Source organism: Blautia sp. AF17-9LB (assembly GCF_003479185.1).
Lineage (GTDB): Bacteria > Bacillota > Clostridia > Lachnospirales > Lachnospiraceae > Fusicatenibacter > Fusicatenibacter saccharivorans.
Map to the genome: position 1 here is coordinate 115,344 of NZ_QUGU01000002.1, position 57,671 is coordinate 173,014.

Annotated in this window: 52 protein-coding genes and 1 riboswitch (1 of these 53 only partly in view); of the genes, 41 read left to right on the plus strand and 11 right to left on the minus strand. The window is 48.5% G+C overall.

What is annotated here, in order from left to right:
* Nucleotides 1-179 precede the first annotated feature (179 nt).
* Complete coding sequence (locus DWX00_RS02615; protein WP_118594620.1) at nt 180-1,052, minus strand: hypothetical protein; 873 nt, start codon at nt 1,050-1,052, stop codon at nt 180-182.
* Nucleotides 1,053-1,291: 239 nt separating this feature from the next.
* Between DWX00_RS02615 and DWX00_RS02620 the strand changes: the two genes are divergently transcribed.
* From DWX00_RS02620 to sigE, 21 genes are all read left to right on the plus strand, one after another.
* The gene (locus DWX00_RS02620) at nt 1,292-1,606 is read left to right on the plus strand and encodes a hypothetical protein (RefSeq protein WP_118594621.1); all 315 of its coding nucleotides are present in this window, start codon (nt 1,292-1,294) and stop codon (nt 1,604-1,606) included.
* Nucleotides 1,603-2,667: a cell division protein FtsK gene (locus tag DWX00_RS02625; protein WP_118594622.1), complete on the plus strand. Its 1,065-nt coding sequence runs from the start codon at nt 1,603-1,605 to the stop codon at nt 2,665-2,667. The genes DWX00_RS02620 and DWX00_RS02625 overlap by 4 nt, the downstream gene beginning before the upstream one ends.
* 1 nt (nt 2,668) lies before the next feature.
* Nucleotides 2,669-3,250, plus strand: a complete 582-nt coding sequence (locus DWX00_RS02630) for a hypothetical protein (protein WP_118594623.1) — start codon at nt 2,669-2,671, stop codon at nt 3,248-3,250.
* A 130-nt stretch (nt 3,251-3,380) separates the two neighbouring features.
* Nucleotides 3,381-3,986 (plus strand): replication protein, encoded by a 606-nt coding sequence (locus tag DWX00_RS02635; protein ID WP_118594624.1) that lies wholly within the window; start codon nt 3,381-3,383, stop codon nt 3,984-3,986.
* Nucleotides 3,976-4,209, plus strand: a complete 234-nt coding sequence (locus tag DWX00_RS02640) for an excisionase (protein WP_243036622.1) — start codon at nt 3,976-3,978, stop codon at nt 4,207-4,209. The genes DWX00_RS02635 and DWX00_RS02640 overlap by 11 nt, the downstream gene beginning before the upstream one ends.
* A 93-nt stretch (nt 4,210-4,302) precedes the next feature.
* The gene (locus tag DWX00_RS02645) at nt 4,303-5,433 is read left to right on the plus strand and encodes a tyrosine-type recombinase/integrase (protein ID WP_118594626.1); all 1,131 of its coding nucleotides are present in this window, start codon (nt 4,303-4,305) and stop codon (nt 5,431-5,433) included.
* A gap of 107 nt (nt 5,434-5,540) precedes the next feature.
* A complete protein-coding gene (gene ychF, locus DWX00_RS02650; protein ID WP_022461456.1) occupies nt 5,541-6,638 on the plus strand; it encodes a redox-regulated ATPase YchF in 1,098 nt (365 codons plus the stop codon).
* Between the two features lie 28 nt (nt 6,639-6,666).
* Complete coding sequence (gene lgt, locus DWX00_RS02655) at nt 6,667-7,542, plus strand: prolipoprotein diacylglyceryl transferase (RefSeq protein WP_022461071.1); 876 nt, start codon at nt 6,667-6,669, stop codon at nt 7,540-7,542.
* A gap of 323 nt (nt 7,543-7,865) precedes the next feature.
* Complete coding sequence (gene mraZ, locus DWX00_RS02660) at nt 7,866-8,297, plus strand: division/cell wall cluster transcriptional repressor MraZ (protein WP_022461070.1); 432 nt, start codon at nt 7,866-7,868, stop codon at nt 8,295-8,297.
* Nucleotides 8,298-8,326: 29 nt separating this feature from the next.
* Nucleotides 8,327-9,265: a 16S rRNA (cytosine(1402)-N(4))-methyltransferase RsmH gene (gene rsmH / locus DWX00_RS02665; protein WP_055265773.1), complete on the plus strand. Its 939-nt coding sequence runs from the start codon at nt 8,327-8,329 to the stop codon at nt 9,263-9,265.
* 29 nt (nt 9,266-9,294) lie between these two features.
* Nucleotides 9,295-9,804 carry a hypothetical protein gene (locus tag DWX00_RS02670; protein WP_022461068.1) on the plus strand — a complete coding sequence of 170 codons (510 nt, stop codon included), beginning with the start codon at nt 9,295-9,297 and terminating at the stop codon, nt 9,802-9,804.
* A gap of 74 nt (nt 9,805-9,878) precedes the next feature.
* A complete protein-coding gene (locus DWX00_RS02675) occupies nt 9,879-11,933 on the plus strand; it encodes a peptidoglycan D,D-transpeptidase FtsI family protein (protein ID WP_055226958.1) in 2,055 nt (684 codons plus the stop codon).
* An 82-nt stretch (nt 11,934-12,015) separates the two neighbouring features.
* On the plus strand, nt 12,016-13,740 hold the full coding sequence (locus DWX00_RS02680) for a peptidoglycan D,D-transpeptidase FtsI family protein (RefSeq protein ID WP_117760485.1): 1,725 nt from the start codon (nt 12,016-12,018) through the stop codon (nt 13,738-13,740).
* Between the two features lie 249 nt (nt 13,741-13,989).
* A complete protein-coding gene (gene mraY / locus DWX00_RS02685) occupies nt 13,990-14,946 on the plus strand; it encodes a phospho-N-acetylmuramoyl-pentapeptide-transferase (RefSeq protein ID WP_118594627.1) in 957 nt (318 codons plus the stop codon).
* A gap of 19 nt (nt 14,947-14,965) precedes the next feature.
* Nucleotides 14,966-16,333, plus strand: a complete 1,368-nt coding sequence (murD, locus tag DWX00_RS02690) for a UDP-N-acetylmuramoyl-L-alanine--D-glutamate ligase (RefSeq protein WP_117814329.1) — start codon at nt 14,966-14,968, stop codon at nt 16,331-16,333.
* Nucleotides 16,334-16,397: 64 nt separating this feature from the next.
* Nucleotides 16,398-17,480 (plus strand): FtsW/RodA/SpoVE family cell cycle protein, encoded by a 1,083-nt coding sequence (locus tag DWX00_RS02695; protein WP_117509641.1) that lies wholly within the window; start codon nt 16,398-16,400, stop codon nt 17,478-17,480.
* 84 nt (nt 17,481-17,564) lie between these two features.
* Complete coding sequence (gene murA / locus DWX00_RS02700; RefSeq protein ID WP_118594628.1) at nt 17,565-18,830, plus strand: UDP-N-acetylglucosamine 1-carboxyvinyltransferase; 1,266 nt, start codon at nt 17,565-17,567, stop codon at nt 18,828-18,830.
* The gene (locus DWX00_RS02705; RefSeq protein ID WP_117760483.1) at nt 18,827-19,774 is read left to right on the plus strand and encodes a cell division protein FtsQ/DivIB; all 948 of its coding nucleotides are present in this window, start codon (nt 18,827-18,829) and stop codon (nt 19,772-19,774) included. The genes murA and DWX00_RS02705 overlap by 4 nt, the downstream gene beginning before the upstream one ends.
* Before the next feature lie 185 nt (nt 19,775-19,959).
* Nucleotides 19,960-21,141: a cell division protein FtsZ gene (gene ftsZ / locus DWX00_RS02710; RefSeq protein WP_055219889.1), complete on the plus strand. Its 1,182-nt coding sequence runs from the start codon at nt 19,960-19,962 to the stop codon at nt 21,139-21,141.
* Nucleotides 21,142-21,330: 189 nt separating this feature from the next.
* Nucleotides 21,331-22,194, plus strand: coding sequence for a sigma-E processing peptidase SpoIIGA (locus DWX00_RS02715; RefSeq protein ID WP_158554986.1), 864 nt, complete (start codon nt 21,331-21,333; stop codon nt 22,192-22,194).
* A 3-nt stretch (nt 22,195-22,197) separates the two neighbouring features.
* Nucleotides 22,198-22,935, plus strand: a complete 738-nt coding sequence (gene sigE / locus DWX00_RS02720) for an RNA polymerase sporulation sigma factor SigE (protein WP_118594629.1) — start codon at nt 22,198-22,200, stop codon at nt 22,933-22,935.
* An 88-nt stretch (nt 22,936-23,023) separates the two neighbouring features.
* Here the strand turns inward: sigE and DWX00_RS02725 are convergent, their stop codons facing one another.
* Nucleotides 23,024-24,328: a glycoside hydrolase family 27 protein gene (locus tag DWX00_RS02725; protein ID WP_117509637.1), complete on the minus strand. Its 1,305-nt coding sequence runs from the start codon at nt 24,326-24,328 to the stop codon at nt 23,024-23,026.
* A gap of 111 nt (nt 24,329-24,439) precedes the next feature.
* Between DWX00_RS02725 and DWX00_RS02730 the strand changes: the two genes are divergently transcribed.
* The 3 genes from DWX00_RS02730 (at nt 24,440) to DWX00_RS02740 (ending at nt 29,710) form a co-directional block, all read left to right on the plus strand.
* A complete protein-coding gene (locus DWX00_RS02730) occupies nt 24,440-25,297 on the plus strand; it encodes an AraC family transcriptional regulator (protein ID WP_117509636.1) in 858 nt (285 codons plus the stop codon).
* 77 nt (nt 25,298-25,374) lie between these two features.
* Entirely contained in the window at nt 25,375-26,733 is a 1,359-nt protein-coding gene (locus DWX00_RS02735) for a sodium-dependent transporter (protein ID WP_055226948.1), read from the plus strand.
* 175 nt (nt 26,734-26,908) lie between these two features.
* On the plus strand, nt 26,909-29,710 hold the full coding sequence (locus DWX00_RS02740; RefSeq protein WP_118594630.1) for a glycoside hydrolase family 3 protein: 2,802 nt from the start codon (nt 26,909-26,911) through the stop codon (nt 29,708-29,710).
* A 110-nt stretch (nt 29,711-29,820) separates the two neighbouring features.
* Here the strand turns inward: DWX00_RS02740 and DWX00_RS02745 are convergent, their stop codons facing one another.
* Nucleotides 29,821-30,450: an HdeD family acid-resistance protein gene (locus tag DWX00_RS02745; RefSeq protein WP_022462612.1), complete on the minus strand. Its 630-nt coding sequence runs from the start codon at nt 30,448-30,450 to the stop codon at nt 29,821-29,823.
* Between the two features lie 140 nt (nt 30,451-30,590).
* Here DWX00_RS02745 and DWX00_RS02750 point away from each other — a divergent pair, with 140 nt between their 5' ends.
* Together DWX00_RS02750 and DWX00_RS02755 are read left to right on the plus strand one after the other, a co-directional pair.
* Nucleotides 30,591-31,337 (plus strand): RNA polymerase sigma factor region1.1 domain-containing protein, encoded by a 747-nt coding sequence (locus DWX00_RS02750; protein ID WP_147326102.1) that lies wholly within the window; start codon nt 30,591-30,593, stop codon nt 31,335-31,337.
* A gap of 69 nt (nt 31,338-31,406) precedes the next feature.
* Nucleotides 31,407-31,709, plus strand: coding sequence for a Dabb family protein (locus tag DWX00_RS02755; protein ID WP_022462610.1), 303 nt, complete (start codon nt 31,407-31,409; stop codon nt 31,707-31,709).
* Nucleotides 31,710-31,832: 123 nt separating this feature from the next.
* Here the strand turns inward: DWX00_RS02755 and DWX00_RS02760 are convergent, their stop codons facing one another.
* A complete protein-coding gene (locus DWX00_RS02760) occupies nt 31,833-33,473 on the minus strand; it encodes an InlB B-repeat-containing protein (RefSeq protein WP_118594631.1) in 1,641 nt (546 codons plus the stop codon).
* 241 nt (nt 33,474-33,714) lie between these two features.
* Between DWX00_RS02760 and DWX00_RS02765 the strand changes: the two genes are divergently transcribed.
* The 4 genes from DWX00_RS02765 (at nt 33,715) to glpK (ending at nt 40,671) form a co-directional block, all read left to right on the plus strand.
* Nucleotides 33,715-34,731, plus strand: a complete 1,017-nt coding sequence (locus DWX00_RS02765) for a LacI family DNA-binding transcriptional regulator (protein WP_118594632.1) — start codon at nt 33,715-33,717, stop codon at nt 34,729-34,731.
* A gap of 154 nt (nt 34,732-34,885) precedes the next feature.
* Entirely contained in the window at nt 34,886-36,556 is a 1,671-nt protein-coding gene (locus DWX00_RS02770) for a glycoside hydrolase family 13 protein (RefSeq protein WP_118594633.1), read from the plus strand.
* Between the two features lie 99 nt (nt 36,557-36,655).
* Nucleotides 36,656-39,043 (plus strand): glycoside hydrolase family 31 protein, encoded by a 2,388-nt coding sequence (locus DWX00_RS02775; RefSeq protein WP_118594634.1) that lies wholly within the window; start codon nt 36,656-36,658, stop codon nt 39,041-39,043.
* A 137-nt stretch (nt 39,044-39,180) separates the two neighbouring features.
* Nucleotides 39,181-40,671, plus strand: coding sequence for a glycerol kinase GlpK (glpK, locus tag DWX00_RS02780; RefSeq protein WP_055219824.1), 1,491 nt, complete (start codon nt 39,181-39,183; stop codon nt 40,669-40,671).
* An 86-nt stretch (nt 40,672-40,757) separates the two neighbouring features.
* Here glpK and thiC read toward each other — a convergent pair whose 3' ends face one another.
* From thiC to thiM, 4 genes are all read right to left on the minus strand, one after another.
* Nucleotides 40,758-42,065 (minus strand): phosphomethylpyrimidine synthase ThiC, encoded by a 1,308-nt coding sequence (thiC, locus tag DWX00_RS02785; protein WP_117760477.1) that lies wholly within the window; start codon nt 42,063-42,065, stop codon nt 40,758-40,760.
* A 25-nt stretch (nt 42,066-42,090) separates the two neighbouring features.
* Nucleotides 42,091-42,870 (minus strand): bifunctional hydroxymethylpyrimidine kinase/phosphomethylpyrimidine kinase, encoded by a 780-nt coding sequence (gene thiD, locus DWX00_RS02790; protein WP_117760596.1) that lies wholly within the window; start codon nt 42,868-42,870, stop codon nt 42,091-42,093.
* 115 nt (nt 42,871-42,985) lie between these two features.
* Entirely contained in the window at nt 42,986-43,630 is a 645-nt protein-coding gene (gene thiE / locus DWX00_RS02795) for a thiamine phosphate synthase (protein ID WP_055226936.1), read from the minus strand.
* Complete coding sequence (thiM, locus tag DWX00_RS02800) at nt 43,617-44,438, minus strand: hydroxyethylthiazole kinase (protein ID WP_117760476.1); 822 nt, start codon at nt 44,436-44,438, stop codon at nt 43,617-43,619. Before thiM ends, thiE begins: the two co-directional genes overlap by 14 nt.
* A 126-nt stretch (nt 44,439-44,564) precedes the next feature.
* A riboswitch (TPP riboswitch) is annotated at nt 44,565-44,676 on the minus strand.
* A gap of 156 nt (nt 44,677-44,832) precedes the next feature.
* Here thiM and DWX00_RS02805 point away from each other — a divergent pair.
* Nucleotides 44,833-45,006, plus strand: coding sequence for a response regulator (locus DWX00_RS02805; RefSeq protein ID WP_117760475.1), 174 nt, complete (start codon nt 44,833-44,835; stop codon nt 45,004-45,006).
* 61 nt (nt 45,007-45,067) lie between these two features.
* Here the strand turns inward: DWX00_RS02805 and DWX00_RS02810 are convergent, their stop codons facing one another.
* Both DWX00_RS02810 and DWX00_RS02815 read right to left on the minus strand, forming a co-directional pair.
* Nucleotides 45,068-46,045 (minus strand): Gfo/Idh/MocA family protein, encoded by a 978-nt coding sequence (locus DWX00_RS02810; RefSeq protein ID WP_055219831.1) that lies wholly within the window; start codon nt 46,043-46,045, stop codon nt 45,068-45,070.
* A 21-nt stretch (nt 46,046-46,066) separates the two neighbouring features.
* The gene (locus DWX00_RS02815) at nt 46,067-47,023 is read right to left on the minus strand and encodes a ketopantoate reductase family protein (protein WP_117760474.1); all 957 of its coding nucleotides are present in this window, start codon (nt 47,021-47,023) and stop codon (nt 46,067-46,069) included.
* Nucleotides 47,024-47,190: 167 nt separating this feature from the next.
* On the opposite strand from DWX00_RS02815, the gene DWX00_RS20290 reads away from it, so the two are divergent.
* The 3 genes from DWX00_RS20290 to proC all read left to right on the plus strand — a co-directional run bounded on the left by DWX00_RS20290 (nt 47,191) and on the right by proC (nt 49,450).
* Nucleotides 47,191-47,325 (plus strand): hypothetical protein, encoded by a 135-nt coding sequence (locus DWX00_RS20290; protein WP_264295184.1) that lies wholly within the window; start codon nt 47,191-47,193, stop codon nt 47,323-47,325.
* A gap of 108 nt (nt 47,326-47,433) precedes the next feature.
* A complete protein-coding gene (locus tag DWX00_RS02820) occupies nt 47,434-48,441 on the plus strand; it encodes an ABC transporter substrate-binding protein (protein WP_117760473.1) in 1,008 nt (335 codons plus the stop codon).
* Nucleotides 48,442-48,652: 211 nt separating this feature from the next.
* Entirely contained in the window at nt 48,653-49,450 is a 798-nt protein-coding gene (gene proC / locus DWX00_RS02825) for a pyrroline-5-carboxylate reductase (protein WP_117760472.1), read from the plus strand.
* Between the two features lie 180 nt (nt 49,451-49,630).
* Here the strand turns inward: proC and DWX00_RS02830 are convergent, their stop codons facing one another.
* Nucleotides 49,631-50,086 carry a CYTH domain-containing protein gene (locus DWX00_RS02830; RefSeq protein WP_022461346.1) on the minus strand — a complete coding sequence of 152 codons (456 nt, stop codon included), beginning with the start codon at nt 50,084-50,086 and terminating at the stop codon, nt 49,631-49,633.
* A gap of 236 nt (nt 50,087-50,322) precedes the next feature.
* Here DWX00_RS02830 and DWX00_RS02835 point away from each other — a divergent pair, with 236 nt between their 5' ends.
* From DWX00_RS02835 to DWX00_RS02865, 7 genes are all read left to right on the plus strand, one after another.
* Nucleotides 50,323-50,874 (plus strand): DJ-1 family glyoxalase III, encoded by a 552-nt coding sequence (locus DWX00_RS02835; RefSeq protein WP_117760595.1) that lies wholly within the window; start codon nt 50,323-50,325, stop codon nt 50,872-50,874.
* A 144-nt stretch (nt 50,875-51,018) separates the two neighbouring features.
* Nucleotides 51,019-52,305, plus strand: coding sequence for a trigger factor (tig, locus tag DWX00_RS02840; protein WP_022461348.1), 1,287 nt, complete (start codon nt 51,019-51,021; stop codon nt 52,303-52,305).
* Nucleotides 52,306-52,329: 24 nt separating this feature from the next.
* Nucleotides 52,330-52,911 (plus strand): ATP-dependent Clp endopeptidase proteolytic subunit ClpP, encoded by a 582-nt coding sequence (gene clpP / locus DWX00_RS02845; RefSeq protein WP_022461349.1) that lies wholly within the window; start codon nt 52,330-52,332, stop codon nt 52,909-52,911.
* 108 nt (nt 52,912-53,019) lie between these two features.
* Entirely contained in the window at nt 53,020-54,315 is a 1,296-nt protein-coding gene (clpX, locus tag DWX00_RS02850; protein WP_117509624.1) for an ATP-dependent Clp protease ATP-binding subunit ClpX, read from the plus strand.
* A 21-nt stretch (nt 54,316-54,336) separates the two neighbouring features.
* A complete protein-coding gene (gene lon / locus DWX00_RS02855; protein ID WP_055265745.1) occupies nt 54,337-56,664 on the plus strand; it encodes an endopeptidase La in 2,328 nt (775 codons plus the stop codon).
* A gap of 34 nt (nt 56,665-56,698) precedes the next feature.
* Nucleotides 56,699-57,304 carry a ribosome biogenesis GTP-binding protein YihA/YsxC gene (gene yihA / locus DWX00_RS02860; RefSeq protein ID WP_055226925.1) on the plus strand — a complete coding sequence of 202 codons (606 nt, stop codon included), beginning with the start codon at nt 56,699-56,701 and terminating at the stop codon, nt 57,302-57,304.
* A gap of 4 nt (nt 57,305-57,308) precedes the next feature.
* Nucleotides 57,309-57,671 carry the beginning of an energy-coupling factor transporter ATPase gene (locus DWX00_RS02865; RefSeq protein ID WP_118594702.1) on the plus strand. 483 nt of this gene lie beyond the right edge of the window, so 363 of the gene's 846 nt are visible here — the first part of the coding sequence; its start codon is at nt 57,309-57,311; its stop codon lies beyond the right edge, outside the window.

Consider the following 57,671-nt stretch of genomic DNA (forward strand, 5'->3'; position numbering starts at 1 on the left):
AACAAGGCGAAGCCGATACGCCGTAGGGCAGTCCTTGACGGAATGGATGTAGCCAAGAATATTATGATATTAAAGAGGACTTGAAAGGTAATACCTTACAAGTCCTCTTGTTTATTGAATGTATGTCGAAAAAGAGTCTCTTCTCGTGTTATTATGAGTTTTTTATTATGTTGATAGAGCTATTTTTCTTTCCATCCGATGGTTCTTATAGAATCTTTTTTATACCATTTCTCTGTATCGAGAAATTCAAAGCACTTTTTAATGTTAGCATAATTAGAGAGCTTTTTTAAATCGGCTGTTAATTCGAAAAACTGTTTTTCGAAGTCTTCTAATCTTTGAGGCATATAATGTTGGCTAAGATTATTTTTTATTCGGACATGTTTTCGTTGAATATCTTGTCGGATTCTCTTTACAGCATTATAACAATCATATTTTTCATAGCCTGGATATTCGCTAAAACGGTCACAATATTGTTTTTTTAAGTTAGTGGTTGCGAAATATTTTCCGCAGTGATCGCATGTTTTGAATTTATATTTGTTTAATGCGAGGAAATGCAATATAGAAAACAAAATATCGGAAGGACTATAGCATTGATAAAAATAGTCGTAATACAACGAGGACTTTTTCTGTAGCACTTCTTCGATGGGAAAAGAGTAATAGTGAATAGGTGGAAATGAATTCGATGAAGGATTAGTTACTTTAGCAATAGGAGTGAATTTAAAAGTAATATCAAAATAGGGACGTAGCATTTCGATGTGTTCAGGCTTTATTTCGGACTGTTCATAATTGCTTATATTCATTAAAAACTCAATTCCCTTTAATACAGCGTGATATTGTTCGCGCTGTTCGTTTCTGAAATTTAGAATGTTTTCCAACGAAACAATATCGGAAAAATCATAATTAAAAAAATTGAACTTACCATTATTAGCATAAATATCAGGTAAGATGTATAGTGGGTTGAAGGTCACCCATTTTTCTAAGCCAGTAATTTTAGCCTGAAAGTCTTCTGTGTCATTGATGTGATAAATTATTATTTGACATAATTCTTTCATGAAATAGACCTCTCTTTCTTGTTTGAAAATGTTTCGGTTTAAGTTTAATATAAACGAAACAAAAAGTCAAGGGTTTTGGAATATCAATAGAAAGTGTTTCGTTGAAAATATAAGAAAAAGAGACGCAATAGTGCATTAATAGATATGTAGATGCTTTAGAATAAAAGTATGAAATGCATTTCGAATTACCATCAAGGGTGGATGCGACCTAAGACGGCATCAGAAAGATAGGTGAAAACATGAATAGAAAAAATATTGAAAATTATTATGAAGAAAGAATAGCCGACAAATATTTATCTAAAGAAAAACAGATAATCAATGTGTCTTCGGAAATAGAGATACAATATAGATGGATTGATGGAAAGCGTACAGAAGAAATCGCAGGCTATAAACTATTTTTTGCTCAAGAAGGGGTAAATCCTTTTGCAGTAAAATTTGCAGAAAAACCAAAGCTTCCAAAATTTCTTTCAGAGGTTTTTTTAGAAAAGTTAGAGGCAATTGAGATTCGGTCTAAGGTATATTTTCGTGCAGAAAGTGTGGTGGAGAAAAGATGATAAGATCTGAGATTGAAAAATATTTACTCCAAGCACTTAATATGGCGTTACAGATCAATGGTGAAACATCCTATACCAACAGTTTTGGGGTGAAAGTTGTTAATGATGGATTCTTTTTTATCCCTCGCCTTCCGGCAAGCTATGTCATAGATGATGAGCTTTATCAAAAAATTTATTTGATATGTAATGCGGCATTATATCCGGAGTATTCGTTAGTAAAGCAAACCGGAATATATTTTGTTCCGCTAGATACAGATGATATTCACATAAAACGTGCGCTCTTTTTTCCGTGGAGTCAGGGGATCGCTAAAAGAATAATAATTCAAGATGTAGAAAAATTTGCATCTAAATTGGAAGCTGACAGAATACCAATAATGGACAATCTTGATATAAGTTATGAGAGGACAAATGGGATACTCATTGCAGGAACATCCGGTGGGGGTAAGAGCTATTTTCTTACCTATTTGCTAACAATGTTAAAACATATTTCAGATTTGCTAATAGTTGACCCCAAAATAGATATGCCGAGTAGATGGGGACGTGATAATGACATTGAGGTAATAGTCCCTAATGGAAGTCGAAGCAAAAGTGATTTTGTATCTGCTGTAAACAATGAGTTGGGTAAGTGCCTTGAGTTAATTTATAAAAGGCAACAAATTCTTTATAATAATAATAGTGCTACTATAAGACATTATACAATTGTTATTGACGAACTACTAGCACTTAGTGAAGGAGTGACGAAATCGATCAAAGAAGCCTTTTACAGTTTGCTTATACAGATTAGTCTTTTAGGCAGAAATACGAAAGTTCATCTAGTACTCTGTTCACAGAGGTTTGATGCTAATGCGATTCCAATTTCATGCCGTGAGCAAATGAATGTGCTAGTACAAGTTGGAAATATCAACAGCAAGACGATTCAGTTTCTGTTTCCTGATTTAGATCTGAAAGGGATAGTGATTCCTCAAGGAAAAGGAACTGGGCTAATTCAGGTGATTGATTCAGAACATCCGTTCCAGGTTGTTCCATTATTGACACCGACATATTATACGAAGGGAGAATAGGGTGAACGAGAGAAAATCATATTTTATACAAACTTTTCGAACTAATGAAGTAATGATATTTTGGCTATTATTGCTTATTTTAATTCGATTTCCACTTAAGTTTGTAGAAAAAAACTTTTTGAATGGAACAAATACTTCTTTGTTATGGTATTTAAAAATAATGAGTGAGATGTTTGAGCAGATGATTCAGGTAGTGGATTGTATGATGGCAATATCTTTAGTGATTGTATTGATATTAGTAATTCCTGAATTAATTGATAGAATAGTAAAAGACTCATTACTGAACTGGATATATTCAGTTTGGATGACTTACCGAATAAGAAAATTTCTTTTTAATGATGCTAACCGTGTAGAAAAAATCAATAGAAAGACGAGGATAATTAAAACGTCTATTATAGATGTGAGAAAGAGAAGGATTGTTTATCTTGTGAAATTACGGAATGATGTGCAATCTCGTAAAAAATTTGATGAGATGAAAGACATTCTACGTCAGGAAATAACAAATCAATTTCCAGATTATTCCTTTTCGAAATTTGAAAGATATAAGCAGTGGGAAAGTCTCGAAGGAACAAAGTTAAGGTGATTGGGCAGAGAGGCTTCTGCCTCGCCAAAGGCAGAGGAAAGAAGCTTCTCTGTTTAATCAATATAAGAGTCACAGGGGGATATACTACGACCCCCTGTGGAATAGTAATCTATAATCAGAGGAAAGTATAATGAAAAAAAAAGAGCAAAGAAGTAATAAGTGGGCATTCATTTTTTATGAAGAAAGTGCACCATCAAATTATCTGCAAGTGTTAGAAGAGTTGCATATTCCTTTTGTATTGAGTCCGTGGCATTGTATGGATGTAAATCGTGAAACTGGAGAAATCAAAAAATCTCACAAACATGGGGTTTTCTATTTTTCTTCATTAAAAAGCTATTCTCAAGTATCAAGCATAGTGAGTGATCGCCTTAATGCACCGAAGCATGTTGAGGTTGTTTTATCGCCAAAAGGGATGTTTGATTATTTTATACATGCAGAAAATCCAGAAAAAACACCGTATCAAATAGAAGATATAGAATGTGGATGTGGATTTGAACTTGAAAAGTTCTTAGTTGAAGTTAATTCTAGTGAATTTATAGAAAATATCATTGATGTCATAGAAATAAATGATTTTACAGAGTTTAAAGAGTTAGTTACATATGCAAGAAACAATGATTATATGTTACTGAAACTAATAGTTGATAAGACTTTTTTCTTTACTAAACTGTTGGATTCAAGACGTTATAGTTCAACAAAACTATTAAATAAAAAGGTGCAAGAAAAAAATGACATATAAAATAAAGGAGGCATTAGAAATGTGCAGGAAAACAGAAATACCTATATGGGAAAAAGCCAATCTTACTATTGTAGAAGCTGCGAAATATTCAAATATAGGACAAAATCGTATAGCAGAATTACTCAGGCAGCCTAGATGTCCATTTGTATTATATGTTGGTAAAAAGAAGTTGGTAAAACGGAGAGAATTTGAACGTTTCTTAGAAAATTGTGTTGAATTATGAAAAAATAGGTGATTTACATTGAATTTGAAGCTCCATTGTGGTAATCTATAAGTTGCTATATTGGAGCTTCTTTTGGTGAAAGGAGCTGGAATTATGGGAAAGGATTTAAGAGGAAAGGAGATTGGAGAGGGGATCTATCAGCAGACTAACGGTACATATTGTGCAAGATTTGTGGATAGATTCGGAAAAAGAAAATCAAAACGATCTAAGAAATTGCAGGAAGTGAGACAATGGCTTGCCGATGCAATTTATATTAATGAACATAGTGATATAGAACAGGCAACCAATATGATAGTAGATGCTTGGTTTGAATATTGGATTGATGTAAAAAGAAAAACGGTTCGTCCTAATACTGTTAGAAATTATACGGAACGTTACTATAAAAATATCCAGAAAGTAATCGGAAAAAAAATATTAACAGCGATAAAGCCGATTCATTGTCAAAAAATTTTTATGAATATGGCAGATGAAGGATATAGAACAACTACGATATATCAAACAAGAATTACTCTTTACAATATGCTTGAATTTGCAAAAGAAAATGAAGTGATTTTGAGCAATCCATGTAAAAAATCAGTTAAGAGTGATATGGGAAAACCGTCACAGAAGAAAAAAGCTCTTACGATTGAGGAACAAAAGAAATTCTTGAAGCAGGCAAAAGGACAGAGCTACGAAAATCAATACAAATTTATATTGCAAACTGGACTTCGTACAGGTGAGTTGGTTGGTCTGAAATGGGAAGATGTTGATTTTGAGAATAAAACAGTAAAAATTCAGAGGTCTATGGAATATCGTTATAGTGTTGGTGCATGGAGAACAGGGGAACCTAAGAGTAAATCTGGTTATCGGACAATTCCATTAACAGATGAAGCAATTCGGATATTGTTGGCACAGAAAGAAAAAAACAGTAAGATAAAATTTATATCAGAAGAATGGTCGGAATATATTTTTTTGTGTCGTAAAGGTGAACCGGTTAAAAATAGTACCTATGATACCGCACTATTCAAAATATGCGAGAAGGCAGGAATTAATAAGTTTTCTATGCATGTATTAAGACATACATTTGCTACTCGATGTATCGAGGGTGGTATGATGCCAAAGACTTTGCAGAAAATACTGGGACATTCCAATATTGGCATAACCATGAATTTATATGTTCATATTACAGATGAAGAAAAACAAAAAGAAATTAATATGGTTGCTTGTGCATTAAATGTTATATAAGAGTAAATATATTGTGATAACTGATGGCACTTGGTGTGGCATTCGATATAATAGAAAAAGCATAAGAAACTGTAAAATAAAGGATTTTTAAAGGAGAAAAAATTAAAATGAAATTAGGTATCGTGGGCCTTCCGAACGTCGGAAAAAGTACACTTTTCAATTCCCTGACCAAAGCAGGAGCAGAGAGCGCAAACTATCCGTTCTGTACCATTGACCCGAATGTCGGCATCGTGCCGGTTCCGGACAAGCGTCTGCAGCAGCTCGGAGATTTCTATCAGTCCAAGAAAGTAACACCGGCTGTCATCGAGTTCGTTGACATCGCAGGTCTTGTAAAAGGTGCATCCAAAGGAGAGGGACTTGGAAACCAGTTCCTTGCCAATATCCGTGAGGTAGATGCTATCGTTCACGTTGTCAGATGCTTTGAGGATCCAAACGTTATCCACGTAGACGGCAGCATTGATCCGCTCCGTGATATCGAGACCATCGACCTTGAGCTGATCTTCGCCGACCTTGAAGTACTCGAGCGCCGTATTTCCAAAACTGCAAAATCTGCAAGAATGGACAAAGAGGCGGCAAAAGAGCTCGAATTCCAGGAGCGTCTGAAAAAACTGCTGGAAGACGGAAAAGATGCCATCCTGATGGAGCTGCAGAACGAGGACGAGGAAAAATGGATCGCAGAGTACAACCTTCTGACCAGCAAACCGGTCATCTACGCAGCGAACGTAGCAGAGGATGATCTCGCAGACGACGGCGCAAACAACTCTTATGTACAGTCTGTCCGTGAGTATGCAAAAGAGCACAACAGCGAAGTGTTCGTCATCTGCGCCGAGATCGAGGCAGAAATTTCCGAACTCGAAGAGGATGAGAAAAAAATGTTCCTCGAGGATCTTGGTCTTACCGAGTCCGGCCTGGAAAAACTGATCGCAGCAAGCTACCGTCTGCTCGGCCTCATGAGCTTCCTTACAGCAGGAGAGGATGAGACCCGTGCATGGACCATCAAAGTCGGAACAAAAGCACCGCAGGCAGCCGGAAAAATCCACACCGATTTCGAGCGCGGATTCATCAAAGCCGAGGTTGTCAATTATCAGGATCTGCTCGACTGCGGTTCCTACGCAGGAGCAAGAGAGAAAGGCCTTGTGCGTATGGAAGGAAAAGATTACATTGTCCGCGACGGCGATGTCATCCTGTTCCGTTTCAACGTTTGATAAGTAATAATAAGAGAGAATATAAGTTATGGATATGGAAATTAATTTTCCCAATCTCGGGATCTATCTCGACCATGTGGGAAAAAACATCAGTATTTTCGGATTTTCCATCGCCTATTACGGCATCGTGATCGTAACCGGTATGATGATTGCGATCTGGATTGCCCAAAGAGAGGCAAAGCGGACGGGGCAGAACCCGGAGCAGTACCTCGATCTTGCGATGATCGGCATCGCAGCCGGTATTCTCGGGGCACGGATTTACTACGTTATATTTGCCTGGGACTATTATAAGGATGATCTTTTGAGTATTTTCAACATCCGCCAGGGCGGACTTGCCATCTACGGCGGCATCATCGGTGCCTGCATTGCGGTGGTGATTTACAGCAGAAAGAAGAAACAGAACTTCAGCCTTCTGATGGATACCGCGAGCATGAGCATCGTGTTCGGTCAGATTATGGGACGGTGGGGAAACTTCTTTAACCGTGAGGCATTCGGTGACTACACTAACAACCTGTTTGCGATGCAGCTTCCGGTTTCCGCGGTCCGTGCCAATGAAATCACACAGAAAATGTGGGATCATGTGGTGACGGTAAACGGCGTCGAGTATATTCAGGTGCATCCCACCTTTTTATATGAAAGTTTATGGAATGTGGGTGTCCTGCTTTTTCTTTTCTGGTTTCGGAAAAGAAAAAAATTTAACGGCGAAGTGTTCCTGATGTATCTGATAGGATATGGCCTTGGAAGAATCTGGATCGAGGGACTCCGCACCGACCAGCTTCTGCTTCCGGTGGTGGGACTTCCGGTTTCCCAGCTCCTTTCGGGGTGCCTTGTGGTGGGATGTACCATCCTGGTGGTATGGAAACGAAAAAAATTATCATCCGGTGGGGAGACAGCCCATTCTTAAGGATAAAACCAGTGAAAAAAACAGAATAAAAATACAGAAAAGGGGAAAACCGGCAAAAAAGGTTTTCTCTTTTTTGATACAAAATTGGTATAAAAAAGGCGGAAAATGCGCATAAAAATGTTGCATTTTGGGAAAAATCTTAAAAATGAAATAGAAAAAAGACCTTGCTATTTTCCCTGAGTTGATATAGAATAAAAATATAAGTGGTAGAAAGTGGTGAAAAGTGGTGCGTTGTGGAGCGGATGTGGCAGTCCGGCTGCGGCGCGATACATGAAGTGGTGCGTGGGGAGACCGCCATTTCAGGTGATAAGAGGGTTTTCATTATGTTCATGGGAGAGTACAGTCATACGATTGACGCGAAGGGAAGATTGATCATACCGTCCAAGTTCAGAGAACAGCTGGGAGAAGAGTTCGTACTGACGAAGGGATTGGACGGATGCCTTTCCATTTACCCAAACGACGAATGGGCTGCCTTTGAAGAGAAGCTGAGAGCCTTACCACTTACAAACAAAAACGCCAGAACTTTTTCCCGTTTCTTTGTAGCAGGTGCTACGTCATGTGAACTGGACAAGCAGGGGAGGATTCTCGTACCGGCAACGCTGCGGGAATTTGCTGGTCTGGAAAAAGATGTAGTCCTTACCGGAAATATCAACCGGATTGAAATCTGGAGCAAGGAAAAATGGAACGAAAACAGCAATTATGATGATATGGATGCCATCGCCGAATCAATGGAAGAGATGGGCATTGTGATCTGATCTGTTTCGTTGGGATACAGGAGATGACCATGGAATTTTCGCATACATCAGTATTACTGAAGGAAACCATTGAAAACCTTAAGATAAAACCGGACGGAATCTACGTGGACGGGACGTTGGGAGGCGCTGGACATTCCAGTCATATATGTGAGCGCTTATCTGCCACGGGGAGATTAATAGGCATAGATCAGGACGAAGCTGCGATAGCTGCTGCGGGTAAACGCCTGGAACCATTTCAGAACCAGGTCACGATTATCCGCAGCAATTATTGCGATATGGTTCCGCGTCTTGCCGAAATCGGAGTCACCGGGGTAGACGGAATCCTGCTGGATCTTGGAGTTTCATCCTATCAGTTGGATAATGCAGAGCGTGGATTCACATACCGTGAGGATGTTCCGCTGGATATGCGGATGGATCAGAGAAATGCTCTTTCCGCGTACGAAGTCGTGAACGATTACAGTGAAGAGAATCTTTCGCGTATTCTCCATGAATATGGAGAAGAGCGTTTTGCAAGAAAAATTGCACACAATATATGCGTAAGCCGGCAGCAGGCGCCGATTCGAACAACTGGGGAGTTAATCGAAATCATCAAGCGCTCGATTCCGGCAAAAATAAGGGCGACGGGCGGCCATCCGGCCAAGAGAACCTTTCAGGCAATCCGTATCGAAGTGAACCAGGAACTTACCGTTCTGTCGGAGTCACTGGACGGCATGATTGATCTCTTAAATGACGGTGGAAGACTTTGTGTCATCACCTTTCATTCTCTGGAAGACCGTATCGTAAAAAACATTTTCAGAAAAAACGAGCATCCATGTACGTGTCCGCCGGAATTTCCGGTCTGTGTATGCGGAAAGAAGTCCAAGGGAACCGTAGTAACTCGGAAACCGATCTTGCCGGGAGAAGAGGAAATGGAAACAAATCCCCGTTCCAAGAGCGCAAAACTGCGCGTCTTTGAACGAAAAGTGTGACGGCTCGGCACGAAGGAGACAGAGAAGTTATGGCCAGACGGGCAGATGGAAGGGTAAATTCGACAGATAGAACGAAACGTTATACGCCAGATACGTTTGAGGACGGAAGTGCGGTACGGCGTCTTGCAGCACAGCCGCAGGAAGCACCAAAAGAAGCACGGCCTCTGAAATCGGGTGTGAGCAGCCAGACAAGAAGAAACCGGGCACGGGCGACACAGATCAGCGCGGGCTACGCTGTTTTTCTTGCCATTGTCTGCACACTGTGTATCGCGGCGTGTGTTGCGTATGTCAAGTTGCAGACCGTGGTTACCACGCAGGCGGAAGACATTACCAGCAAAGAAAAAGAATTGAGCGATCTGAAGGCGGACAATGACGCCTATTACAATACAACGGTTGCCTCCGAAGATCTTGAGGCAGTCAAAGAAGCAGCACAGAACCGGCTCGGCATGAAATATGCAGATGAGTCCCAGGTAATTTATTTCGATGATTCAGAAAACAGCTATGTGAGACAGTATCAGGATGTTCCGGATGCGAAATAGGTGAAAACGTGAGTAAACAGAAAAAAAATAAAAAACGAAGCGGGGCATTCCGGAGACGGAAGACAAGTGGGCGTATGAGCAGAAAACTGGTAGCACTCTTTTTGGGAGTGATGCTGGTTTTTGTTGCTTTAGCGATTGACATTACGTATGTGAATGCCACAAAGGGAGAAAAATACGAAAGACAGGTTTTAAGCCAGACGCAGCAGTCCTACGACAGCAGGACAATTCCATTCCAGCGGGGAAGTATCACCGACCGGAACGGAACGATTCTGGCAACGAGTGAGAAGGTTTACAACGTTATTCTCGACTGTAAACTTGCCAATACGACGGTAAAAGATGAAGAAAAGAACGATACCCATCCGTACGTCGATCCGACCGTAGCAGCACTGGTTGAATACTTCGGACTCGACGAGACGGATATCCGGGATCGTCTGACCGGCGAAACGACAAAAGAAAGCCAGTACCAGGTTCTCGCCAGAGAGGTCTCGATGGACGCGAAAAAAGCGTTTGAGGCCTATGTGGACGAGTACGCGGACAAAAAGAACAAGGAGCTCGATGAGAACGAGCAGGCGGAAAAAGCATACCGTGCCAACATCCGCGGCGTCTGGTTCGAGGAATCCTACCACAGAACGTATCCGTTAAATTCACTTGCCTGCGATCTGATCGGCTTTACGTATTCAGGAGACACGGCAGACTGGGGAATCGAAGGGTATTATTCCAGTATCTTAAATGGCGTGAATGGCCGCCAGTTCGGCTATTACAACGAAGATGCGGATATGGAACAGACGATCATCGAGGCGCAGCCGGGCAAAAACGTGGTTACGACGATTGATGTAAATATTCAGAAGATCATCCGCACGGCGATCGAGAATTACAATGAGCGGATTCATGTCCAGAACGGCGCGGACGAATCGGACACTGAGACGAACCGTCAGACAAAAGCGGCAAAGAATATCGGCGTTGTCGTGATGGATCCGAACAATGGAGAGATTCTTGGTATGGATTCTTCCGACTGGTATGACCTGAACAATCCAAGAGATCTGACACCGTTCTATTCGCAGGAAGAAATTGATGCGATGAACGATAACGAGACAATGGAGGCTTTGAGTGCCATCTGGAAAAACTACTGTATTTCCGATGCATATGAGCCAGGTTCCACGGCAAAACCGATGAACGTGGCGGCGGCATATTCCCTCGATGTAATCGATGATGATACCCTGTTTGACTGTGAGGGGTTTGAGACGATTGCAGGGCAGATGATCCGCTGCGGAGCTTATCCGGGAACACATGGCGTACAGACACCGGCCGATGTACTGAAAAACTCCTGCAACGCTGGTATGATGCAGATCGGACAGAAGATGGGAGCAGCGGAATTTCTCCGCTATCAGGATATTTTCGGTTTCGGCAGTCTGACAGGAATTGACCTGCCGGGTGAGGCGTACGGCCTGGTTCACACGGAGGATACTATGGGACCGACCGAGCTTGCAACGAGTACATTCGGACAGGGCTATACCGTGACGATGGTACAGCAGGCAGCTGCGTTTTCCTCTCTGATCAACGGAGGCAATTATTACCAGCCGCATGTGATGAAGACGATCACGGACAGCACAGGAGCTGTTGTTGAGAGCAATGAGCCGAATCTGGTGCGTCAGACGGTTTCCGCGGAAATCAGCGATAAAATGAGAAGTTTCCTCCAGGGAGTCGTGACCGATGGAAGCGGCCAGAGTGCAAAGGTTGCCGGTTACACGATGGGAGGAAAAACAGGTACTGCACAGAAGTATCCGCGAGGCAATGGAAAATATCTCGTTTCCTTTATCGGATTTGCACCGGTAGAAAACCCGAAAGCTGTTGTTTACGCGATTGTGGACGAGCCGGATGTAGAAAATCAGGCGAACAGTGTGCTGGCACAGGAGATCGTAAAAGAGATCTACACAGAACTGCTGCCGTATTTGAACGTATTCCCGGATGATACGGACGGTGTGACGGGCGAAGGCTCCGAGACCGGAACGGATGATCCAAACGTAGCGGCACCGGTACAGGAAGACGATACGGAAAACAGTGCTGAAAACAGCAATATCGAGAACGGCGGTCTGACAAACGCCGAGCTGGATCTCATCAATGAAGAGTAAAAAAACATAAAAAACAAAAGACATAACCCCATAGCAGTTTCCATATAGTGTTATCATAATGGATTCGGCTATGGGGTATTCTATGCGTAAAAACAAAACGTATCACCGGAAAAAGACGGTTCTTCTGTGGGTACTCTGCATGGGAATGATGGTCGGACTTGCCGGGCGGCTGGTGTATCTGTGTGTGTTCCGGTCCGTCTATTATTCCGAGAAGGCGGATGATCTGCACGAGCGGGAGCGCGGGATCAAGGCGGCGCGCGGCCGGATTCTTGATGCAAACGGGGAAGTTCTCGCGGCAAACCGCACGGTCTGTACGATTTCCGTGATCCACAGCCAGATTGAGGAGCCGGAGGCGGTGATTGCGATGCTGGTAAAAGAGCTTGGAATTTCGGAGGAGACGGCGCGGAAACGCGTGGAGAAGCGGTCTTCAATCGAGCGTGTCAAGACGAATGTGGACAAGGAGACGGGTGATACCATCCGGTCGTACGGATACGCGGGGGTAAAAGTGGATGAGGATTTCAAGCGGTATTACCCCAAAGGGAAGCTGGCGTCGCGCGTTATCGGCTTCACCGGAGGCGATAATCAGGGCATCATCGGACTGGAGGTGGAATATGAGGAAATTTTAAAAGGAATCAACGGAAAAATCCTGACGACAACGGATGCGCGCGGGATTGAGCAGAACGGCATCGGGGAGAGCCGCCAGGAGCCGGTGGCGGGAAGGGACTTAAAGGTCAGCCTGGATGTCAATATCCAGGCGTACTGCCAGCAGGCAGCGGAAAAGGCGATGGCAGAAAAACAGGCGGACAGCGTCTCGATTCTTCTTATGAATCCGCAGAACGGAGAAATCTATGCCTGTGTCAATGTGCCGGAGTTCGACCTCAACGATCCGTTCACGCTGCAGCAGGATACAACGGGACTTTCGGAAAAAGAAATTCAGGATCTGCTGAACCAGATGTGGCGGAATGCCTGCATCAACGATACGTACGAGCCGGGATCTACCTTTAAGATCATCACGATGTCGGCGGGACTTTCGGAGGGCGTTGTGTCGCCGAACGATTCGTTTTTCTGTCCCGGCTACAAAATCGTGGAGGACCGCCGGATCCACTGCCACAAGCGGACGGGACACGGAGCCGAAAACTTCGTGCAGGGCGCGCAGAACTCGTGCAACCCGGTGTTCATTGAAGTGGGGCTGCGGCTCGGTGTGGAAAAGTTCTGTGATTACTTCCGGAATTTCGGTCTGATGGAAAAGACGGGGATCGATCTGCCGGGCGAGGCATCGACGATTATGCACAAGGAGGAAAACATCGGAGAGGTTGAGCTTGCGACGATGGCATTCGGCCAGTCCTTCCAGATCACGCCGATCCGCCTGGCGGCGACGGTCTCTGCGCTCGTCAACGGTGGAAAAATGGTGACGCCGCATGTCGCAACGGATGTGCTTGATGAAGAAGGAAATGTCGTAAAGCATCTGAAATTTCCGGAAAAAGAAGGGGTTCTTTCGGAAGAAACTTCCAGGACGGTGCGCGAAATTCTGGAAAGCGTCGTTTCAGAAGGGTCTGGAAAGAATGCGTACCTCGAGGGATATTCCATCGGCGGAAAGACGGCAACCTCGCAGACACTTCCGCGGAGCGCCAACCGCTATATTTCCTCATTCCTCGGCTTCACCCCGGCGGAGCATCCGACGGTGCTGGGGCTTTGCATTATCCGCAATCCGCAGGGCGTCTACTACGGCGGAACGATCTGCGCGCCGGTGATCCGCGATATCTTTTCCAATGTACTTCCGTATCTCGGTATTGGACACAATTCTTAGGAAACCTGAGAATTGTGTCCTTCGCAGCCCTCATTTAAAGTTTTGCTTCGCAAAAGGAGGGCTGCTCACACCTGAATCACTTTCTTACGCAGCGAAACAGCAAGTGTTTCACTGCTGAGCGAACCGTAACTTGGATTATAAAAGAAGGTTGCGAAACAGAACAAAAAGCTATATACTGAATAGGCTGGAGAAAATATTTTGACATGCCTGTTCCGTACACAATCCGTACAAAAAGGAAGAGGTGCGTCTATGAAAAGAGAAATGATCCTGCCGGTTCTTCTTTCCTTTGGCATCAGCCTGGCGCTGGGGCCGGTTCTGATCCCGTTTCTGCGAAAAGTCAAAGCGGGGCAGAAGGAGCGGGAAGAGGGTGTGCCGAGCCACCAGAAAAAAGCGGGAACCCCGACGATGGGCGGCGTGATGTTTCTGGCGGCGTTTACCGCAGTTTCCCTCCTTTTCCGGAAAGAGGGAGCGGAAGTGGTTCCGGTGCTGTTTCTGACGCTTGGTTTTGGCCTGATCGGCTTTCTCGATGACTATCTGAAAGTCGTGCTGCACCGCAGCGACGGGCTGTACCCGAAGCAGAAAATGGCACTGCAGGCAGTGATTACAGCAGTCTTTCTGTGGTATTTGGCGCGTTTTTCCGGAATTTCCCTTCGGATGCGCATTCCGTTCCTTCCAGGCAAAGAGCTGGACGCAGGGATTTTTACGATTCCGTTTCTCGCCTTTGTGATTCTTGGAACGGTCAACGGTGTCAACTTTACCGACGGCCTTGACGGGCTGGCGGCGAGTGTGACGATTTTAAATGCTGTTTTCTTTTCCGTGGCATCAATCGGCCTCGGAAACGGTGTTTCCCCGTCCCCGCTTGCGGTTATCGGGAGTCTGCTGGGGTTTCTGATATTCAATGTATTTCCTGCCCGCGTCTTTATGGGCGATACCGGAAGTCTGGCACTCGGCGGTTTCGTCTCGGGAATGGCGTGTTTCTTACGTCTCCCCTTATTTCTGCCGCTTGTGGGATTCATTTATATGATGGAGATTCTCTCTGTGATCCTGCAGGTGTCATTCTTCAAACTGACGAAGGGAAAACGGATCTTCAAGATGACGCCGATCCATCACCATTTCGAGCTGATGGGCTGGTCGGAGACACAGATTGTGACGGTGTTTGCTACAATCACAGCGATATTATGCCTGATCGCATTGATGGGGCTTTAAAATATGGAGGTAATCAAACATGATTTTCGCAGGAAAAAAAGTACTGGTTTTCGGAACCGGAAAGAGTGGAATTGCAGCGGAGGAGCTGCTGCACAAGAAAGGTGCTTCTGTCGTTCTTTACGATGGAAATGACAAACTCGAAAAAGAAGAAATCTTAAAAAAATTAGAGAGCCGTGACAGCGTGGAAGTTGTCTTAGGCGAGCTCCCGGAGGAGATGCTCGACAGCCTTGATCTTGTCGTTTTAAGCCCGGGCGTTCCGACGGATCTGCCGATTGTCCTTAAAATGAAAGAAAAAGAGATCCCGGTCATCGGTGAAGTGGAGCTGGCGTATCAGGTAAGCCGCGGAAAAGTGCTTGCGATTACCGGTACCAACGGAAAGACTACCACAACATCACTGCTCGGCGAGATCATGAAAGCATATCAGCCGGAAGTAAAAGTGGTCGGAAACATCGGAACCCCGTACACATCCGCAGCACTCGACACGACAGATGATACCGTAACGGTTGCCGAGATCAGCAGCTTCCAGCTGGAAACCATCAAAGAGTTCCATCCGGCGGCAAGTGCGATCACAAACATTACCGAGGATCATCTGAACCGCCATCACACGATGGAAGAGTATATCCGCGTGAAAGAGTGTATCACCGAAAATCAGACGATGGATGATCTCTGTGTGCTGAATTATGAGGACGAAATCCTGCGCCCGTTCGGCGAAAAACTGATGACAGAGAAGAAAGTACAGGTGATGTACTTCTCGAGTCTGCGTGCGTTAAAGGACGGCATCTATTATCAGGACGGCGAAATCCGCATTGCAAAGAACGGCGAGACGGAGCTTCTGACCAGAACCGACGACTTAAAACTGCTCGGCCTACATAATTTTGAAAACGTCATGGTTGCTTCTGCGATGGCACTTCATGCAGGCGTGCCGATGGAAACTGTCCGCAAAGTCATTCAGGAGTTTGCAGGGGTAGAGCACCGCATCGAGTATGTCTGCGAGAAGGACGGCGTGGCATATTACAACGATTCCAAGGGAACGAATCCGGATGCGGCCATCAAAGGCATCCAGGCGATGAACCGCCCGACTCTGCTGATCGGCGGCGGCTACGACAAGCAGTCCACCTACGAAGAGTGGATTCAGGCATTCGATGGAAAGGTACGCTTCCTGGTTTTGATCGGAGATACGAAAGAGAAGATCGCAAAAGCGGCAAGAAGCGTCGGATTCAACGACATTATCATGGCAGACAACTTAAAAGAAGCCGTACAGATCTGCCACGACAAGGCAAATGCAGGGGATGCGGTTCTTCTTTCCCCGGCCTGCGCAAGCTGGGATCAGTTTAAGAGCTACGAGCAGCGCGGTGAGCTGTTTAAGGAGTACGTAAGAGCACTGTAAAAACGTCATATCAGGAAACTATCCCGCATAAGCTGAAAAAGAGCGAACGGCGGGTGTGGCGCGGATGCGGAAGGAAAAAGAGAAAAAAATAGATGGGACGCTGCTGGTGACGGTATGGATTCTGCTTGGCCTTGGCCTTGTGATTCTGTACAGCGCCAGCGCGTATAACGGCCGGGTCAGATTCCATGACCCGGCTTATTATTTCAAGAAGCAGCTCTTTGCAAGTGCGCTCGGTGTGATCGGTATGTATGCGGTTGCAAAAATAGATTACCGGCGGCTGTTTGCACTGGCACCGTGGTTTTATGCGGCTTCCCTTGCGCTCTCGACGGCGGTGCTCTTTTTCGGAAGTGAGTACAACGGCTCGAAGCGGTGGTTAAAGCTTGGCCCCTTATCGTTCCAGCCCTCGGAATTTGCCAAGATGGCGGTGATTCTCTTCCTGCCCTGGGTGATGGAGCACACGAAAGGCCGGTCCGACAGTCTCTGGTTTATGACAAAGGCGGTGCTGTGCACCCTGCCGATTGCAGCGCTTGTCGGAAGCAATAACTTAAGTACGGCGATTATTTTGCTCGGAATCTGTGCGTTTCTGATCTTTATTTCACATCCGGGCTACCTGCCGTTTCTCGGAATCGGAGGCGCCGGCATCGGGTTTATTGCCGTTTTTCTGATGATGGAGAGCTACCGCCTCGAACGCCTTGCCATCTGGCGCAACCCGGAGGCGTACGAGAAGGGGTTCCAGACCATTCAGGGACTCTATGCGATCGGCAGCGGGAGAATCTTTGGCTGTGGGCTTGGAAAAGGCCTGCAGAAGCTTGGCTTTGTGCCGGAAGCGCAGAATGATATGATCTTTTCGATTATCTGTGAGGAGGGCGGACTGTTCGGCGCCTGCCTGGTGATCGCCGTGTTTGCGGTGCTGATCTGGCGCTTGATGGTCATTTCGATCCATGCGCGGGATCTTGGCGGAGCACTGATTGCGGGCGGAATTATGGGGCATATTGCGCTTCAGGTGATCCTGAACATCGCGGTTGTGACAAATACGATTCCGAATACCGGCATTACGCTGCCTTTTATCAGTTACGGCGGCACCTCCGTGCTGTTTCTGCTCGGCGAGATGGGGCTTGCCCTGTCGGTCTCGAGGGACACCGATTAAAAAGGCGGAAAAGCGCTGCAGAACGGGAACAAAACGGGAGTGTAATGCATACCGTAAAAAGAGAGGCCGGATGGGAGAGAACAGGTGGGAGTATATCAGATTCTCGGCGGAAGGCGGCTTTGCGGAACGGTAACAGTCCAGGGTTCCAAAAATGCCGTTCTTCCCATGATCGCGGCGGCGGTTCTGACAAAAGAGGAGGTCGTGCTGGAAGGCTGCCCGAAGATTTCCGATGTGGAGGATATGGCGGAGATTGTAAGAAGCCTTGGCGGAACAGTCTGGTGGGAGAGGAATGCGCTCCACATGAACTGTGAAAAGATCGAAAAAAGCCGTGTGGAGGGAGCGCTTTCGAAGAGACTGCGCGCCTCTCTTTTGTTTCTGGGAAGTCTTCTTGCAAGGACAGGGGAGGCATACTTTGCAGGGGCCGGCGGCTGCCGGATCGGAAAGCGGCCGACGGACCTGCATCAGAGGGCAATGGAGCTTCTGGGAGCCGAGGTCTTCGAGGAGGACGGCACCATTCGGGCAAAGGCAGATCATCCGAAAGGAGCCGTGCTCTGCTTTCCGAAAAAGAGTGTCGGGGCGACGGAAAATGCGGTTCTTTTTGCTGTCGGAGCGGAAGGTGCAACAAGGCTGGAGCACTGTGCGCGGGAGCCGGAAGTGGTTCATCTCTGCCGGTTTCTTAAGGCCATGGGAGCGGAGATTACCGGCGAGGGGACGGAGCAGATTACCGTTTACGGAAGGCAGGGAAAGAGACTGCTGTCCGGCTGCCGGTATCGTGTTCCGGGTGACCGGATCGCGGCAGGGACGTATCTTCTGATGGGCGCGGCGACGCGGGGGCACCTGACGCTTTCCGGCGCGCCGCTGGACGAAATGGGGGCGGTTCTGTCCCTCTATCAGAAAATAGGTGGACAATATACAAGGAAGAGTGGTACACTGGTAGCAGACAGCAAAAACGTGCAGCATGCTGTTCCGTACGTGGAGACAGAGGAATATCCCGGTTTTCCGACGGATCTGCAGTCGCTGTATCTGGCGGCAGCGATGACGCTGGAAGGAAAGAGCTGTATCTGTGAAAATGTATTTGAGGACCGCCTCCGGACGGCAGAGGAGCTGCAGAAAATGGGCGGTACGCTGCAGATCTGCGGAAAATGGCTGACGGCCGAAAAAAGCCGTCTGCACGGTGCAGAAGTTGTTTCCCAGGATCTTCGGGGCGGCGCGGCACTCGTATCGGCGGCGCTTGCCGCAGAAGGATTTTCCACAATCCGGCAGACAGAACTGATTGAGCGGGGGTATGAACGGTTTCCAGAAACGCTCCGGGAACTCGGAGCCAAGATTATCGTAGAAAAAGAAATATGAGACAGAAAAAAAACAGAAAAAAGAAGAAAAACAGAAAAATACGGATTCTGACCGGGGTGGTGCTTGGCGTCGGCCTTGCAGGTGCCTTGTTTTTTAATGTGTTCAAAATCCGCAATATCCAGGTGGCGGGGAACACCCGGTATACAAAAGATGAAATCAAAGAGATGGTCGCGGACGACAAGTGGATGAAAAACACGGTGCTTCTTACGACGTTTCATTCGAAGGTTGATATGAGCGATATTCCTTTTATGAACTCCGTGGAGTTTACGTTTGTAAGCTATGACACCATCTGCATCCAGGTAAATGAGAAAAAAGTGGTCGGTTATGTCGAGTACGAAGGCCAGAAGGTCTATTTTGACAAGAACGGCATCGTGCTGGAGTGCGTGGACGAGGAGCAGGAAACACCTGCGGAGGGTGAGCCTTCCGACGGAACCGCCTCCGATGGAACGAGTGCGGATGGATCCCTTACGAGTGAGTCGCTTGCATCCGAAAGCGTATCATCCGATGGCACAGCATCCGAAAGCAGTACGTCCGACGGTGCGCTCTCGGCGGATACGATTAAAAGTGCACGTGTGACAACGACAGACTTTCAGCCGACCCTTTCCGATGTTCCGCTTGTAACAGGACTTACGTTTGACTATGTGACCGTGAACAAGCAGCTCCCGGTTGAAAAACCGGCAGTTTTCCGCACCATGCTCGCACTTACGAGAATGACGGAGAAATACAATATCACGCCGGACAGTGTGGAATTTAATGAGAACAGCGAAATTATTCTGCATTACTATGATACCGTGCGGATTCTGCTTGGAACCGATACGGCGTTAGAAGAAAAGATGACGCGCGTAGCAGCAATCCTGCCGAGCCTTTCCGGTCTTTCCGGAGAACTCCATATGGAGGATTACAAGGACGGCGACAGCAGCTTTGTCTTCTCGAAAGATGTATAAGAGGAAAGGAAAGCCGTCAAAAAAACGCAATAATCCTGAATTTTTTATGAAATACGAAAAAAACAGTTGATTATTTTCCGAAGAAATTATATTATATCTTTATGTATGACCATCAGAATATCAGACTATTTTGAGATAGACAGCAGTTCATAATCAAAAGGAGGAAGTTGAAATTGTTAGAGATCATGACAAATGAGGCAGAATCATCTGCAAAGATTATCGTAATCGGTGTAGGTGGTGCAGGAAATAATGCTGTAAATAGAATGGTGGAGGAATCCATCGGCGGCGTTGAATTCGTTGGAATCAACACCGATAAACAGGCGCTGACCCTCTGTAAGGCACCTACCATTCTCCAGATCGGCGAGAAGCTGACCAAGGGACTGGGCGCAGGAGCAAAACCTGAGGTTGGAGAGAAAGCAGCCGAGGAGAGCATCGAAGAGCTCAAACAGATCATGGAAGGCGCTGATATGGTATTCGTCACCTGCGGTATGGGCGGCGGAACCGGAACAGGTGCAGCACCGGTTGTAGCAGGCGTTGCAAAAGAAATGGGCATTCTGACTGTCGGCGTTGTAACAAAACCGTTCAAATTCGAGGCAAGAACCCGTATGAGCAATGCGCTGATGGGAATCGAAAAACTCGAGGAAAACGTAGATACCCTGATCGTGATCCCGAACGACAAACTTCTTGAAATCGTAGACCGCCGGACAACCATGCCGGAGGCATTAAAGAAAGCAGACGAGGTTCTGCAGCAGGCCGTACAGGGCATCACAGACCTGATCAACCTGCCGGCACTCATCAACCTCGACTTCGCAGATGTTCAGACCGTTATGACCGACAAGGGTATCGCCCACATCGGTATCGGCGAGGCAAAGGGCGACGACAAAGCGCTCGAGGCTGTACAGCAGGCTGTTTCCAGTCCGCTGCTTGAGACCACCATCGAGGGTGCAAGCCACGTTATCATCAACATTTCCGGAGATATCTCCCTTATGGATGCAAATGATGCTGCAAGTTACGTACAGAATCTGGCTGGAGAGGATGCAAACATCATCTTCGGTGCTATGTATGATGATTCTGTTACCGATACAGCGAAGATCACCGTTATCGCAACAGGCCTCAACGATGCAACGGCGAAACAGGCAAGCGTATCCCGCAAAGAGCCGGCAGATGCAAGAAAGAGCGCATTTTCCAGCAGCAGCTTCTCTGCACAGGCAGCCGCTCCGGTACACACTGCTCCGAAAGCTTCCGCTCCGGTACAGCCGCAGCCACAGGTTCAGGTGCAGCCGCAGGTACAGGCTCAGCAGACCATGACAAGCAATGTTCCGAAAAAGGACATCCAGATCCCGGATTTCTTAAGAAACCGCAGATAAGCAAAGAATAATAAGCAAATAACGAATTTACCTCGACACGCCGCAGACCGAAAATGTTGCGGCGTGTCGAAGTTTGTTGATCAAAAAAGAAGGTCATTCTTCCGAAAACGACAAAAAATTCACCCCCTTCCGTCTATAATAGGGTCTGTTAGAAATTCAGACCATGCAAAAGGCGCAGGGGGTGTTTTTTTGCACTATGAGATCTTTCTGGATCTTCTCTTTGCAGAGAATCTTCTGCTGAATTATACTATTCTGCGCCTTTCCTCCTTTCTTCTGAAACGATCTGCCACGCGAAGAAGGAGTTTTGCGGCAGCCGCGCTCGGCGCCGGTTATGCGGTGCTGTATGCCGTGTTTGCACGGTATCTGCCGGGTGCGCTGCTCGCCCTGGTCGGAATCGGAATTACAACAGGGATGGTGAAATCTGGCTGCAGAATCACGACAGTACGGGATCTTGTGGTGGGAATGGCAGGCTATATACTGTCCGGTTTTCTGATCGGCAGTGCATACCGCCTGTTCCGGGAGCTGATGCCGGGAAGGGGAATTTTTCTTTTTCTTCTTTCCGGGAGTGCCGCATATGCGGGAACACTCCTCCTGCTGAAGATCCGAAAGGAGATGCTCCTGGAACACGCCAGGCAGGTTACGGTACAGCTTGTGCAGAATGGGAAATGGAAAAAAGTAAAAGGACTGTACGACACGGGCAATACTTTGCGGGATGCCACAACCAAAAAGCCGGTCTCGGTCGTACCGTACACTGTGATACTCGAATTGTTCCCGGACGAAATGCGGACAGGGATTGCGGCGCTTGCAAGGCACGAGACGGTGCCGGAGCCGGAACGGCTTCTTGCGCTGCAGCCCCGTTACATACCGTTTCGCGGACTGGAAGGCCGGGGCTTTCTGCCGGTGATCCGGATCTCGGAAATGATTCTTGTGACAGAACATACAGCCAGGCACATAAGCGGACCGCTGATTGCGCTTGGCGGAGAAAATAGTTCATCTCCCAGGGGCTATGAAATAATTTTGCATCCAGATCTCATGGAAGGACAGGAGGAATGAAGTATGCTGCAGGCTGCACTGCCAAACGGATTCCGGCTTCGTATGCTGCCGCGGTCCGTGCCGGCTGTATTTCGTCAGACAGGAGAAATTTTTTATGTCGGGGGCACAGATGTTCTCCCGGCGCCTTTGGAAGGACAGGAGGAGGCCGATGCGATTGCGGGGCTTTCCGATCCGGAAAACGAGACGGCAAGGAGCGAGCTGATCGAACACAACCTGCGTCTCGTCGTCTACATTGCACAGAAATTTGATAATACAGGAGTTGGTGTGGAGGATCTGATTTCGATTGGAACCATCGGCCTCATCAAGGCAATTAACACGTTCAATCCGGAAAAAAAGATCAAGCTTGCCACGTACGCGTCCCGGTGCATTGAGAACGAGATTCTGATGTATCTGCGGAGAAATAACAAGACACGGATGGAGGTCTCGATCGATGAGCCGCTCAATGTAGACTGGGATGGAAATGAGCTTCTTTTGTCGGATATCCTCGGAACGGAGGAGGATGTGATCTATCAGGGGCTCGAGCAGGAGGCGGAACACCGCGTGCTGGGAAGCGCAATCAGCAAGCTCTCTGAGCGGGAGCAGGTGATCGTGAAACTCCGGTTTGGCATCAATATGCCAGAGGGGCGGGAGAAAACGCAGAAAGAAGTCGCGGATCTTCTTGGAATTTCACAGTCGTATATTTCGCGGCTGGAAAAACGGATTATGAAACGGCTGCGGAAAGAGATTGCGCGGTATGAATAGAGCATAAAAATGCCCTGCCCGGAGGAAAAACCATTGTTTTGGTCCCGGGCAGGACATGATTTGCTGCTTGTCTTAAGAAATGATCGTTTTATCGTGTTTCAAAACGGCATACGCTGCAGGCGTGCGGAGCAAGAGAAGCAGAAAAACCGCCGTTTAAAGAAAGTGCTTTACCGCTCCAGAGTTCTTTCGCCGCAACAGACTCCAGTGGGCAGTCTGCATCGGCAAGTGTGGAAGAAACCGTCTGCGGTGCATCCGAAAGATTAAAAAGTGCAACGTAGGTTGTTCCGGTTGTGTCATCCTTTGCATACCACACAGCTTCATTGTCTGTACGCGTGATCTGATGCGGACGAACGGACGGAGGCAGCATCGCGAGAATATCCGTGTTCGTAAGAAGTGCCAGTGTATCGTCATCGAGAAGCGTCATTTCGGCACCGAGCATCAGTGGAGAGCCGAAGAGACACCAGAGTGTCATCATCGTTTTCTGCTCATCCGGGGTAAAATACGTATGATGTTCTGTAGCAAAACCTTTTCCGAGTTCGCCAAGCGGCAGCATATCACAGTCCGGATAACAGCCGGCAGAGACGTGGCTCTGCCAGAGCTCGCAATGCTGGAACATATCCTTTAACTGTGCCCAGTTGTCCCAGAAATCATCGGTGATGCGCCAGAGATTCGCGTGCTTTTCATAGAACCATGCTTTCTCTATGAGCGCAGGTCCCGGAGACAGAGAGAGGACGATCGGCCGTCCGCATTTTTGGATGGCATTCGAGAGCATCTCGATCTCATGCGCAGCTGCAAACGGATTTTTGTGCATGTTGGTATTACAGATATCATCGCATTTAATGTAATCAACACCCCAGGAAGCGTAGAGCTCCAGCAGGGAATCATAGTAAAGCTGTCCTTCCGGAAGATCGCGTACACCGTACATATCCGGATTCCAGCCGCAGATGACCGTAGGATCGACAACGTGTTCAGCACCAAGAGAACTGTTCTTGATCTTTCCGTGATGATGTGCAGCGATTCGCGGAATACCGCGCATGATGTGAATTCCGAATTTCAGCCCCAGACTGTGTACATAGTCGGCAAGTGGTTTAAAGCCGGAACCGTCTGCAGAAGATGGAAAACGTTCGGGATCCGGCAGCAGACGGGAGTATTCGTCCATTTCCAGTTCAGAGAATGGAATATACTGATACCGGTCGCGCATGGAACCGGCCTTTTTTGCATACCACTGGATATCCACTACAATATACTCCCAGCCATATGCTTTTAAGTGCTTTGCCATATAGTCGGCATTTGCCTTTACCGCAGCCTCGTCCACGGTTGTATCATAGTAATCGTAGCTGTTCCAGCCCATCGGTGGGGTTGGTGCACATGTATTTTTGTTTGTCAGATGCATAAGAAAAAACTCCTTTCTAAAGCAATGCTTGTTTTTTTCTGATAAGAAAAGTATAATAAAGGACATAGTGCAAAACAAGAAGACAAACCGGATAAAAGAGGTAATTTTTTGATGGAAGATCTGATCGGAGTATATGGAATCCTGGATCTGGATCACTGGCCGAACGCTCCGTTTTTGCTGCTGGACGGCGGGGTGGAAAAGAGATGGAAGGAACCGTATGCATTTCATAATACAGACCGCGGAACATATTCCGGATGGCTGATGCAGTATACGCTTTCGGGAACAGGATGGTTTGAAAAAAACGGAAAAACGTATGAAATGCGTCCCGGGAGAGGATTTTTGTGTCAGATTCCGGAGAATAGCAGATATTATCTGCATCCGGAATCCGAAGAACCATGGATTTTTCTGTATTTTCATTTTCGTGGAAGTGCAGTGTCCTATGCGGCAGAACGACTGTTTGAAAAAACAGGAGATGTTTTTTATGCGGATGCAGATAGCGAGCCAATTCGGACTGCACTGCAGATGCATCGAAAACTGAAAAACGGTTACCGGTCGGAACCGTATGAATGCGGTGTGTTTTTGTATCAGTTTTTTTGTTCTCTTCTGCGGGAGGTACAGCGTCCGGAGCGGAAGCAGACACATTTTTTTGTTCGGGAAGCGATACGGCAGATGGATACCGACTGCGCATCTGTGCAGGGGATTGAACAGCTGGCAGAACAGAGCCGGGTTTCCTTTGCCCATTTTACGAGATGCTTCCGGGAGGAAACAGGCGTTTCTCCCATGCAGTATCTTCAGGAAGCGAGAATTCGCAAAGCGATGACGCTGCTCTTGAATACCGGAAAGAGTGTGGAAGAGATTGCAGCAGAAACCGGATTTTCCAGTGGAAACTATTTTGGAAAAGTATTCCGTCACCATATGGGAATCTCGCCGTCGGCATACCGGAAAGAACGGCAGAACGGTGCTGTCTGAAGTCTTGGTTTTGTACGAAGATGTACTTGCGGAGAAATTCCGGGAGTATGGAAGAAAAAAGGGAGGAACAAAAAGAAATGGAACGAGAAACATTCCAATCGCGCCTTGGCTTTCTTCTGCTTTCGGCAGGATGTGCCATCGGCATCGGAAATGTATGGAAATTTCCGTATATGGTAGGAAACAACGGAGGCGGCATTTTCGTGCTGTTTTACCTGCTGTTCCTTGCCATCATGGGAGTTCCGATTCTGTCGATGGAGCTTGCCATCGGAAGAGGAAGCAAAAAGAGTACCGTGCGCGCGTATGGGGAACTGGAAAAGAAAGGGCAGAAGTGGCATATCCACGGATACGTTGCCCTCATCGGAAACTATCTGCTGATGATGTTCTACACCGTCGTTGCAGGCTGGATGCTGTACTATTTCTACAGCTTTTTAATCGGAAAATTCAGCGGCCTGACAGGCGACGCCGTAACCGGAAAATTCAACGAGATGCTTTCATCTCCGTCGATTCTTGTCATTACCATGCTGATTATTACAATTGCAGGCTTTCTGATCTGTTCGGTGGGTCTGCAGAACGGCGTGGAGCGTGTTACAAAGGTGATGATGATCGTGTTGATGGTCATCATGATTTTCCTTGCGGTTTACAGCTTTACGATGCCGGGTGCCAAAGAGGGACTGAAATTCTATCTGGTGCCGGATATGCAGCAGATCGAACAGGTGGGACTGTTCCACATTATCACAAACGCGATGAGCCAGGCATTTTTTACGCTGAGCCTTGGTATCGGCGCGATGCTGATTTTCGGCAGCTACTTAAACGGCGGAAAATCCCTGCTCGGCGAGGCAGTCAGCATTGCAGCGCTCGATACGTTTGTAGCGATTACCGCAGGCCTCATCATTTTCCCGGCGTGCTTCTCCTACAACGTACAGCCGGACAGCGGCCCGAAGCTGATCTTTATGACGCTGCCGCACATTTTCACCTCGATGAAGGGCGGACGGATTTTCGGAAGCTTCTTCTTCCTGTTCCTGTTCTTTGCGGCGCTGTCTACCATCATCGCTGTATTTGAGAATATCATGTGCTGTTTTTCTGAGATTTTCGGCGTTTCCAGAAAACAGTCAGCCATCATCAACTGCATTCTGGTGATCTTAGGATCCCTGCCGTGTGCACTCGGCTACAATGTGTGGTCCGGATTCCAGCCGCTCGGCGCAGGAAGCACCGTTCTTGATCTTGAGGACTTTATCGTCAGCAACCTTCTGCTGCCGGTCGGCTCTCTGATTTACCTTCTGTTCTGTACTTCAAAATGGGGCTGGGGCTTCAAAAACTACCAGGCAGAGGCAAATAAGGGCGGGGGCCTGAAAGTGCCGGACTGGGTACGGGTTTATCTTTCTTATATTCTGCCGTTGCTGCTTCTGGTATTAATTGTCCAGGGACTGATCGGATAAGACAGGAACAAAAAGGTCAATATCAGACGAAAAAAAGATAAGAAAAGAACTGGAAAAAAAGCCAGGAATACGAGATAATAAAAGACAAGAGACCAGAACAGGTGCCGGGACCCGGAAGTATCAGGTGTCCCGGCACTTGTCGGATCAGAAAGGATACAGGAGAAAGGGGAACAAAATGGGAAAATTTACACCACTGGATTTCAACAAATATGCAGCACTGGCCCGTCAGGCAGCGGCAGAAGGCTGTGTACTTCTGAAAAACGAAAATGAGGCACTCCCGCTTCGAAAAGGAGACAAAGTGGCTGTTTTCGGAAGAATTGCATTCCACTATTATAAGAGCGGACTTGGCTCCGGCGGTCTTGTCAATACGAAATACGTTGTCGGTATTCTGGATGCCTTAAAAGAAGAAAAAGACATTACACTCGACGAGAATCTTCTTGGAACATACGAAAAATGGATCGAGAAAAATCCGTACGACGAAGGACAGGGCTGGGGCAAGGTGCCGTGGTCCCAAAAAGAGATGGAGCTGACCGACGAGATCGTGGAGAGTGCAAAAGGCGCCGATGCAGCCATCGTTGTTGTAGGCCGTACCGCAGGTGAGGATCAGGACAACAAAAATGAGGCAGGCAGCTATCTCTTAACCGATACTGAAAAAGAGATGGTAGAAAAAGTCAGCAAAGCATTTGCAAGAACAATCGTTGTGCTGAACGTCGGAAACATTATCGACATGAAATGGGTGAAAGAGTGCAATCCGGCAGCTGTTCTCTATGTATGGCAGGGTGGTCAGGAAGGCGGAAACGGTGTTGCCGATGTACTGATGGGAAGAGTCAATCCGTGCGGTAAGCTGACCGACACGATTGCAGAGAATATCGAGGACTATCCGTCCCAAAGCTGCTTCGGCGATCTGACCCGCAATGAGTACAAAGAGGATATCTACGTCGGATACCGCTACTTTGAGACCTTTGCAAAAGAGAAAGTATTGTATCCGTTCGGTTTTGGTCTTTCCTATACGACATTTGCCGTGACCGCAGAGGCAGAAGAGAAAGATGTTGACAATGTAACCGTGACGGCAACCGTTGAAAATACCGGCAAAACGGATGGTAAAGAGGTTGTTCAGGTTTATGTAAAAGCTCCGCAGGGTGTTCTTGGAAAACCATCCCGCGCACTCGTCGGTTTTGCAAAGACCGGTGTTCTTGCACCAGGCGCAAAAGAGACGCTGACGATCGATGTGACCAAAGAGAGCTTTGCATCCTACGATGACAGCGGTGCAACCGGCCACAAATCCTGCTACGTACTCGAAGAGGGCAGTTATGAGTTCTACGTCGGAAGCGATGTCAGAAGCGCAGCCTTTGCCGGTGCATACGAGCAGCCGTTCAAAGTGGTTGAGATCCTGACCGAGGCTATGGCTCCGGTAGAAGCATTTGAGCGCATGAAAGCTGTTCCGGGCGAAGACGGAACGTTAAAACCGGGATATGAGGCAGCTCCTCTGCGCACCGTAGATCCGATCGAGCGCATGAAAGAAAACCGCATGGAGCCGATCACCTATACCGGTGACAAAGGCTACAAGCTCGGTGATGTCCTGGATAAGAAAGTAACGATGGAAGAGTTCGTGGCACAGCTTTCCGATGAAGATCTGATCTGCATCTTCCGCGGCGAGGGCATGTGCAGCCCGAAGGTTACTCCGGGAACCGCAGCAGCATTCGGCGGCCTGACACCGGAACTGCAGGAATTCGGTATTCCGGCAGCCTGCTGTACCGACGGCCCGTCCGGACTCCGCTTTGACTGCGGAACGAGAGCCTTCTCCATGCCGAACGGAACCCTGCTTGGCTGTACGTTTGACCTTCCGCTGGTAGAAGATCTGTACGAGATGACAGGACGCGAGATGAGACAGAACCGTGTCGATGCCTTGCTCGGACCTGGTATGAATATTCACAGAAACCCGCTGAACGGCCGTAACTTTGAGTATATCTCCGAGGATCCGTACCTGACCGGATGGATCAGTGCCGTACAGATTCTTGGTATGGAAAAATCCGATGTAACCGGAACCATCAAACATTTCTGTGCAAATAACCAGGAGTCCAACCGACATCATGTGGACGCCGTTGTTTCCGAGCGTGCCCTGCGTGAAATCTATCTGAAGGGATATGAAATCGCAGTCAAAGAAGGCGGCGCAAGATCCATCATGAGCACTTACGGACCGGTCAACGGCATCTGGACTGCAGGAAATTACGATCTTCTGACCACGATTCTGCGCGGCGAGTGGAACTACGACGGCTTCGTTATGACTGACTGGTGGGCAATGTCAAACCGTGAGGGATATGAAGCAACCAAAACAACCCATGCACCGATGGTATCTGCCGGAAACGATGTCTTCATGGTATGCACCGACTGCTCCGATATGGGACAGGACGATGTGAAAGAGGCACTGGAAAACGGCGAGATCACAAGAGGCGACCTGCAGAGAAATGCGATGAATGTCCTGCATTTCATCCTTGGAACTCCAAGCATCTTACGGTTCCTGGACCGCATCAGCGAGGAAGAGAAAGAAGCACAGGAGCAGATGGGCGACAACGATTTCGTTGCAGCAGATCTTGTAACATACGAGGCAGATCCGGCAACGGGAGATGTTGTGATTGACGCATCCGCATGGAACACGAAAAAAGGAAACAGTGAAGTATGCGGTGTTACGATTCTGGCTGACAAGATGGGAACGTACGATATCGAAATCGAGATGAAATCCGATCTGGAAGACCTCGCACAGCTGCCGGTAACCGTGTACATCGACAATATCGTAAAAACTATGATCAGCATCCGCGGAACAAAAGGTGAGTGGATCAAAGAGACGAGAGACCTTGGCTTCTTCTTCGGCCCGAACCACTACCTGAAGCTGTACTTCGGCGCAAATGGTCTGGAGCTTGGAAAGATCCGCCTGAAGTTAAGAGAAGGCATGGAAGTACTGAGCAAACACGAGGAATAAATAAAAAAAGAAATACAGAGAAAAACCGGAACCCGGGAGCCGCTGTTTGAAAGCGGTGCCGGGTTCCGGTTTTTCGTATGAAAGAAGATTTTTATGGAAGAAGCTGTTTTTTAGTGAAGCTCGTCCTCATCCACATCAATCACATTGTCATCGTGCAGGATTTTCTGCTGGTTGATCTCGGTCTGGATGACGTTTTTGATCCGGCGTTTTGCGCGGCCCATGTAGTAGGTGGTGACAAGATCGGAAATGCCGCTGTAGACAAGGCAGATACCGATGAAAATGTTTGTGGTTGCAACGGCATCAAACGGATTGGTACAGATGATGATGCCGAGAACGCTGGTTAAAAGAGCCAGCAGGAACTCAAGCCACCATTTTTCCAGCCCTGTTTTTTTGAGGTTGAACGCCTTCTGAATGCTGAGCAGTCCGTTTGCCAGAAGGATGATACCGATGACAACCGGGATGAATGCGATTACAAGGTCACTTTCAAAGATAACGAAGCAGCCGAACAGAATCAGTACCAGGGCAACGAACAGATCGTAGCGGAAGAAAAACGGCTCGCCGCGGCTTGCAATGTAGCGGATCAACGCAACAACGCCGCCAAACAGGAGCAGTGCTCCGGCGATATAACAGATCAGCAAACTCGTTTTTACGGGGTAGACGATCAGCACGATACCTAGTATAATAGAGACAGCGGCTGAAAGCAGGAAACTGTTTTTCACATCCTGAAAAAATTGTTTCATAAGGATTCTCCTTTCCACTTGAATGTGGTTTTTCGTTTGCTTTTATAGTAGCTTTTCAAAGCAGAAAAAGCAATGGACAAATTGAAAAAAATGTACGAAGAAATGGAATCGTGAAACGGAAGAAAGAGAGGGTAAAAAAGATGCAGGACGAACAGAAAAAGTTCCAGGAGAAGCTCTCCGAATTGCTGTCCTACGCCAGAGACCATGAAAATAAAGTAACGATGAAAGAAGTCAGAGACTTTTTTGAAGACTTTGCACTGGATGAGCAGAAAGTCACCTTTGTCTGCGAATATCTGACGATGGAGCAGGTCGATGTGGCAGATTATGAGCCGGGCGTCGTGCCGGAGGAGACCGAAAAAGAAAAGAAAAAACCGGAGTTTTCCGAGGAGGAGCTGCGTGCCTTACAGCAGTATCTTGACGAACTGCCGGAGACAGGAACACCGTCGGAGGAAGAAACGGCAGAGCTTTACCGGAAAGCGGCAGAGGGCGATTCCCTTGCAAAGAGCATGCTCGTGCAGCTCTGGCTTCCGAAAGTTATTGAGACCGCAAAAGAAATGCACACCCGCGATTTCTTCCTGATGGATCTGGTGCAGGAGGGAAATGTCGGACTTTTAGTAGCGCTGGAGTCCGTTGTAAAAGCTGAGACGGCGGAGCAGGCGATTGATGCGGCTGTGCGTGAGACGATCAGCGATTTCATGGAAGAACACAGAGTTCAGAAACATAAGGACAATACTGTAGTCAATAAAGTAAACCGCTTAAAAGACGCCATCGAGGAACTCTCCGACGGCGATGACATGGATTTCAGTGTGGCAGAGCTTTCCGCGTATCTTGACATGTCCGTGGAAGAGATTGAGGATATTCTGCGGATTGCAGGCGAAGAGCCGTAACAAAAGGCTGGTATTTGCACAGAAACTGTGTGAATTGGCAATAAAACAAAAGCAAAGGAGAAAAATACAATGGTACATCATATTGTTATGTGGAAATTCAAACCGGAAGTAGAGGATGCAAAGAAACCGGAGCTGAAAAAAGCGATGGCAGAGAACCTGAAAAGCCTGGTCGGCAAAGTGCCGGGATTGTTGACGGTTGACTTTGTAGAAGCACCGCTTGCATCTTCCACCCATGATATGGCACTTGTCACAACCCTGGAAAAAGCAGAGGATGTAGCTGTATATGCAAAACATCCAGAGCACGTAAAAGTAGCAGACACCTATGTACGTCCGTACACAACGGAGCGTGCGGCACTCGATTACGAAGAGTAAAAACAAGCACGGACTTTAGCTCGTTGCCCGTGTAAATAAAAAAGTATCCCGCTTCCCCAAAAGGAACGGGATACTTTTTTTGTGCCGAGAGGATCAATTCCTGATCTGGTGAATACGTTTCATTTAAGTGTTTTTCTGTTCTTCCTTCTGCAGTTCGTCAATTGTAAGCAGCAGCTCATCGATGGAAACCTCTTCGTCCTTCGGATCTTCCGTAAATTCTCTGACCAGTTCTTCGTACGTTCTTCTTCTGTGTTCCAGCGCTTTCCGCGACCGCTCCCGCCGGATGCGGCGGACATACCGCAGGCGGAGGACAAAGAGCAGAATCAGAACGAGAAGGACAAACGGCATCGCCAGAAAAACAGGATCTGCCTTCCGGATACGGGCAAAAAGGGATGCACCGGCCGAGGCAAGATGGCGGAACCAGGAAGCGGCATGCACAGTGCCTTTCCAGAACGCTGCGAAATGGGAAGCCACAGATGAGAAGGAAACCGTGGATGATGCCGGTGCTTTGGAAATGGCCGGTTCCGGTGTCTGGGTTATGGCCGGTGTTTCGGTCGGCGTCGCAGTGGCAGTCGGCGTCGGTGTCGCCGTCGGAACCGGTTCAAACGTTACGGCAAGGGTATGATCCTTCTGGATATCGGAAAATGTGTAGCTGTCCGGATATTCCGTCACCGGCAGATACAAGCCGTCCACCGAGAGCTTCGCGAGCCGGAAGCCTTCGTCTGCCGTGTAGGAAACGGTTTTTTCCTCTCCGCGGGAAACTTCCCCGCCCTCGGACACCGAGCCATGCTCCGCCGCGGAAGTGGAAACCGTGAACAGATACGGCACCCGGGTGCGGTAGAACTGCACGTACCGTCCACCATCTGCCTTTGTTACGTTTACAATCGCAATAAATTCCCCAGGATTTGTCTCGCAGAGGCCCTCTGGTTCATTGATGGTGATATCGTCGGAAAAGCCAAAATCAACCGTGTCGTCCGCAAGCAGTGTTTTCTGCGAGAGCGAGTATGTCTGGATAAAGTTTCCGATTCCGAGATGCATCGTCAGCGGAAAAAGAAAAAAGAGATCGCCGGAAACACAGAGATCCTGAAAGTTTTCCATGTAAAAATCGAAGGGATACGTGCCCCAGTCATCCACCACCTGAAGTGAGGCATCGAGGAGTTTAAAGCCGTAGCCGCCGTCCGCATCGGTCTGGATCAGATAGCCGCCGGTGGAGGGAAGATAATCAATACCGAGAATATTGTAGCTTGTCGAGAGCTGGATCCGCTCTTTCTGCTCGAGAGTATCCGGGTCGAGGCGGAAGATACATCCGTAATTGGAAGCATCCGGGCTGCTGTAGCCGCTCACGAGGATTTCATGTGTGACGGGATTGTATGCCATACCGTTTGCGTGAGCAAAGTCTGCGTCCCTTACCTGATGCGCGAGGGAATACTGCGTAACGGGATTTCCGTCTGCGTCTGTATCATTTTTATAGTAGGCAGAGACTACGTCCGGCTCTGTCGTCAGATCATTAAAATTTTCGATGCAGATGATATAATCTTCCGTCGCACAGACGGACTGCACCGCGCCGTTGCTGCCGAGAATCGGATATTCCCCGACCAGTTCCCAGGAGGCACCGGTAAACGGCGTACTGGAGGCAAAACCAGCCTGACAGAGTATGGGATGAGCGAGGAAGAGAAAAATACCCAGAAAAAGGGCAAGAAAAAAACGGCCGGATTTCTTGCCAGTGGGAGATTTTATCGAAAAATTTGTAAATGCAAGCCGCATATGATGTGTAGGTCCTTTCTTACAGAAAAAAGGTGAACTTTTTCTGTCATCCTATCTTACCACGGAACCGGCGGAAAGTAAATGAAGGAGGGATGGAGATTTTCTTACATATCGTTTAAGAAAATGTAATAATTTTGTAGTGTTTGCCGATGCAAAGTAGTTGTAAACATTTTGCCGTCTTGGTAAAATAAACATAACAGAATTCAGAAAATTGTGAAGAAAAAGGAAAGGCAGAGAACCGATGATTAGAATCAAAGATATAGCAGACCGCGCAGGGGTCAGCCCGACGACGGTTTCGAATGTAATACACGGAAAGACAGGGCGCGTCTCGAAGGCAACGGTCGAGAAAATCAACCGGATTTTAAAGGAGATGGAGTACGTGCCGAGTATCAGCGCGCGTATACTGGCGAACAACAGCTCCGGTCTCATTGGTGTGGCGCTTGGTTTCATGAAGAAAGGAAATGCTTCTTCCTTTGAGGATCCCTTTGTGTCGGCAATGCTTGGAAACCTGGAGTATCAGATCCGGGAACACGGCTACTATATGATGCTGGTTGCGCGCCATGAGAAGGACGATATTATGCAGCAGGCGCTCGGCTGGAATTTTGACGGCATGATTGCGATGGCCCTGAGTGAAAAGGAGATAGCAGAGCTTTCGGAACGTCTCGGGAAACCACTGGTAACCATTGATCAGTATCTCCCGCCGGAACTTGGCGTCCGCTCCATTACGATGGATGACCGCGGCGGTGCGTACCAGATGAGCCAGTACCTGATTGGAAAGGGGCATAAAAAATTTCTCTTTCTATCTGACTGCGATCTCGGTGTTGACCACTATCGGTGGCTCGGTGTGCGTCAGGCGATGGAGGAGGCGGGAATTGAGGACTTCGAGAGTCGCCATATTGTGATACCATGGGATCCGGAGCAGAGGGAGAAGGCATATGAGGAGATGCTTCCGCTCTTCAAAAAACAGACAGCGCTCTTTTTTTCATCGGATTACTATGCACTTGAAGCATCCAACTTTCTGCAGAACAGGGGAATAAAGGTTCCGGAGGAAATTTCAATTGCGGGCTTTGATGATGTTACCTATGCGACACTTGCGCGTCCGAAGCTGACTACCGTACATCAGATGGTGGATGGAAAAGCACGCCGTGCCGTAGAAGTCCTGATGCACCTGATCCAGGATGAGCCGGTACAAAAAGATATTCCGCCATTGCCGACAACACTGGTGGAACGGGAGTCGGTAAGAGATCTGACAAAGTAAATAGTTACCAAATTTGCAGAAAAACTCTTGTAAAAACTGCTGGTTTTGCGCAAAACTATTGAAAAATCACCGTGAGGTATGGTAAACTGTGTTTGCAAACGACAGAATCAAAGAACCAGACACGTTCTGGGGATGAAATAAAGGAGGTAAAAAAATGGACAAAAAATGGTGGAAAGAAGCCGTAGTGTATCAGATTTATCCGCGCAGCTTTATGGACAGCAACGGAGATGGTGTCGGCGATTTAAATGGTATCACATCCCGTCTGGATTATCTGAAGGATCTTGGCGTGGATGTTATCTGGCTGTCTCCGGTGTACCAGTCACCAAACGATGACAATGGATATGATATCAGCGATTACCAGGCAATCATGCAGGAATTCGGAACAATGGAGGATTTTGACCGCATGCTTTCGGAGATGCATAAAAGAGGCATCAAGCTGGTCATGGACCTTGTTGTCAATCATACCTCAGACGAACACAAATGGTTCGTGGAGAGCCGCAAATCGAAAGAAAACCCGTACCGCGACTATTACATCTGGCGTGATGCAAAAGAGGGAAAAGAGCCAAACAACTGGGGAAGCTGCTTCTCCGGCTCCGCATGGAAATACGATCCGCAGACCGAGATGTATTACCTGCATCTGTTTTCCACGAAGCAGCCTGACCTGAACTGGGAAAACCCGACCGTAAGAAAAGAAGTTTTCGATATGATGAACTGGTGGTGCGAGAAAGGCATCGACGGCTTCCGTATGGATGTCATCAGCATGATCTCCAAACCGGAAGGACTGCCGGATGGAAAGATTCCGGAAGGCGGACTCTACGGTGACTCCGGCTGCGTAAACGGACCGCATGTTCATGAGTATCTGCAGGAGATGAACAAGGAAGTCCTTTCCAAATATGATCTGATGACGGTCGGTGAGTGTGCCGGTGTCACGATCGAGGAGGCAGAAAAATATGCATCCGCAGACGGCAAAGAGCTCAGCATGGTATTCCAGTTCGAGCTGGTTGAGCTGGCAAGCGGAAAATACGGCAAATGGACGGACAAACGCGTACCGCTCAAAGATTTCAAACGCGTCATGACAGCATGGCAGACGGAGCTTGAGGGCAAGGCATGGAACAGCCTCTTCCTTGGAAACCACGACCAGCCGCGCTGCCTGTCCCGTTTCGGCGATGATTCACCGGAATACCGTGTGGTAAGCGCCAAAATGCTGGCTACCTGCCTTCATATGATGCAGGGTACCCCGTACGTATACCAGGGCGATGAGCTCGGCATGAAGAACGTTCCGTTCCACGATCTGTCCGAATTCCGCGATATTGAGAGCATCAACGCGTTTCACGAGCTGACCGGAGCCGGAAAAGTAGCGCCGGACGATATGATGCGCTACCTGAACCTGCGCGGAAGAGACAATGCAAGAACTCCGATGCAGTGGGATGATACCGCTTCGGCAGGATTTACCACAGGAACCCCGTGGATCAAAGTCGGACCGGATTACGAGACCGTCAATGCAAAAAATGAGATGGCGGATCCGGATTCTGTATACAATTATTACAAGAAACTGATTCATCTCCGGAAAGAGAAGGATATCATGGTTTACGGAACGTACGAGCTGCTCGATCCGGAGGACGAGGCACTGTATGTATATACCAGAACCTTAGGCGATCAGAAACTCCTCGTGATGTGCAATTTTACAAAAGAGGAGCAGGAGTACACGGTTCCAGAAACCTTTGCGGGAGCAGAGGTACTGATCAGCAACTATCCGCAGGACGGCGCGGCAGCAGGGACACGAAAACTGCGCGCGTATGAGGCGGTTGTTCTGCAAACAAAATAAAAAATGCAGAGGAATCTGTGACAGAACGAACTTTTGCCACAGATTCCTGTTCTCAAAATGTGGCAAAAACCGGTAAGATAAGAAAGGGGAAAACAAAACATGAAATCATATCTGAAAATGGAGACACATCCGCTTGCAGATCCGAAGAATGTAGTAAAGGGCGATAAATATCGTATCACGGTGCTGACGGAGCATCTTCTTCGGATGGAATACAGTGAGGACGGTGAATTTATCGATGCGGCATCCCAGACGGTTGTAAACCGTGATTTTCCAGCAGTGGAATTTTCCGTCAAAGACACAGGCGATGAGCTGGAGCTGCGTACAAAGTATCTGCAGCTGAATTACAACAAAAAGGCATTCTCTGCAAACGGACTTTCCTGCAAAACAACGGCAGTCGGCATCAGTTCTGTACCGGCATGGCATTACGGAGATCCGACACAGGATCTTGGAGGAACGGCCCGTACGCTTGATCAGGTCAACGGAGCATGCGAACTGGAACCTGGTATCATGTCCTGGTTTGGTTCCGCTGTTCTGGATGATTCGAAGTCGCTTCTGATGACAGAGGACGGTTGGGTGACCCCGAGAAAGAAAGGAGTGCAGGATCTGTACTTCTTCGGCTATGGCTGGAATTTCCGCCTGGCATTAAAGGATTTCTACCACCTTTGCGGCAAAACTCCGATGCTTCCGAGATTTGCACTTGGAAACTGGTGGAGCCGTTACTGGCGTTACAGTGAAGCATCTTATATGAAACTGATGGAAGACTTCGACAAAGAGAACGTTCCATTCTCGGTTGCTGTTATCGATATGGACTGGCACCGTGTAGACGATGTGGATCCAAAATACGGCAGCGGCTGGACCGGCTATAGCTGGAATAAAAAACTCTTCCCGGATCCGGAGCGTTTTCTTGGAAAACTCCATGCACGTGGCATGAAGACAACACTGAACGTCCATCCTGCAGACGGAATTCGTGCGTATGAGGACTGCTATCCGGAAGTAGCAGAAGCTATGGGAGTGGATGCAAAAAAAGAAGAGCCGGTCAATTTTGACATTGCGGATCCGAAATTTGTTGATGTATATTTCGACAAAGTCCATCATCCGATGGAAAAAGAGGGCGTCGATTTCTGGTGGATTGACTGGCAGCAGGGACAAAGTACCAAGATCGAGGGTCTTGATCCGCTGTGGATGCTGAATCACTATCATTTCCTTGATAGTGGAAGAGACGGAAAACGTCCGATGACCTTCTCCCGCTACGCAGGACCCGGCTCCCACCGCTATCCGGTCGGATTTTCCGGAGACACTCACATCACCTGGGAATCACTGGATTTCCAGCCATACTTTACTAGCACAGCCTCCAACATCGGCTATGGATGGTGGAGTCATGATATCGGCGGCCATATGCTTGGCTACCGTGACGATGAGCTTGAAGCAAGATGGTATCAGTACGGAGTATTTTCTCCGATCAATCGTCTGCACAGCTCTAACAGTGCCTTCAGTGGAAAAGAGCCTTGGAACTTCAGTATGGAAGTGCGCAGCACGATGGATGATTTCCTCCGTCTGCGTCATAAACTGGTGCCGTATCTGTATACGATGAACTACCGTGCATGGAAAGAGGACACACCGATCGTTGTTCCGATGTATTATGATTACCCGGAGACGGTTTTCTGGGGCAAAAATCAGGCACCGAATCAGTACTTCTTCGGAAGCGAGCTGATGGTAACACCGGTGACAACGAAATGCATTCCGGAGCTGAAGCGTGCAAAAACAAAGGTGTGGCTGCCGGAAGGTACGTGGTTTGATTTCTTCAACGGAATGATTTACGAGGGTGGCAGAAGTATGGATCTGTACCGTACGCTCGAGGAGATCCCGGTTCTTGCGAAAGCAGGTGCGATTATCCCGATGACAGAGAAGATCAGTGCGCTGGATGTAGAATCCAACCCGGATGAGCTGACGGTACGCGTTTACGCGGGCGCGGACAATACATTTGCCCTGTACGAGGATGACAATACTACCATGGCATATGAGAAGGATGACTGTGCAAAAACATCGATGACGCTCGACTGGGGTGCGCGGAAATTTACGATTGCACCGGTTGAGGGCAATCAGAGCCTTGTTCCGGAAAGCAGAATGTACTGCGTAGAATTCGGCGGAAGTACGGCAAAAGAAGCGAAGGTCTTTGTAAACGGCGTGGAAGCGGATGCAGAAGTCAAAGAGAAAGACGGACTTCTTACGATCGCGGTAACAGATGTAAAACCGCAGGATACCGTGACAATCTGTCTGCCGGAAGATACGGAGATTGCAAAGAACGATGTCATGACACGTGCGATGGATCTGTTGCTGCACGCCGAAATCAGCTACATCACCAAAGAGCAGATCGCAAATCTTCTTCACAAAGCAGACGGAAAGGTAGCAATTCTGGCTGCAGAGCTGCAGAGCATGGAACTTTCAAATGATCTGCGCGGTGCGCTGCTGGAGATCATTACGGCATAAATTGCTGCAGAAAAACACGATTTGATTTACAGAAAAAGAATTCTGTGATACGATACATACAAAGAAAAGGAAGAGAGCGTGGCAGTGGATTCTGTCAGGCTCTCTTCTTGAAATGTGAGACAGGAGGATTTTTAAACGTGGGAAAATACATCATGGCACTTGATGCCGGCACAACGAGCAACCGCTGTATTCTGTTTGATCAGAAAGGACAGATCGTAAGCCTTGCGCAGAAGGAGTTTACCCAGCGTTTCCCGAAACCGGGCTGGGTGGAGCACGATGCCAATGAAATCTGGTCCACGATGCTCGGTGTAGCCGTGGAGGCAATGCAGAAAGCGGGTGCGTCATACGAGGATATCGCGGCAATCGGCATTACAAACCAGAGAGAGACGACGATCGTCTGGGACAAAAAGACGGGAGAGCCGGTCTACAATGCAATTGTATGGCAGTGCCGCAGAACATCGGAATACTGCGATTCCTTGATGGAGCGCGGACTGGTTGACCGTTTCCGGGAGAAAACAGGTCTTGTGATCGATGCGTATTTTTCAGCCACGAAGCTGAAATGGATTCTAGATGAAGTTCCGGGCGTGCGCGAGCGGGCGGAGCGAGGCGATCTCTATTTCGGAACGGTGGAGACGTGGCTGATCTGGAAGATGACAAAGGGAAAGGTACATGTCACCGATTACACCAACGCGTCCCGTACAATGCTGTTCAATATCCATACCCTGAAATGGGATGAGGATATCTTAAAAGAGCTGAACATTCCGCTCTGTATGCTGCCGGAAGTCCGCCCGTCGAGCTGTGTCTACGGGGAGACGGCATCCACATATTTCGGCGGCCCGATTCCGATTGCGGGAGCAGCGGGAGACCAGCAGGCGGCGCTGTTCGGCCAGACCTGCTATGCGCCGGGCGAAGCGAAAAATACATACGGAACAGGCTGCTTCCTGCTGATGAACACGGGAGAAAAGCCGGTTTCTTCGACACACGGTCTTGTTACCACGATTGCATGGGGCATCGGGGACAAGATTACGTATGCGCTCGAGGGATCCATTTTCGTCGGCGGAGCCGCAATCCAGTGGCTGCGCGATGAGATGAAGCTGATCGAGTCCTCGGCGGATTCCGAGTACATGGCGCAGAAGGTGAACGACACGAACGGCTGCTACGTCGTGCCGGCGTTTACCGGCCTTGGCGCACCGTACTGGGATCAGTATGCGAGAGGAACCATTCTCGGCCTGACCCGCGGCGTCAACAAATACCATGTGATCCGCGCAACGCTGGAGTCGATCACGTATCAGGTGGATGATGTCTTAAAAGCGATGGAGGCAGATTCCGGCATGAAGCTCTCTGCGCTGCGTGTGGACGGCGGAGCAAGCGCCAACAACTTCCTGATGCAGTGCCAGGCGGACATCAGCCAGGCGCCGGTGGAGCGGCCGTGCTGCATCGAGACGACCGCAATGGGAGCAGCTTATCTTGCGGGACTCGCCGTCGGCTACTGGCCGGATCAGGAGACGGTAAAACAGAACGGAGCCATTGACCGTACGTTTGAGCCGGAGCTCTCGAAAGAGGAGCGCGATGAGAAGATGAACGGATGGCACAAAGCAGTCCGTTACGCCGAAGGATGGGCAAAATAGAAAAAGATTTTGGAAATGCAGAAAAGGAACGGTTTCGTAATGAAAACCGTTCCTTTTCGCGTACTGTGACTTCTTGTCTACTGACGTTAAAGAATGTCGATATGTTCGCCGTTTAAAGCTTTGTTCATGCTTCGCACGGCACAGAATTTACCGCACATCGAGCAGGTATCTTCCTGTTCCGGCGAGCGGTCGGCGCGGATGGCTTTTGCGGTCTCCGGGTCCAGTGCACAGTCCCACTGTGCTTCCCAGTCGAGCACGCGGCGGGCATCGCCCATCTTGTCGTCAATATCACGCGCATGCGGAACACCTTTGGCGATGTCGGCAGCGTGTGCGGCGATTTTGCTTGCGATGATGCCCTGTTTTACATCATCCAGGTTCGGAAGAGCCAGATGCTCTGCCGGCGTTACGTAGCACAGGAAAGCAGCGCCGTTCATGGCCGCAATCGCGCCTCCGATGGCAGCGGTGATGTGGTCATAGCCCGGTGCAATATCGGTCACAAGAGGGCCGAGGACATAGAACGGAGCGCCCATGCAGATGGTCTGCTGTACTTTCATGTTGGCCGCAATCTGATCCATCGGAACGTGGCCCGGTCCCTCAACCATAACCTGAACGTCTTTTTCCCAGGCACGTTTGGTGAGTTCGCCGAGGCGCACCAGCTCCTCAATTTGGCAGACATCCGTTGCGTCGGCAAGGCAGCCAGGACGGCAGGCGTCGCCGAGAGAAATGGTCACATCGTATTCACGGCAGATATCGAGAATCTCATCGTAATACTCGTAGAACGGATTCTCCTCGCCGGTCATGCACATCCAGGCGAACACGAGGGAGCCGCCGCGGGAAACGATATTCATTTTCCGTTTGTGTTTGCGGATCTGATCGATGGTTTTTCTGGTGATGCCGCAGTGCAGGGTGACGAAATCGACACCGTCCTCGGCATGGAGGCGGATGACGTCAATAAAATCTTTGGCGGTCAGCGTATCCAGGTCTCTCTGGTAATGGATCACACTGTCATATACCGGCACGGTGCCGATCATGGCCGGACATTCGGAGGTCAGTTTCCGCCGGAACGGCTGCGTATTGCCGTGGCTCGACAGGTCCATGATGGCTTCTGCGCCCATATTGACCGCGGAGAGTACCTTCTGCATCTCCACATCGTAATCTTTACAGTCTTTCGAAACACCGAGATTTACATTGATTTTCGTGCGCAGCATCGAGCCGATGCCCTCCGGGTCGATGCAGGTGTGCAGCTTATTGGCCGGAATGGCAACCTTTCCGCTGGCAACGAGCGGCATCAGGTCTTTCACGGCCATATACTCTTTTTCTGCGACTTTTTTCAGCTCCGGTGTTACAATGCCGCGGCGTGCGGCGTCCATCTGTGTTGCGTAATTGCGTTCCATCTGTTGTTCTCCTTTATTTTCAAAATCAGATCCGGTAAGCGTGGTTCAGCGGTCCCGAGCCGTGGCCGAGATCCATCATGCTCGCGAGTGCGCCCGAAATATACTCTTTTGCGGCGGAAATGGCATCCGGAAGGGAAAGCCCCTTTGCGAGCCCCGATGCGATGGCGCTGGAGAGTGTACAGCCGGTGCCGTGTGTGTTCGGATTGTCGATGCGTTTTCCGGTGAACCAGGTAAATGTGCCGTCGTGATATAAAAGATCGTTGGCATCATTGATACTGTGGCCGCCCTTTAACAGAACGGCACAGCCGCAGGAATCCCCGATCTCTTTTGCGGCGCGTTCCATATCGCTTTCCGACTGGATTTTGATGCCGGAGAGAACTTCTCCCTCTGGGATATTCGGTGTGATGACTTCGGCCAGAGGAAAGAGCAGTTTTTTCATCAGGTCAGGCACGCCGCCCGAAGCGAGCGCGGAGCCGCTTGTAGCGACGAGGACCGGGTCCACAACGATGTGTTTGGCCTGGTAGAAGCGAAGCCGTTCGGAGATGACTTCGATCAGTGCCGGGGAGGATACCATACCGATTTTGACGGCGTCCGGGAAGATGTCCGTAAAGACGGCGTCAAGCTGTGCGGCCAGAAACTCCGGTGTTACATCGAAAATACCGGAAACGCCGGTGGTGTTCTGGGCGGTGAGTGCGGTAATTGCCGACATGGCGTAAACTCCGTTTGTGATCATGGTTTTGATGTCTGCCTGAATGCCGGCGCCTCCGCTGGAATCACTTCCCGCGATTGTTAATGCTGTTTTCATGTTTTTCGCGTCCATGAGAATTACTCCTTTGCATTACTTTTCTTTTTGGACAGGCGACAAAGAAAGTGGTGCCCCCAGTCTGCCGCCTGGTGTGAGGATGAATGGTTACGTAAAATTATTTGTTTTCCAGCATGCGCAGAGTCTGTTCTTTCAGATCCTTCGTTGCGGAAACAATGTCTTTCTGTGCAAAAATGGCACTGATGACGGCAATGCCGCAGATGCCGCTGCCGGAAAGCTCCGTCACGTTATCGCGTGTGATGCCGCCGATGGCGATGACAGGGATTTTAACGGCATTGCAGATAGCAGTCAGCGTTTCGTGGCTGACATCCTCCGCATCCGCCTTGGAACCGGTGTGGAAGACTGCGCCGACGCCGAGGTAATCTGCCCCGCGCTGCTCGGCGAGAATGGCCTGTTCCACGGTCTGTGCCGAAACGCCGATGATCTTGTCCGGGCCAAGCTTTGCACGGACATCGCCGGCCTCCATATCGCTCTGGCCGACATGAACGCCGTCCGCATCCATCTTAGCTGCGATTTCCACGTTATCGTTGATGACGAAAGGAACATGGTATGCGGCACAGAGTTTTTTCAGTTCCAGTGCCTCTTCCATAAAGTGATCCTGGTCAAGATTTTTTTCGCGGAGCTGGATAAACGTTGCGCCGCCCTGCAGAGCCTTTTCCACCTGGCTGTACAGTGTCTCGCCGTTCAGCCAGCTGCGGTCTGTCACAGCATATAAAAGCAGGCCTTTTTTATCGCACTTCATACTTTGCACCTTTCTCTAGCATCTCGCCGTCCATGTGGTAGATGGCGTCGATGATGCGGTTCCGGTAGGTGGAGTTGCCGTCTTCCGGTTTCATATGGCTCCAGCCGATCTCGCCGGCAAGTCCCATTGCGCAGACAGCGGCAGCAGCGGCTTTTAACGGCTCGTCCGGGTTGGCAACGAGGTAAGCGGTCATCATGCCGGAGAGCTGGCAGCCTGTTCCGGTGATGCTTCCCATCTCGGCGCGTCCGTTGCGGATCACGTAGCAGGTGTCAGCATCGGCAACGAGGTCGATCGCTCCTGTGATGGCGACAACACAGTTGTGGTCTTTCGCAAAGTTTTTTGCAAAAGCAACGGCGCTGTCGAGGTTTTCGTCTGTTACTTTATCGGCAACGTCTGCGTCAACACCCTTTGTCGTTCCGCTTCCGAGTGCCAGTGTTTTGATTTCGGAAATATTTCCGCGGATGACGGTGAACGGGATTTTTTCCATCAGTCCGACTGCGGTCGAAGTACGTAAGTGGCTTGCGCCTGCGCCGACTGGATCGAGCAGGATTTTGTGGCCGAGCGAAGCTGCTTTTGCACCGGCACGGTACATGCCGTCGATGCTCGTTCTGTGCAGCGTTCCGATGTTGATGTTCAGACCGCCGCAGATGGAGGTGATATCCTCGACATCCTCCGGTTCATCGGACATGATCGGGCTTGCGCCGCATGCCAGCAGAATATTGGCGACATCGTTTACTGTAACGTAATTTGTGATGTTGTGTACGAGAGGGGTTGTTTTTCTGACATTGTCAAGACAAGTGCCTAACATAATTTTTTGTTCCTCCTGTGTGAGTATTTTTGCAGAAGCAAATTCCCTTGTGGTACTGGAAGAACCTGTTGATGATGTGTTCATAGAGATTAAAAAAGCAGATATACGTGGAGATATATCTGCAGAAAATGTGCATATCGTATCTCCCTACGTTGGCATTACCCAAATCAGGTTCAGGGTCTAGGAGATGCATCCTACTCTCAGCCCGCTTCGCACGCGAGCTCCCCTTTGCTTTCTGCAGACAATTATATACGCATAAAAACAATTGTGCAAGAGAAAAACGGAAGATTTAAAAAAATTTCAGAAAAATAAAAAAGACATGCAAAATATTGGAAATGTAATGTTATTTGGGTTGACAGAGAAAATAATATCAGCGTAAAATGAAGTATAAAATATGCGTGGAAGTCATGGACGTGATGATGCCGCCTCCATTCCGATTTTCGCCATGAGCGCCAACGCCTTTGTTGAAGACCGGCAGGCCGCAAAAGAGGCCGGCATGGACGTGCATATCGCAAAGCCGATTGATGCGGAATTACTGAAAAAGAAAATTGCAGAGTATTGCAGGTGAAAAGAAGTGCCCTTGCCCGGCATCTGATGTGTGCCGGGCAGTAGCTTTTGATGTGCGAATCTTATTTTTCTTCCTCAGGGTACGTATAGCCCCAGGTTCTGCGGAAGGAGGTCATCAGATCCATGACGTCCTTCGTGTAGTCGAGGTGCATGGCAGATGCATCTCCATTGATGGCGCGTTCCATGTCGGCGAGCTCATAGGCGAGTGCATCGGCGTTGTCACCGGCTTTGATGATTTCGGATTCGCCGGTGGAAGCGTCTGTGATTTTTGCTTCCCAGGCACGCGGGTACTCCATGATCTCGATAAATCCGTTCTCACAGGAAACCATGCCGCGTTTCGGCTGTTTGGAGTGGAGAGAGAGCATCACACTTGCCATCTGTCCTTCCTGATTGGTGAGAAGGAGGCCGGCCTGCTCGTCCACACCGGTCGGAGCGGGCTTTACCTGGGAAAGGAGCTGATCCGGCTTAGAGTCGAAGAACCAGCGGAGGAAGGAGAGTGCGTATACGCCGATATCAAGCATCGCGCCGCCTGCGAGATTCCGGTTGAAGAAGCGGTTCTTCATGTTGTACTCTTTGAAACTGCCGAAGTTCATCGTGATCAGATTGACTCTGCCGAGACGGCCGGAGTCGAGAATTTTTTTCAGCTCTTTGTAGATCGGCATATGGTAAATCGTCATTGCCTCTCCGATGATGACACCTTTTTCTTTTGCAAGCGCTATGGCCTCGTCGAGCTCGTCGCTGTTCAGCGTAATCGATTTCTCAACGAGAATGTGTTTTCCATTGGCAATCGCCTCTTTCATAAAGCCAAGATGCGTGTTGTGCGGCGTCGTGATATAAATGACATCGACCTCCGGATCGGTAAACATCTCATGGAAATCATCGTAAACTTTTCCAATTCCATATTTCTCCGCAAAAGCAGCCGCCTTCTCATGGGTCCGGTTGCCGACCGCGTAAATATTCTTTCCGTTTTTCTGCAGTGCGACCGCCATTTCATTTGCAATCACACCGCATCCGAGTACAGCCCATTTGATTTCTTTCATCGTGAGATTCTCCTATCGTATCTATTTTGCCCAGAGCGGTTCTTCGCTTCCGCTGTAGTCAAACCGTCTGTCGTTTTTCTCTTCCAGTGCTTTGATCATATGGTACGTAAATTCATTGTAAGGCGTTGGAATTCCAAGCTCTTTTCCCATGCGGATCAGCGCACCCGAGAACATATCAATTTCCGTATGGCGTCCCGCATCGAGATCCTGGAGCGTCGAGTAGCGCGCCGTCGGCGGAACCGCACTTCCGCGTCCCGAGGAGACATCCGCCTTGCTGATATCAATTCCCTTTGCCTCCGCAATCGCCATCAGTTCTGCGCGGAGTCCGTCGCTGATCGCCTTCATATGCACACTGTCGCGGTAGCAGCCGACCCCGGCACCGAGAATAGCCTGCGGCAGGTTATTGCAGACATTCAGCCGGAATTTGCTCCATATTTCCTCTAAAATACAATCGGTTGCCCGGTAATGCAGCCCTGTGCCGGAGAACAGATCCAGAACAGCCTGCACACGCTCACTGTCGTACGGCGCCGAAACTTCGCCGAAAATGATGCCGAGCGTCGCCTCAGGGTTGAAAACGTAGCCGTCATTCTCTTTATGAGAAGCTACTTTGATAACAGCATGAAGCAGATGCTCCGCACCGACTTTTTCCGCGATGATCTCCTCACTGTCCACGCCGTTCATCAGACTCATGATCACAGTATTCTCGCCGGTAACGGCAGTAATATTGTCAAGAGCCCCCGGCAGTGCGCCGTATTTGAGCGAGACGATCAGAAAATCCACGCCGTGTGCCTCTTCCGGTGTCCATACCTCCGGGTGATAAACCGTATCGTTAATTTTGCATCCTTTGTTTTTCAGACGCTTCGCCCGTTCCCCGGACGCGATAACGCCAAGCCGGATGTCCTTTTTCTCCGAAAGCCCCCAGATTACATAAGACCCAACCGCTCCGGCGCCCAGAACAGCAACTGATTTTATTATCATAATAGCCTCCTTTGTAACTGTTTGAATTACCCTTACTATAACAAATTTTGCGGAGATCCTCAATTTGTTGTTCAAAATAGAAAATTTCGGAAAAGGAAGCCTAAATGTGTTAAGGTACATTGTAGAATGAAAAATATAAAAGAAACGCGCAGATGCGGCAAGAGGAGATGACAGAAACACATTACCACATTTCCAAACCGACGGCCTGCTTCATGCTGGATCTGAATGATCTGAAAATGTACGAAGACAAAATCCGGACGAAAGAAGAACAGAAGGCAAAAGAAAAACAAGAGAAGAAATAAGAAACGAAGGAGAAACGAAATTCGAACATTTCTCCTTCGTTTTTTGCACGCATTTTTACCGGGAAATCATATTCTAAGGTTAGAATGAAAAAACAGGAGAATCTGTTGATGAAAGGAAAATGGCTGACAGGTGCGCTTGTACTGGCAATGGCGGCAGTGACGCTGGCGGGATGCGGGGCAAAAGATGAGACAAAAGAAAAAGTGGAGCAGGTGACATTAAATGAGGTTGCCCACTCCATTTTTTACGCCCCGCAGTACGTGGCAATTGAGGAGGGGTATTTTGCGGACGAGGGCATTGATCTGACGCTGATAACAGGATTTGGTGCAGATAAAGTGCTGACGGCGATGATTTCCGGCGAAGCGGATATCGGGTTTATGGGGGCGGAGGCAACCGTCTACGCGTACCTCGAGGGAACCGCAGACCCAGTTGTGAACTTCGCGCAGCTGACGCAGCGGGCGGGAAACTTTGTTGTGGGAAGAGAGAAAGACAATTCGTTTACCTGGGAGAAATTGAAAAACAAAGAGGTATTAGGGGGAAGAAAAGGCGGTATGCCGGAAATGGTCTTTGAGTATGTTCTGGCGCAGAAAGGGATTGATAAAAAAGACGTAAACATCAACCAGAGCATCGATTTTGGTTCCACAGCTGCCGCGTTCTCCGGCGGGCAGGGGGATTATACGATTGAATTTGAACCGTCCGCGACACTGCTCGAGCAGAAGGGCGACGGCTATGTCGTGGCATCGGTCGGAACGGAATCCGGGTATGTGCCGTATACGTCGTACAGCGTCAAACAGAGTTATCTGAAAACGCACGGCGCAACCGTAGAAAAATTCACGAAGGCACTGCAGAAGGGAATGGACTTCGTGCAGACGCACACACCGGAGGAGATTGCAGAAGTGATTGCGCCGCAGTTTGCAGAAACCGAGCTGGAAACCATCACCGCGATCGTGCGCCGCTACTATGAGCAGGATACGTGGAAAGAAAATCTGATCTTTGAGGAAGAAAGTTTTGATCTTCTGCAGGAGATTCTGGAGCAGGCGGGAGAGCTGGAGAAAAAGGCACCGTACAAGACACTCGTGACAACAAAATACGCCGAAGAGGCCGCCGCCAAAGGCTGATTCCGGCGGAATAGAAAAGCGAAAAAAGACAGAAAAAGACACTTTTCGACATTCGTCGACAAACAGCGACATTTCATTCGAAAAAAATAAAGAAAATTGCAAAAGAAAAGAAGAAAAATAGAGAAAAAGTATTGCAAAAAAGTAAATTTTGTTGCATACTATGGATGTCGCATATATTTTTTACAACACAGGCATACGGAGGCGAACAGACATGAAAGTAGGTTTTATCGGCGGCGGCAACATGGCGAGTGCCATGATTGGCGGAATGATCCAAAAAGGAGTTGTATCTGCAGATGACATTCTGGTATCGGTCCGCACGGAGAAAAGTGTGGAACGCTTGACCAACCAGTTTGGAGTCCAGGCGACTACGGAGAACGAAGCGGTCGTAGCCGGATCCGATCTTGTATTCCTGGCAGTAAAGCCAAACCAAATAAAAAATATAATAAACCTCGTCAAAAACTTCATCTCACCCGAGAAGATTATCGTATCGATTCTTCCCGGTAAGTCTTTACAATGGCTGGGTACAGAAATCGGAAAACCAACAAAGTTAATTCGCACCATGCCAAACACACCAGCACTCGTCGGAGAAGGAATGACCGGCGTCTGTGCCAATGATCTCGTGACGGAGGAAGAGCTGCAGCTCGTTTTAACCCTCCTGAAAAGCTTTGGCCGCGCAGAAGTTGTTCCGGAGTATCTGATGGATACCGTCACAGGTGTCAGCGGAAGCTCGCCGGCGTACGTATTTCTTTTCCTGGAGGCTCTTGCAGATGCGGCAGTAGCCGAAGGAATGCCGAGAAAACAGGCATATGAATTTGCTGCACAGTCTGTCCTTGGAAGCGCCAAAATGCTTCTCGAGACAGGAATGCACCCGGGAGAATTAAAAGACATGGTCTGCTCGCCAGGCGGAACCACCATCGAAGCGGTTGCCGTACTGGAGCGGGAGAAGCTGAGAAGTGCTGTTATTGATGCAACACGAGCCTGCATCCGGAAATCAAAGGGAGTGGATTAGAAGGAGCAGCACCGCCGCTTTGACAGAATGACGCTAATGTGAAAGCAGCAAAAATAAAGAATGTATGCACAAAAAACAAACCAAAACAAGCAAAAAGCAAGCACAAAAAAGAGTAAAAAAACAAACGAGCGGAAAAATCCCGGCAGCCGTGGAAAAGGCACCGGGATTTTTTCTGGTAATTTATAGTTTTTTTCCTTTACTGAGCGTACTGTTGTGATAATCGGAAGAATAGGTTACATCCTTTCCAAACCATACCGGAGGAACAAAGGCGTTTGCGGATGCTTCGTCCGGAAACTCCACCTCTGCGAGGTAAAGGCCTTCATACGGCGCATCAAAGACATCGAGCTCGATCGTCAGATCCGTTCCGGTAAGCGGCAGCAGATAGCGTGTTTTTGAGATAAGAACGCCGTCTGCCTTTTCCCGCAGATGCAGGTAGGATTCCTTTGTGAGCGGAAGATTATACTCTTCACGCACCATCAGCCCTTTTGACTTGTAGGTCAGATAATATTCGTCGTCAGAGCGGCGGATGCGGACAACCGGTTCGGTGGAAAGATAGCCCTGCTCGATTTTTTTACATGGATAGCTTGTAAGATTTTCCGGAAGCTGATCCAGAAGGTATTTGCGTTCGATTTCCATAAAAGAGACTCCTTCTCGTGATTGCATCACTGCTTTTTTCAAGAGTTTACCATGCTTTTCCCGTGATGTTAAGCGAAATCCGGCTTTTTGCGAAAAAAAGTCCTGAAATTTTTATGAAATGCAAGCATTCTGCGGAAAAATGTGGTATAATAGCGGCGGTTTGTTACAAAGAAAAGCAGAGAATATCACGTGACAAAACACACGAGACTGATCATACAACACAGGAGGACAAAACCATGGCAAAGATTTATGTATTTCTGGCAGACGGATGTGAAGAGATTGAGGCACTGACCCCGGTGGATCTGCTGCGCAGAGCCGGAGAAGACGTATGCACCGTTTCTATTATGGGAAGAAAAGAAGTAACAGGATCCCACAAAATCACCATTCTTGCAGATGAAACCATCGAAGAGGGAGAGTTTGATGACGGAGACATGCTGGTACTTCCGGGCGGAATGCCGGGTACATTAAATCTGGCCGGAAACGAGACGCTCGCAGCGCTGATCCGTTCCTATGACGATCAGGAAAAGAAACTGGCAGCCATCTGCGCAGCGCCGAGCATCCTTGGTGTGATGGGCATCTTAAAAGATAAAAACGCTGTCTGCTTCCCGGGATTTGAAGAAAAGCTGGCAGGCGCAAACGTACTCGATGTACCGGCAGTCACCGACAAAAATGTGACCACCGGCCGCGGCATGGGAGCAGCCACTGACTTCGCACTGGAGCTGATCCGTGTTCTGCAGGGAGAGGACAAAGCAAAAGAAATGGCGGAAAAAATCGTATTTCATTGCTAAAAAAAAGCCTAAAAACCACAGAAATATAAAAAAATCACTGGCGTTTTTGAAAAGAGTATGCTATACTCGATAAATGACTGTAGAATGGAGAGGTGTGCAGGTTTTCTGCCGCTTTTCAGATAAATCAAGGAGGAAATTGATAAAATGAGTGTACAGGTCGAAAATTTAGAAAAGAATATGGCCAAACTTACCATTGAGGTTCCGGCTGAAGAATTAGAGAAAGCACTGGAGAAAGCTTACCAGAAACAGAAAAAGAACATCAGCGTTCCGGGCTTCCGTAAAGGAAAAGTTCCGAGAGCTATGGTAGAAAAAATGTATGGCCCGGCAGTATTCTATGAGGATGCTGTAAACAGCCTTGTTCCGGAAGAGTATTCCAAAGCAGCAGAAGAGAGCAAACTGGACATCGTATCCCGTCCGGAGATCAACGTAGAGCAGATCGAAAAAGGCAAAGCTTTCATCTTTACCGCAACTGTAGCAGTAAAACCGGAAGTTACCCTTGGCGAGTACAAAGGTCTGGAAGTAGCAAAAGCTGACACAACCGTTACAGATGAAGAAGTAGAAGCTGAGCTGAAAAAAGAGCAGGAGAAAAATGCAAGAACCATCAATGTAGAGGATCGTCCGGCAGCAGACGGAGATACCGTTACACTTGACTTCGAAGGTTCTGTAGACGGCGTTCCGTTCGACGGCGGCGCTGGAAAAGATTATCCGCTGACCCTTGGCTCCCATTCCTTCATTCCGGGATTCGAAGAGCAGCTCGTTGGCGCAGCTCTGGAAGAGGAGAAGGAAGTAAACGTTACTTTCCCAGAGGATTATCAGGCAGAAGAGCTTGCTGGAAAAGCAGCAGTATTCAAATGCACCATCCACAAAATCGAAGCAAAAGAGCTTCCGGCACTTGATGACGACTTCGCAAAAGACGTTTCCGAGTTCGATACTCTGGATGAGTACAAAAAAGAAATCAAAGACAACCTGACCAAGAAAAAAGAAGAGCAGGCTAAGACAGAAAAAGAGAACGCTGTCGTAGATAAAGCAGTAGAGAACGCAACAATGGAGATTCCGGAAGCTATGATCGATACGCAGGTAGAGAACATGGTTGACGATTTCGCAAGAAGAATCCAGTCCCAGGGTCTGTCCATGGAGCAGTACATGCAGTTTACAGGCGCTACCGTTGATTCCTTAAAAGAGCAGATGAAACCGCAGGCTGTTAAGAGAATCGAGAGCAGACTGGTACTTGAGAAAGTTGCAGAAGCAGAGAACATCCAGATCAGCGATGAGAAGCTGGACGAAGAGCTGGCTAAAATGGCTGAAATGTACAAAATGGAGCTGGATAAATTCAAAGAGCTCGTTGGCGAATATGAGAAAGAGCAGATGAAGAAAGATCTCGCTGTTCAGGAAGCAGTAACTCTCATGGCCGACAGCGCAAAAGAGGCGTAAGACCTCGGAAAGAGAGGCAATTGAATGAGTTTTGTACCTTATGTCATCGAGCAGACAAGCAGGGGAGAGAGAAGTTACGATATTTATTCAAGACTGCTGAACGACCGTATTATTTTTCTGGGAGAGGAAGTCACTGACGTATCGGCAAACCTGATCGTTGCACAGCTTCTGTTCCTGGAGTCTGAAGATCCGGGAAAAGATATCCACATGTATATCAACAGCCCGGGAGGTTCTGTAAGCGCAGGACTTGCTATCTATGATACGATGCAGTACATCAAATGTGATGTATCCACGATCTGTATCGGTATGGCTGCCAGCATGGGAGCATTCCTTCTTGCCGGCGGTACCAAAGGAAAGAGAATGGCTCTGCCAAACTCTGAAATCATGATTCATCAGCCATCCGGTGGTGCACAGGGTCAGGCAACCGAGATCAAAATCGTTGCAGAACAGATTCTGAAAACCAAACGGAAATTAAATGAAATTCTGGCGGCAAATACAGGAAAACCGCTGGAACAGATTGAGATCGATACCGAGCGTGACAACTACATGTCCGCAGAGGAAGCAAAAGCATACGGTCTGATTGATAATGTAATTACGAACCGATAAGAGAGGAAAGGTGTCCAAAAGCGTAGTTCCGGCAATGAGGCTTTTGTGGCACCTTTTGCCTTATCCGGCGATAAGGTTTAGTTGTAATATGTTGAAAGGAAGAAAACGATGGCTATAAAAGGGAATGATACCAAGATCCGCTGCTCTTTCTGCGGAAAGACAGAAGACCAGGTACGCAAGCTGATCGCAGGCCCGGACGGGGCATACATCTGTGATGACTGCGTGGCAATCTGCTCGGAGATCATTCAGGAAGAATTTGAGGATCTGTACGGCGAGCAGGATACCGACGAGATCAACCTGATCAAACCAAAGGAAATCAAAGCATTTCTGGATGACTACGTAATCGGACAGGATGAGGCGAAAAAAGTGCTCTCCGTTGCTGTTTACAACCATTACAAACGAGTGCTTTCCGGTGCATCCTCCGACATCGAACTGCAGAAGAGCAACATTCTGATGCTCGGACCGACCGGTTCCGGAAAAACGTATCTGGCACAGACACTGGCCAAACTGATCAACGTTCCGTTTGCAATTGCAGACGCAACGGCGCTCACCGAGGCAGGTTATGTCGGCGAGGACGTAGAAAACATTCTGCTCCGCCTCATTCAGGCAGCAGACTATGATATCGAGCGCGCTGAGCACGGCATCATCTACATCGATGAGATCGATAAAATCACAAGAAAATCCGAAAACGCTTCGATCACACGAGATGTTTCCGGCGAGGGTGTACAGCAGGCACTGCTGAAAATCCTGGAGGGAACTGTAGCTTCCGTTCCGCCGCAGGGCGGAAGAAAGCATCCGCATCAGGAGTTTATTCAGATTGATACGACGAATATCCTCTTTATCTGCGGCGGTGCATTCGAAGGACTCGAGAAGATCATCGAGACGAGACAGGATACGAAATCCATCGGATTCAACAATCCGATCGGCCATGCAAAAGATGAGAATGTCGGAGATCTGCTCCGTCAGGTCATGCCGCAGGATCTGACCAAGTTCGGCCTGATTCCGGAGTTTGTCGGACGTGTGCCGATTGTCGTTACGTTAAATTCTCTGGATGAGACGGCCCTGATGAAGATTCTGGTTGAGCCGAAGAATTCTCTGGTCAAACAGTACAAGAAGCTGTTTGAGCTGGACGGCGTACAGCTTGACTTCAAAGAAGATGCACTCGAAGCGATTGCAAAGAAATCCCTGGAGCGGAAAACAGGCGCCAGAGGTCTCCGCGCAATCATGGAAGATACGATGATGGATCTGATGTATGAGATCCCGTCGGACAATACGACAAAAGAATGCGTCATCACCAAGGACGCTGTAGAAAAGAAGGCGGAGCCGGAGATTATTCACGGCGAACCGGCCCCTGTTCCACGGCGGAATATGGGAAGAAGATCCGGAAGACCGGAAACCGCCTGAAAAACGCAGGAGGAAACTTAAATGGAAGAAGTGACAAAAGTATTACCGGCGATTGCGCTGCGTGGAACGACGATTCTGCCGGATATGATTGTACATTTTGATATCAGCAGACCTAAATCGGTTCGTGCGGTCGAGGAGGCGATGCTGGGAGACCAGAAAATTTTCCTGATTACACAGAAAGACCCGGATACGGAAGTACCGGGTCTGCTTGATGTGTATAAAATTGGAACAATTGCGGTCATCAAACAGGTTGTGAGAATGCCAAAAGATGTTCTGCGGATTCTCGTAGAAGCAGAAAGACGTGCAGAACTGCTGAACTTCGAGGAAGAGGAGAGCGAGTATCTCCGCGCCGAGGTGGCGCTGTTTACCGGCTCGGACGAAATGCAGTTTTCCGATATCGAGCAGGAGGCAATGCTGCGCAACTTAAAAGAGCTGTTTGCCGTCTACTGCGAGCAGACGCAGAAAGTCAGCAAGGAACTGGCAGGCCAGATCCTCGGAACCGAAGAAGTCGGAAAGCTGGTGGACCAGATCTGCATGAATCTGCCCCTCGACTACGTAAACCGCCAGAAACTGCTGGAGGCTGTGGAGCTTTCCGAGCGGTATGATACGCTCTGCGTCATGATCGCCAACGAGATTCAGATTCAGGAGATCCGTTCGGAGATTCAGGGAAAAATCAAAGAGCGGATCGATAAGAACCAGCGTGATTATATTCTGCGCGAGCAGCTTAAAGTCATCCGCGAGGAACTCGGCGAGGACAATTCCCGGACCGAGATTGAAAATTATAAGAAGCAGCTTGAGAAGCTCAAAGCCTCCAAAGAGGTAAAAGAGCGGATTTCCGAGGAGATTCACCGTCTGGAAAATTCGGCCAACAATCCGTCCGAGGCAGGCGTGATTCGCGGCTATATCGAGACACTGCTGGGGCTTCCGTGGGATAAGGCATCCCGTGACAATCAAGATCTGGCAAGAGCACGCGAGATTCTGGAGGAAGATCACTACGGTCTTTCGAAAGTAAAAGAGAGAATCCTCGAATTCCTGGCCGTACGCACCCTGACGAAGAAAGGCGAGAGCCCGATTCTCTGCCTGGCAGGCCCTCCGGGAACCGGTAAGACCTCGATTGCGAGAAGCGTGGCGCGAGCCCTGAATAAAAAATACGTCCGCATCTGTCTCGGCGGTGTGCGGGATGAGGCGGAGATCCGCGGCCACAGAAGAACCTACATCGGCGCGATGCCGGGACGCATTGCGGCGGGACTCCATCAGGCGAAGGTGAAAAATCCGTTGATGCTGCTCGACGAGATCGACAAAGTAAGTGCAGATTACAAGGGAGATACCTCTTCCGCACTTCTTGAGGTCCTCGATTCCGAGCAGAATAATAAATTTGCCGATCATTACGTAGAGCTTCCGATCGACCTTTCGGAGGTGCTCTTTATTGCAACCGCAAATGATATTCAGAACATTCCGCGTCCGTTGCTGGACCGTATGGAAGTGATTGAAATTTCAAGCTATACGGAAAACGAGAAGTTCCATATCGCAAAAGAACATCTCGTTCCGAAGCAGAAGAAGGCGAACGGTCTGAAAGAAGCACAGCTTGTGATCGAGGATGAGGCGCTGATGGAAGTGATCAGCGGCTACACCAGAGAGGCCGGTGTCCGCTCCCTGGAGCGCCAGATCGGCAGAATCTGCAGAAAGAGTGCGAGAAAGATTCTCGAGGAACAGGTAAAAGAGGTTGTTGTGACGAAAGAAAACCTGGAAGAGTTCCTCGGAAAAGAGAGGTATGAGTTCCAGCCGGCCAACGAAAAACCGGAGATTGGTATTGTGCGCGGTCTTGCCTGGACGGCAGTCGGCGGCGATACGCTGCAGATCGAGGTCAATGTGATGCCGGGAAAAGGAGAGTTTCTGCTGACCGGCCAGCTCGGCGATGTGATGAAGGAGTCTGCGCAGGCGGGCATCAGCTTTATTCGTTCCGTGGCAGAGCAGTATAAGATTCCGAAAGAATTTTTCGAGAAACACGACATCCACATTCATATTCCGGAGGGAGCCGTTCCAAAAGATGGCCCGTCTGCCGGTATTACGATGGCGACGGCGATGGTTTCCGCGATCACAAAGGTTCCGGTAAAAGCAGACGTTGCGATGACCGGAGAGATTACGCTCCGCGGCCGTGTGCTTCCGATCGGCGGCTTAAAAGAGAAGCTGCTGGCGGCAAAGAAAGCCGGTATCCATATGGTTCTCGTTCCGGAGAAAAATGAGCCGGATGTAAGAGAACTGGATGCGGAGATCACAGACGGACTGCAGATCGAATTTGTCGGCAGCATGGAACAGGTATTAAAACTGGCACTTGTGGAAAAGAAGTAAGGCCAGAAGATGCAAAAAACAGGAGAAGAAAAGTATGGTAATTAAACAGGTAGAGCTGCAGCATGTCTGCGGAATCACCAGTAAACTGCCGGATACCGGTCAGGTGGAAGTGGCATTTGCGGGAAAATCCAATGTTGGAAAATCTTCTCTCATCAATGCCCTGATGAATCGGAAATCACTGGCGCGTACCAGTGCGCAGCCGGGAAAAACACAGACGATCAACTACTACCACATCAATGAGGAAATGTATCTGGTGGATTTGCCGGGATACGGTTTTGCGAGAGCCTCCGAGGAGGTTAAAGCAAAATGGGGCAAGCTGATCGAGGATTATCTGCATCAGTCAAAAATGCTGCACGCAGTATTTCTTCTGATTGATATCCGTCATGCACCGTCCAACAACGATCGCATCATGTACGACTGGATTCTTCGAAACGGCTATCAGCCGATCATCATTGCGACGAAGCTGGACAAGATCAAGCGCAGCCAGCTTCAAAAACAGATCAAGCTGATCCGCGAGACGCTGGAGGTTGAGAAAGATACGATTGTGATTCCGTTTTCTGCAGAGACAAAACAGGGACGCGAGGAGATCTGGAATCTGATTGATGAAATCCGCTCGGATGCAGAAGAAAGCGGGGAATAATGTCATGGGTATGATACGTGCGGCAGGCCTTGGGTATGAATACCTCCGTTATGAGGAGGAAGGACAGGAGCCGGAAGTAACAAAAGCGATCGAGGACGTCAGTCTGGAAATCCAGAAAGGACAGTTTATCGCGGTGCTCGGGCATAACGGAAGCGGAAAATCAACGCTTGCGAAACATATCAACGCTCTGCTGGTGCCTACAGAAGGCACCATGTGGGTGGACGATATGAAGACGACAGATGAGGAGGATGTCTGGAAGATCCGCCAGAAAGCCGGTATGGTATTCCAGAACCCGGATAACCAGATCATCGGAAATGTGGTGGAAGAGGATGTCGGCTTTGGACCGGAAAATCTGGGTGTCCCGACC

Bases quoted from the DNA above. Each gene is read 5' to 3' on its own strand.
- DWX00_RS02615 (WP_118594620.1), bottom strand. From the start codon at position 1,052: ATGAAAGAATTATGTCAAATAATAATTTATCACATCAATGACACAGAA.
- DWX00_RS02620 (WP_118594621.1), top strand. From the start codon at position 1,292: ATGAATAGAAAAAATATTGAAAATTATTATGAAGAAAGAATAGCCGAC.
- DWX00_RS02625 (WP_118594622.1), top strand. From the start codon at position 1,603: ATGATAAGATCTGAGATTGAAAAATATTTACTCCAAGCACTTAATATG.
- DWX00_RS02635 (WP_118594624.1), top strand. From the start codon at position 3,381: ATGAAAAAAAAAGAGCAAAGAAGTAATAAGTGGGCATTCATTTTTTAT.
- DWX00_RS02640 (WP_243036622.1), top strand. From the start codon at position 3,976: ATGACATATAAAATAAAGGAGGCATTAGAAATGTGCAGGAAAACAGAA.
- DWX00_RS02645 (WP_118594626.1), top strand. From the start codon at position 4,303: ATGGGAAAGGATTTAAGAGGAAAGGAGATTGGAGAGGGGATCTATCAG.
- ychF (WP_022461456.1), top strand. From the start codon at position 5,541: ATGAAATTAGGTATCGTGGGCCTTCCGAACGTCGGAAAAAGTACACTT.
- lgt (WP_022461071.1), top strand. From the start codon at position 6,667: ATGGATATGGAAATTAATTTTCCCAATCTCGGGATCTATCTCGACCAT.
- mraZ (WP_022461070.1), top strand. From the start codon at position 7,866: ATGTTCATGGGAGAGTACAGTCATACGATTGACGCGAAGGGAAGATTG.
- rsmH (WP_055265773.1), top strand. From the start codon at position 8,327: ATGGAATTTTCGCATACATCAGTATTACTGAAGGAAACCATTGAAAAC.
- DWX00_RS02670 (WP_022461068.1), top strand. From the start codon at position 9,295: ATGGCCAGACGGGCAGATGGAAGGGTAAATTCGACAGATAGAACGAAA.
- DWX00_RS02675 (WP_055226958.1), top strand. From the start codon at position 9,879: ATGAGCAGAAAACTGGTAGCACTCTTTTTGGGAGTGATGCTGGTTTTT.
- DWX00_RS02680 (WP_117760485.1), top strand. From the start codon at position 12,016: ATGCGTAAAAACAAAACGTATCACCGGAAAAAGACGGTTCTTCTGTGG.
- mraY (WP_118594627.1), top strand. From the start codon at position 13,990: ATGAAAAGAGAAATGATCCTGCCGGTTCTTCTTTCCTTTGGCATCAGC.
- murD (WP_117814329.1), top strand. From the start codon at position 14,966: ATGATTTTCGCAGGAAAAAAAGTACTGGTTTTCGGAACCGGAAAGAGT.
- DWX00_RS02695 (WP_117509641.1), top strand. From the start codon at position 16,398: ATGCGGAAGGAAAAAGAGAAAAAAATAGATGGGACGCTGCTGGTGACG.
- DWX00_RS02705 (WP_117760483.1), top strand. From the start codon at position 18,827: ATGAGACAGAAAAAAAACAGAAAAAAGAAGAAAAACAGAAAAATACGG.
- ftsZ (WP_055219889.1), top strand. From the start codon at position 19,960: ATGACAAATGAGGCAGAATCATCTGCAAAGATTATCGTAATCGGTGTA.
- sigE (WP_118594629.1), top strand. From the start codon at position 22,198: ATGCTGCAGGCTGCACTGCCAAACGGATTCCGGCTTCGTATGCTGCCG.
- DWX00_RS02725 (WP_117509637.1), bottom strand. From the start codon at position 24,328: ATGCATCTGACAAACAAAAATACATGTGCACCAACCCCACCGATGGGC.
- DWX00_RS02730 (WP_117509636.1), top strand. From the start codon at position 24,440: ATGGAAGATCTGATCGGAGTATATGGAATCCTGGATCTGGATCACTGG.
- DWX00_RS02735 (WP_055226948.1), top strand. From the start codon at position 25,375: ATGGAACGAGAAACATTCCAATCGCGCCTTGGCTTTCTTCTGCTTTCG.
- DWX00_RS02740 (WP_118594630.1), top strand. From the start codon at position 26,909: ATGGGAAAATTTACACCACTGGATTTCAACAAATATGCAGCACTGGCC.
- DWX00_RS02745 (WP_022462612.1), bottom strand. From the start codon at position 30,450: ATGAAACAATTTTTTCAGGATGTGAAAAACAGTTTCCTGCTTTCAGCC.
- DWX00_RS02750 (WP_147326102.1), top strand. From the start codon at position 30,591: ATGCAGGACGAACAGAAAAAGTTCCAGGAGAAGCTCTCCGAATTGCTG.
- DWX00_RS02755 (WP_022462610.1), top strand. From the start codon at position 31,407: ATGGTACATCATATTGTTATGTGGAAATTCAAACCGGAAGTAGAGGAT.
- DWX00_RS02760 (WP_118594631.1), bottom strand. From the start codon at position 33,473: ATGCGGCTTGCATTTACAAATTTTTCGATAAAATCTCCCACTGGCAAG.
- DWX00_RS02765 (WP_118594632.1), top strand. From the start codon at position 33,715: ATGATTAGAATCAAAGATATAGCAGACCGCGCAGGGGTCAGCCCGACG.
- DWX00_RS02770 (WP_118594633.1), top strand. From the start codon at position 34,886: ATGGACAAAAAATGGTGGAAAGAAGCCGTAGTGTATCAGATTTATCCG.
- DWX00_RS02775 (WP_118594634.1), top strand. From the start codon at position 36,656: ATGAAATCATATCTGAAAATGGAGACACATCCGCTTGCAGATCCGAAG.
- thiC (WP_117760477.1), bottom strand. From the start codon at position 42,065: ATGGAACGCAATTACGCAACACAGATGGACGCCGCACGCCGCGGCATT.
- thiD (WP_117760596.1), bottom strand. From the start codon at position 42,870: ATGAAAACAGCATTAACAATCGCGGGAAGTGATTCCAGCGGAGGCGCC.
- thiE (WP_055226936.1), bottom strand. From the start codon at position 43,630: ATGAAGTGCGATAAAAAAGGCCTGCTTTTATATGCTGTGACAGACCGC.
- thiM (WP_117760476.1), bottom strand. From the start codon at position 44,438: ATGTTAGGCACTTGTCTTGACAATGTCAGAAAAACAACCCCTCTCGTA.
- DWX00_RS02805 (WP_117760475.1), top strand. From the start codon at position 44,833: ATGCGTGGAAGTCATGGACGTGATGATGCCGCCTCCATTCCGATTTTC.
- DWX00_RS02810 (WP_055219831.1), bottom strand. From the start codon at position 46,045: ATGAAAGAAATCAAATGGGCTGTACTCGGATGCGGTGTGATTGCAAAT.
- DWX00_RS02815 (WP_117760474.1), bottom strand. From the start codon at position 47,023: ATGATAATAAAATCAGTTGCTGTTCTGGGCGCCGGAGCGGTTGGGTCT.
- DWX00_RS20290 (WP_264295184.1), top strand. From the start codon at position 47,191: ATGACAGAAACACATTACCACATTTCCAAACCGACGGCCTGCTTCATG.
- DWX00_RS02820 (WP_117760473.1), top strand. From the start codon at position 47,434: ATGAAAGGAAAATGGCTGACAGGTGCGCTTGTACTGGCAATGGCGGCA.
- proC (WP_117760472.1), top strand. From the start codon at position 48,653: ATGAAAGTAGGTTTTATCGGCGGCGGCAACATGGCGAGTGCCATGATT.
- DWX00_RS02830 (WP_022461346.1), bottom strand. From the start codon at position 50,086: ATGGAAATCGAACGCAAATACCTTCTGGATCAGCTTCCGGAAAATCTT.
- DWX00_RS02835 (WP_117760595.1), top strand. From the start codon at position 50,323: ATGGCAAAGATTTATGTATTTCTGGCAGACGGATGTGAAGAGATTGAG.
- tig (WP_022461348.1), top strand. From the start codon at position 51,019: ATGAGTGTACAGGTCGAAAATTTAGAAAAGAATATGGCCAAACTTACC.
- clpP (WP_022461349.1), top strand. From the start codon at position 52,330: ATGAGTTTTGTACCTTATGTCATCGAGCAGACAAGCAGGGGAGAGAGA.
- clpX (WP_117509624.1), top strand. From the start codon at position 53,020: ATGGCTATAAAAGGGAATGATACCAAGATCCGCTGCTCTTTCTGCGGA.
- lon (WP_055265745.1), top strand. From the start codon at position 54,337: ATGGAAGAAGTGACAAAAGTATTACCGGCGATTGCGCTGCGTGGAACG.
- yihA (WP_055226925.1), top strand. From the start codon at position 56,699: ATGGTAATTAAACAGGTAGAGCTGCAGCATGTCTGCGGAATCACCAGT.